50 protein-coding genes, 1 tRNA gene and 1 other RNA gene (2 of these 52 cut by a window edge) are annotated in these 57,671 nt (G+C 29.9%); 15 read left to right on the forward strand and 37 right to left on the reverse strand.

Annotated elements, in window-relative coordinates:
- From VJY38_RS10635 to VJY38_RS10650, 4 genes are all read left to right on the forward strand, one after another.
- Positions 1-1,181: the 3' portion of an NAD(P)/FAD-dependent oxidoreductase gene (locus VJY38_RS10635; RefSeq protein WP_353680687.1), read on the forward strand. It extends 700 nt beyond the left edge of the window; 1,181 of the gene's 1,881 nt are visible here — the last part of the coding sequence; its start codon lies beyond the left edge, outside the window; the stop codon is at positions 1,179-1,181.
- A gap of 90 nt (positions 1,182-1,271) precedes the next feature.
- On the forward strand, positions 1,272-1,628 hold the full coding sequence (locus tag VJY38_RS10640) for a NifB/NifX family molybdenum-iron cluster-binding protein (RefSeq protein WP_353680688.1): 357 nt from the start codon (positions 1,272-1,274) through the stop codon (positions 1,626-1,628).
- 91 nt (positions 1,629-1,719) lie between these two features.
- Positions 1,720-3,054, forward strand: coding sequence for a multiheme c-type cytochrome (locus VJY38_RS10645; protein ID WP_353680689.1), 1,335 nt, complete (start codon positions 1,720-1,722; stop codon positions 3,052-3,054).
- 8 nt (positions 3,055-3,062) lie between these two features.
- Positions 3,063-4,232 (forward strand): hypothetical protein, encoded by a 1,170-nt coding sequence (locus tag VJY38_RS10650; protein ID WP_353680690.1) that lies wholly within the window; start codon positions 3,063-3,065, stop codon positions 4,230-4,232.
- A 44-nt stretch (positions 4,233-4,276) separates the two neighbouring features.
- Here the strand turns inward: VJY38_RS10650 and VJY38_RS10655 are convergent, their stop codons facing one another.
- Together VJY38_RS10655 and VJY38_RS10660 are read right to left on the reverse strand one after the other, a co-directional pair.
- Positions 4,277-4,918: a peroxiredoxin gene (locus VJY38_RS10655; RefSeq protein WP_353680929.1), complete on the reverse strand. Its 642-nt coding sequence runs from the start codon at positions 4,916-4,918 to the stop codon at positions 4,277-4,279.
- A 143-nt stretch (positions 4,919-5,061) separates the two neighbouring features.
- Complete coding sequence (locus tag VJY38_RS10660; protein ID WP_353680691.1) at positions 5,062-5,541, reverse strand: Dps family protein; 480 nt, start codon at positions 5,539-5,541, stop codon at positions 5,062-5,064.
- Positions 5,542-5,706: 165 nt separating this feature from the next.
- Between VJY38_RS10660 and VJY38_RS10665 the strand changes: the two genes are divergently transcribed.
- The 5 genes from VJY38_RS10665 to ribH all read left to right on the forward strand — a co-directional run bounded on the left by VJY38_RS10665 (position 5,707) and on the right by ribH (position 10,145).
- A complete protein-coding gene (locus tag VJY38_RS10665) occupies positions 5,707-7,206 on the forward strand; it encodes a sigma-54-dependent Fis family transcriptional regulator (protein WP_353680692.1) in 1,500 nt (499 codons plus the stop codon).
- A gap of 131 nt (positions 7,207-7,337) precedes the next feature.
- The gene (locus tag VJY38_RS10670; protein ID WP_353680693.1) at positions 7,338-7,787 is read left to right on the forward strand and encodes a bifunctional diaminohydroxyphosphoribosylaminopyrimidine deaminase/5-amino-6-(5-phosphoribosylamino)uracil reductase RibD; all 450 of its coding nucleotides are present in this window, start codon (positions 7,338-7,340) and stop codon (positions 7,785-7,787) included.
- Positions 7,780-8,421 (forward strand): riboflavin synthase, encoded by a 642-nt coding sequence (locus VJY38_RS10675; protein WP_353680694.1) that lies wholly within the window; start codon positions 7,780-7,782, stop codon positions 8,419-8,421. The genes VJY38_RS10670 and VJY38_RS10675 overlap by 8 nt, the downstream gene beginning before the upstream one ends.
- Before the next feature lie 2 nt (positions 8,422-8,423).
- On the forward strand, positions 8,424-9,662 hold the full coding sequence (locus tag VJY38_RS10680) for a bifunctional 3,4-dihydroxy-2-butanone-4-phosphate synthase/GTP cyclohydrolase II (protein ID WP_353680695.1): 1,239 nt from the start codon (positions 8,424-8,426) through the stop codon (positions 9,660-9,662).
- Positions 9,663-9,680: 18 nt separating this feature from the next.
- Positions 9,681-10,145, forward strand: a complete 465-nt coding sequence (gene ribH / locus VJY38_RS10685) for a 6,7-dimethyl-8-ribityllumazine synthase (protein WP_353680696.1) — start codon at positions 9,681-9,683, stop codon at positions 10,143-10,145.
- 130 nt (positions 10,146-10,275) lie between these two features.
- Here the strand turns inward: ribH and VJY38_RS10690 are convergent, their stop codons facing one another.
- The 4 genes from VJY38_RS10690 to VJY38_RS10705 form a co-directional block, all read right to left on the reverse strand.
- Positions 10,276-11,988 (reverse strand): AMP-dependent synthetase/ligase, encoded by a 1,713-nt coding sequence (locus VJY38_RS10690; protein WP_353680697.1) that lies wholly within the window; start codon positions 11,986-11,988, stop codon positions 10,276-10,278.
- Positions 11,989-12,030: 42 nt separating this feature from the next.
- Positions 12,031-13,506, reverse strand: coding sequence for an aminoacyl-histidine dipeptidase (locus VJY38_RS10695; protein ID WP_353680698.1), 1,476 nt, complete (start codon positions 13,504-13,506; stop codon positions 12,031-12,033).
- Positions 13,507-13,521: 15 nt separating this feature from the next.
- Positions 13,522-14,601 carry a redox-regulated ATPase YchF gene (gene ychF, locus VJY38_RS10700; protein WP_353680699.1) on the reverse strand — a complete coding sequence of 360 codons (1,080 nt, stop codon included), beginning with the start codon at positions 14,599-14,601 and terminating at the stop codon, positions 13,522-13,524.
- 134 nt (positions 14,602-14,735) lie between these two features.
- Positions 14,736-15,020 (reverse strand): ATP-dependent Clp protease adaptor ClpS, encoded by a 285-nt coding sequence (locus VJY38_RS10705; protein ID WP_353680700.1) that lies wholly within the window; start codon positions 15,018-15,020, stop codon positions 14,736-14,738.
- A gap of 240 nt (positions 15,021-15,260) precedes the next feature.
- Between VJY38_RS10705 and VJY38_RS10710 the strand changes: the two genes are divergently transcribed.
- From VJY38_RS10710 to VJY38_RS10720, 3 genes are read left to right on the forward strand one after another with little or no spacing between them, the layout of a single operon-like run.
- On the forward strand, positions 15,261-16,007 hold the full coding sequence (locus VJY38_RS10710; protein WP_353680701.1) for an electron transfer flavoprotein subunit beta/FixA family protein: 747 nt from the start codon (positions 15,261-15,263) through the stop codon (positions 16,005-16,007).
- A gap of 9 nt (positions 16,008-16,016) precedes the next feature.
- Positions 16,017-16,988, forward strand: a complete 972-nt coding sequence (locus VJY38_RS10715; protein ID WP_353680702.1) for an electron transfer flavoprotein subunit alpha/FixB family protein — start codon at positions 16,017-16,019, stop codon at positions 16,986-16,988.
- On the forward strand, positions 16,985-17,584 hold the full coding sequence (locus VJY38_RS10720) for a bifunctional nuclease domain-containing protein (protein WP_353680703.1): 600 nt from the start codon (positions 16,985-16,987) through the stop codon (positions 17,582-17,584). Before VJY38_RS10715 ends, VJY38_RS10720 begins: the two co-directional genes overlap by 4 nt.
- Before the next feature lie 20 nt (positions 17,585-17,604).
- On the opposite strand, the gene VJY38_RS10725 is transcribed toward VJY38_RS10720, so the two are convergent.
- From VJY38_RS10725 to VJY38_RS10820, 20 genes are all read right to left on the reverse strand, one after another.
- Positions 17,605-19,089, reverse strand: coding sequence for a DUF2851 family protein (locus tag VJY38_RS10725; RefSeq protein WP_353680704.1), 1,485 nt, complete (start codon positions 19,087-19,089; stop codon positions 17,605-17,607).
- Between the two features lie 87 nt (positions 19,090-19,176).
- Positions 19,177-19,977, reverse strand: coding sequence for an orotidine-5'-phosphate decarboxylase (gene pyrF, locus VJY38_RS10730; RefSeq protein ID WP_353680705.1), 801 nt, complete (start codon positions 19,975-19,977; stop codon positions 19,177-19,179).
- Positions 19,978-19,985: 8 nt separating this feature from the next.
- Positions 19,986-21,215, reverse strand: a complete 1,230-nt coding sequence (rodA, locus tag VJY38_RS10735) for a rod shape-determining protein RodA (protein WP_353680706.1) — start codon at positions 21,213-21,215, stop codon at positions 19,986-19,988.
- Positions 21,205-23,028, reverse strand: coding sequence for a penicillin-binding protein 2 (gene mrdA / locus VJY38_RS10740; RefSeq protein WP_353680707.1), 1,824 nt, complete (start codon positions 23,026-23,028; stop codon positions 21,205-21,207). Before mrdA ends, rodA begins: the two co-directional genes overlap by 11 nt.
- On the reverse strand, positions 23,025-23,513 hold the full coding sequence (mreD, locus tag VJY38_RS10745; protein WP_353680708.1) for a rod shape-determining protein MreD: 489 nt from the start codon (positions 23,511-23,513) through the stop codon (positions 23,025-23,027). Before mreD ends, mrdA begins: the two co-directional genes overlap by 4 nt.
- A 1-nt stretch (position 23,514) precedes the next feature.
- Complete coding sequence (gene mreC, locus VJY38_RS10750; RefSeq protein WP_353680709.1) at positions 23,515-24,345, reverse strand: rod shape-determining protein MreC; 831 nt, start codon at positions 24,343-24,345, stop codon at positions 23,515-23,517.
- Entirely contained in the window at positions 24,345-25,370 is a 1,026-nt protein-coding gene (locus VJY38_RS10755) for a rod shape-determining protein (RefSeq protein ID WP_353680710.1), read from the reverse strand. Before VJY38_RS10755 ends, mreC begins: the two co-directional genes overlap by 1 nt.
- Positions 25,371-25,378: 8 nt before the next feature.
- Positions 25,379-26,896, reverse strand: a complete 1,518-nt coding sequence (purH, locus tag VJY38_RS10760; protein ID WP_353680711.1) for a bifunctional phosphoribosylaminoimidazolecarboxamide formyltransferase/IMP cyclohydrolase — start codon at positions 26,894-26,896, stop codon at positions 25,379-25,381.
- Between the two features lie 14 nt (positions 26,897-26,910).
- Positions 26,911-27,522 carry a phosphoribosylglycinamide formyltransferase gene (purN, locus tag VJY38_RS10765; protein ID WP_353680712.1) on the reverse strand — a complete coding sequence of 204 codons (612 nt, stop codon included), beginning with the start codon at positions 27,520-27,522 and terminating at the stop codon, positions 26,911-26,913.
- A 60-nt stretch (positions 27,523-27,582) separates the two neighbouring features.
- Positions 27,583-29,091 (reverse strand): tetratricopeptide repeat protein, encoded by a 1,509-nt coding sequence (locus VJY38_RS10770; protein ID WP_353680713.1) that lies wholly within the window; start codon positions 29,089-29,091, stop codon positions 27,583-27,585.
- Positions 29,088-30,719, reverse strand: coding sequence for a CTP synthase (gene pyrG, locus VJY38_RS10775; protein WP_353680714.1), 1,632 nt, complete (start codon positions 30,717-30,719; stop codon positions 29,088-29,090). Before pyrG ends, VJY38_RS10770 begins: the two co-directional genes overlap by 4 nt.
- Before the next feature lie 101 nt (positions 30,720-30,820).
- Positions 30,821-31,693, reverse strand: coding sequence for a lytic transglycosylase domain-containing protein (locus VJY38_RS10780; protein ID WP_353680715.1), 873 nt, complete (start codon positions 31,691-31,693; stop codon positions 30,821-30,823).
- 255 nt (positions 31,694-31,948) lie between these two features.
- Positions 31,949-33,256 (reverse strand): citrate (Si)-synthase, encoded by a 1,308-nt coding sequence (locus VJY38_RS10785; RefSeq protein WP_353680716.1) that lies wholly within the window; start codon positions 33,254-33,256, stop codon positions 31,949-31,951.
- Between the two features lie 44 nt (positions 33,257-33,300).
- On the reverse strand, positions 33,301-34,596 hold the full coding sequence (gene hpnE / locus VJY38_RS10790) for a hydroxysqualene dehydroxylase HpnE (protein ID WP_353680717.1): 1,296 nt from the start codon (positions 34,594-34,596) through the stop codon (positions 33,301-33,303).
- On the reverse strand, positions 34,596-35,438 hold the full coding sequence (hpnD, locus tag VJY38_RS10795; protein WP_353680718.1) for a presqualene diphosphate synthase HpnD: 843 nt from the start codon (positions 35,436-35,438) through the stop codon (positions 34,596-34,598). The genes hpnE and hpnD overlap by 1 nt, the downstream gene beginning before the upstream one ends.
- Entirely contained in the window at positions 35,438-36,295 is an 858-nt protein-coding gene (hpnC, locus tag VJY38_RS10800) for a squalene synthase HpnC (RefSeq protein WP_353680719.1), read from the reverse strand. Before hpnC ends, hpnD begins: the two co-directional genes overlap by 1 nt.
- Positions 36,296-36,432: 137 nt before the next feature.
- Positions 36,433-36,516: transfer RNA gene (locus VJY38_RS10805), tRNA-Leu, on the reverse strand.
- Between the two features lie 49 nt (positions 36,517-36,565).
- Positions 36,566-38,839: a penicillin-binding protein 1A gene (locus tag VJY38_RS10810; RefSeq protein ID WP_353680720.1), complete on the reverse strand. Its 2,274-nt coding sequence runs from the start codon at positions 38,837-38,839 to the stop codon at positions 36,566-36,568.
- Positions 38,814-39,563 (reverse strand): UDP-2,3-diacylglucosamine diphosphatase, encoded by a 750-nt coding sequence (locus tag VJY38_RS10815; protein WP_353680721.1) that lies wholly within the window; start codon positions 39,561-39,563, stop codon positions 38,814-38,816. The genes VJY38_RS10810 and VJY38_RS10815 overlap by 26 nt, the downstream gene beginning before the upstream one ends.
- A 5-nt stretch (positions 39,564-39,568) precedes the next feature.
- Positions 39,569-41,281, reverse strand: coding sequence for a M1 family metallopeptidase (locus VJY38_RS10820; protein ID WP_353680722.1), 1,713 nt, complete (start codon positions 41,279-41,281; stop codon positions 39,569-39,571).
- A gap of 103 nt (positions 41,282-41,384) precedes the next feature.
- Between VJY38_RS10820 and glgC the strand changes: the two genes are divergently transcribed.
- Entirely contained in the window at positions 41,385-42,626 is a 1,242-nt protein-coding gene (glgC, locus tag VJY38_RS10825; RefSeq protein ID WP_353680723.1) for a glucose-1-phosphate adenylyltransferase, read from the forward strand.
- Positions 42,627-42,659: 33 nt separating this feature from the next.
- Here glgC and VJY38_RS13925 read toward each other — a convergent pair whose 3' ends face one another.
- Entirely contained in the window at positions 42,660-42,782 is a 123-nt protein-coding gene (locus VJY38_RS13925; protein WP_492008310.1) for a T9SS type A sorting domain-containing protein, read from the reverse strand.
- Between the two features lie 153 nt (positions 42,783-42,935).
- On the opposite strand from VJY38_RS13925, the gene uvrC reads away from it, so the two are divergent.
- Positions 42,936-44,762 carry an excinuclease ABC subunit UvrC gene (gene uvrC / locus VJY38_RS10830; protein ID WP_353680724.1) on the forward strand — a complete coding sequence of 609 codons (1,827 nt, stop codon included), beginning with the start codon at positions 42,936-42,938 and terminating at the stop codon, positions 44,760-44,762.
- Positions 44,763-44,770: 8 nt separating this feature from the next.
- Here uvrC and ffs read toward each other — a convergent pair.
- From ffs to VJY38_RS10880, 10 genes are all read right to left on the reverse strand, one after another.
- Positions 44,771-44,869: signal recognition particle sRNA small type (gene ffs / locus VJY38_RS10835), an RNA gene on the reverse strand.
- 121 nt (positions 44,870-44,990) lie between these two features.
- Positions 44,991-46,244, reverse strand: coding sequence for an asparagine synthetase B (locus VJY38_RS10840; protein WP_353680725.1), 1,254 nt, complete (start codon positions 46,242-46,244; stop codon positions 44,991-44,993).
- A 123-nt stretch (positions 46,245-46,367) separates the two neighbouring features.
- Positions 46,368-47,621, reverse strand: coding sequence for an ATP-dependent Clp protease ATP-binding subunit ClpX (clpX, locus tag VJY38_RS10845; protein ID WP_353680726.1), 1,254 nt, complete (start codon positions 47,619-47,621; stop codon positions 46,368-46,370).
- A 2-nt stretch (positions 47,622-47,623) separates the two neighbouring features.
- Positions 47,624-49,477 carry a tetratricopeptide repeat protein gene (locus VJY38_RS10850; RefSeq protein WP_353680727.1) on the reverse strand — a complete coding sequence of 618 codons (1,854 nt, stop codon included), beginning with the start codon at positions 49,475-49,477 and terminating at the stop codon, positions 47,624-47,626.
- On the reverse strand, positions 49,470-50,948 hold the full coding sequence (locus VJY38_RS10855; RefSeq protein WP_353680728.1) for an FAD-binding oxidoreductase: 1,479 nt from the start codon (positions 50,946-50,948) through the stop codon (positions 49,470-49,472). Before VJY38_RS10855 ends, VJY38_RS10850 begins: the two co-directional genes overlap by 8 nt.
- A gap of 16 nt (positions 50,949-50,964) precedes the next feature.
- A complete protein-coding gene (locus VJY38_RS10860) occupies positions 50,965-51,180 on the reverse strand; it encodes a Trm112 family protein (RefSeq protein WP_353680729.1) in 216 nt (71 codons plus the stop codon).
- A 71-nt stretch (positions 51,181-51,251) separates the two neighbouring features.
- On the reverse strand, positions 51,252-51,989 hold the full coding sequence (locus tag VJY38_RS10865) for a zinc ribbon domain-containing protein (protein WP_353680730.1): 738 nt from the start codon (positions 51,987-51,989) through the stop codon (positions 51,252-51,254).
- Positions 51,990-52,000: 11 nt separating this feature from the next.
- A complete protein-coding gene (locus VJY38_RS10870) occupies positions 52,001-53,113 on the reverse strand; it encodes a Nif3-like dinuclear metal center hexameric protein (RefSeq protein WP_353680731.1) in 1,113 nt (370 codons plus the stop codon).
- 153 nt (positions 53,114-53,266) lie between these two features.
- Positions 53,267-55,231 (reverse strand): (E)-4-hydroxy-3-methylbut-2-enyl-diphosphate synthase, encoded by a 1,965-nt coding sequence (gene ispG / locus VJY38_RS10875; RefSeq protein WP_353680732.1) that lies wholly within the window; start codon positions 55,229-55,231, stop codon positions 53,267-53,269.
- Positions 55,232-55,263: 32 nt separating this feature from the next.
- A complete protein-coding gene (locus tag VJY38_RS10880) occupies positions 55,264-55,782 on the reverse strand; it encodes a DJ-1/PfpI family protein (protein WP_353680733.1) in 519 nt (172 codons plus the stop codon).
- Between the two features lie 133 nt (positions 55,783-55,915).
- Between VJY38_RS10880 and dnaG the strand changes: the two genes are divergently transcribed.
- On the forward strand, positions 55,916-57,671 hold the 5' portion of the coding sequence (gene dnaG / locus VJY38_RS10885) for a DNA primase (RefSeq protein WP_353680734.1). Its footprint extends 110 nt past the window's final position; 1,756 of the gene's 1,866 nt are visible here — the first part of the coding sequence; its start codon is at positions 55,916-55,918; the stop codon falls past the right edge of the window.

Raw genomic sequence — 57,671 nt, forward strand, 5'->3', positions numbered from 1 at the left:
AAAAAATTGCAGCTCTTCACATTACAAGTGGAGATGCCTGTATGAGTCCACCTTGGTATTATCAGCATCATTTTATTCCTAAAGGAAAAACCTGGGAACTTGCAAAAAAGATTAAAGAAAAAGTTACACTCCCAATCATTACAGTTGGACAAATAAATGAACCAGAAGATATCGAAGAAATTTTATCAAACAATGCAGCAAATTTTATAGCAATAGGAAGAGCATTAATTGCCGACCCTGATTTTGTTGGCAAATATTTAAAACAAGTTGAAGGAAGAATTCGACCTTGTAGCTCGTGTTTAACAGGCTGTCTTGGAAGAATAAAAATTGGTAAAGGATTGCAATGCGAAATTAATCCACTTGTCGGAAGAGAGCTTGAAGAAATTACTCCTGCTTTAGAAAAAAAGAATTATGCTGTTGTTGGTGGTGGATTAGCAGGAATGCAGGCTGCTTTAGCATTAAAACAACGCGGTCATAAAGTAACATTATTTGAAAAAGATAAACTTGGTGGACAATTTAACTTTGCACCACTTCCTTCACAGAAAAATTCATTGCAGAAACAGATTGATTATTTTGTTAATGAAATTAAAGACAAAAAAATTGAAGTCATAAACAAAGAAGCAACTGCAGATGATTTAATCGGAAAATTTGATGGAGTAATAATTGCAACCGGTTCAAAACCATTTATTCCCCCGATAGAAGGATTAAAAGAATATCACTGGGCAGAAATTCTCTATGAATTTAATCTCCCCAAAAATAAAAATGTGCTAATTATTGGCGGTGGATTAATAGGAGTTGAAATAGCAAATACATTGGTTGATTATGGAAATAATATAACCATTATCGAAGCACTTGATGATATTGCCCGCGATATGGAAATGGTTACTCGTAAATTGAATTTAATGAAACTGAAAAAAGCAAATGTCCAGATTTTTACAAATTCAATAGTAAGTAAAATTGATGGTAGTAAAGTTTATTTTACTCAAACAAATGGAACTGATAAAGAACATATACTTGAAAACATTGATGTTTTTGTAATTGCAGCAGGAATGCGACCAAATAAAGAATTAATTGAACAACTTGAAAATAAAATTCCATATTATGTTGTTGGAGATGCAGATAAAATTGGTGATGCAGTTTCAGCAATTCAAAGTGGATATTTTATTGCAAAAGAACTTTAATTAATAATATTGAAATTCAATTAGGAATGCACTAAAACATTTTATTATTAACCTGTACCCAAATATTTTTTAAACAATTCGAGGTAACAAATGCTAATTTTAATAAGCTCAGATTCAAACAATCTTGATAGTCCAGTAGCAAAACGATTTGGACATGCAAACTATTATATACTATATAACACTGAAACTAAAACTTATGAAGTATTTGAAAACACAGAACATGGGCATCATCATGAAAACTTACAAAAATATTTAGATATGGGAGTTGAAATATTTTTAGTAGGTAATATTGGTCCACATGCCTTTGAAATGATTAATACTACTAAAAGCAAAGTTTACTTAGCAAGAAAAATGTCTGTGAAAGAAGCAATAGAAAAATTTTTGAATGGAGAATTACAGCAACTCTACGAGCCAACAGCTAAAAGAAGTATTGGCGAACATCATTGATTTATCAAATGAATATTATTTAATCTAAATTTTTGTTGCTTATAAATTTTCTCATATTTATGTTTCATTAAAAAAATAAAGCGGAGGGTTGATGAAACTATTTAAACTTATTGTCTTCACCTTTATATTTTCATTTATGTGTATTAATGGGCAAAGTGGTTTGGGAAGTTTTAAATATGATGATTTTAAAACTCCTAAATATTGCGGTTCATGTCATACAGATTTTTATCAGCAATGGAGTCAAGCAATGATGTCTCAGGCATATACTCATGAGTGGGATGAAATTGAATATTTCAAATTAGCTGTACCGCATGCAGAAAAAGATGAAAAAGTTGCAGAAGTAAAAGCCGGTTGTAATGGATGTCATTCACCAATTGCATTTTTAGCAGGAGATGTTCCACCACCTTTACCCAGCAAAAATTCACGAGCAAATGAATCAGTCTCCTGCGACGTTTGTCATAGCATATCTGGTTATGCTGGAGATACACCTTATAATTATAACTATATTATGAAACCAGGTAAAACAAAATTCTCATCACGCAAGCCTGAAGTAGAATCACCTGCACATGAAATTGAGGTTAATCCTTTATTAAAGTCAGGAGATTTTTGTGGAATCTGCCACAATGAAAAATCACCTTATGGTGTCTGGGTTAAATCAACACAACTTGAGTGGAAAGAAGGACCTTATGCAAAAGAAGGTGTACAATGTCAGGATTGTCATATGCCAAAAGCAGAAATGAAAACTGCATCGATGGGAAATAAATATACTGATGCAAGATTACATCTTTTCCATGGTGCTCACGATCCGGGAAAAGTAAGAGGTGCAATAGAATTAAGAATTAATCCTGATGTTAAAGAGGTAGAACCGGGCAGTGTTGTTAAGTTTACTGTTGCATTATTCAATCAAAAGACCGGACATAAATTTCCAACCGGCTCTGTAGAAGATAGAATCGTATGGCTTCATGTTGAAGCTGTTGATTCGAAAGGAAATGTTTATCATTTACCGGTTGATAAAAAAGGTTTTGAAGGAGAAGAATACACAATTGGAAGCAATGCTTTAGCTTATCAGGATATGGGAATAGCATTAAATATACCTGATTTCAAAGGAGTTCAACGAGATGGAATTCCAATCGGAGATAGAATTTTTAGAATGCCATATTTTGATCCCCAGGGAAGAATGACAATTCAACAATGGAATACAGCTTCTCTTGGGGTTGATTATAGAATTGGTCCACGCGAAACTAAAATAGAAACGTTCACATTTAAAATCCCTGATAACGCACCACCCGGAAAATTAAAAGTTACTGCAACATTAAACTATCAACTTCTGGTAAAACCTGTTGCAGATTTTCTTGGTGTTCCCGAGAGCGAATCTCAAATTGTAAAAGTAAATGAACATTCAACAGAACTTACTATCCTTCAATAGAGGTTAATATGAAAAAAACATTTATCCTTTTTTGTATCACAATCTCTTTATTTTTATTATTAGAAAATAATTTTGCAATTCCTGCATTTGCACGTAAATACAATATGAGTTGCCAGACCTGTCATTCGCCCTTCCCAAAATTAAAACCTTACGGAGATGAATTTGCAGGAAATGGATTTGTTATTGCAGTTAAAGATGCTCCAAGATATTTCATCGATACAGGCGACGAAGAATTATCTCTTCTTCGAGAAATACCAATTGCTTTAAGATTGGAAGCTTATGTTACTTATAATAATTTAAAATCTGAAAGATTGGATTTTTCTGCTCCTTACATTTTGAAATTAATATCTGGAGGAGCTCTAACAAAAAATATTTCTTATTACTTCTACTTTTTCCTAGGTGAACGTGGCGAAATTGCAGGTCTTGAAGATGCTTTCATTATGTTCAATAATTTATTTAATCAAGACTTAGATTTGTATGCTGGACAGTTTCAGGTATCTGATCCTTTGTTCAAAAGAGAATTAAGATTAACTTTCGAAGATTATCAGATTTACAGAACTAAACCAGGTTTAACTAAAGCAAATTTAACTTACGATAGAGGTATTATGTTAACATACGGATTACCTACCGGAACAGACATAGTCTTTGAAATTCTAAATGGAACAGGAGTGGGTTCTGCAAATAAATTCAAAATTTTTGATGATGATAACTACAAAAATTTCTTTGGTAGAGTTTCTCAGGATATTGTTAATGATATAAGATTGGGTTTATTTGGTTATTATGGGAAAGAAAATATCGAGGATGAATTAAAAAGAAAATTCACAAATACTTTTTCGATGTGGGGACCGGATTTAAAAATTAAATTAAAAGATAGAATAGAATTTAATTTTCAATATGCACAAAGGATTGATAAGCAGGCTTTTTATCAATTCAGTGATTTTAAAACTAAAGGCTTATTTGGTGAGCTAATTTTTACACCAGAAGGCGACGAAAGTAAATGGTATGCTTGTGCACTTTATAACTGGATAGATTCTGATTTTGATGACCTGGACTATATCAGTAGCACTCTTAATCTTGGATATTTAATAAAAAGAAATATTAGATTGATTAGCGAGTTTACATACAATTTTGAAAAAGAATTCGGGAATTTTTCTATAGGTATAGTTTCTGCATTTTAAAGAATTTAAGAGGATGACTTAAATTATGTCATCCTCTTAAAAATTTATAATGATTTATAAGTAAACCACCAATCATAACCTTCAAATTCTTTCTTTCTTTTTTCTGCTTCTACAATATCTTTTGGTGGTGGAATTATAACCTTATCCTGAATTAATTCATTATTAGGCCAGTTTTCTGGTAAAGCAACTTTATTCTGATCAGAAATTTGCAATGCTTTTAATGCTCGTAAAATTTCATCAATCTGTCTTCCTACTTCAGGTGGATAATAAATCATTAATCTAATTATTCCCTGAGGATCAATTATAAAAACTGCTCTTACTGTGTTTGTCCCTTTACCAGGATGAACCATTCCAAATGTAGTTGCTACTTTTCCCATATCATCAGCAATAATCGGGAAAGGAATTTCAACTCCAATATTTTCCTTTATCCATTCAACCCATTTAATATGAGAAAAAACCTGATCGATCGATAAACCAATTAATTCTGCATTTAATTTCTTAAACTCCTCATTCCGTTTTGCAAAGGCAACAAATTCTGTTGTGCATACTGGTGTAAAATCTGCAGGATGACTGAATAAAACAATCCACTTACCAGCATAATCTTCAGGAATTCTTTTTTTTCCGTGTGTTGTTTGAACTTCGATACCGGGCATTCTTTCGCCTAATAGAGGAATACCTTTCTTAATCTCTTCCATAATAATCTCCTATTTTTATTTTATGCATTATTTAGTTTGTATGAATTCTTTCTAACAAGTGAAATTAATTTTGAAAATAACTTATAGATTTCACTAAAAAGTAATTTTCTACCATAACTGCAATCGCATACCATTTAATTCCCTCCTTCAATTATTGATTTTAATAACCACACATGTTTTTCATATCTTTCTGCAATGCTATATAATTTCCCGGCAGTAACTTCATCTCCAAATTCAGATTGAACTTCGTAACCAATATCTCTAATCCTTGATGCAAGGAAATCATAGTCATTAGCAATTCTTTTTACCATTTCAAATTGATCTGGATAATTTCCTTCAGCTTCTTCTTTTAATTGTGCAATTTTCAAAAATTCTTTCATAGTACCTGGAGCATATAAACCATAAGCACGTATTCTTTCTGCTGTTTCATCAATATCATCAGCTAATTCGTTATAAAGTTCTTCGAATTTTTTATGAAGTGTTAAAAATTGAGAACCCTGAACATTCCAGTGATAATTTCTTGCTTTTGTATAAAGCACAAATTGATCTGCCAGAATAGGCTTTAAAATTTCAGCTATCTTAGCTTTTGAAACACTACTTAATATCATTTCCATTTCCAACCTCCATTGTTTTTTATCTTTATAGCCAATCTTTATGCCATTAATTTTATTTTTGAAAACAAACCAAATAAGTAGTTTTTTTAATCTACTTTTATTTAACAACGATATTTAGTAATATTGCATAACTAAATATAGTTGCCAACTAAATATCGGTGAAAAATGAATGAGGTTGAACTTTTACAATCACAACTAACTTACCTAACTCCTCAGAAAACAATGGAAATAGTTTTAGATACAATTAGTGAAATAATTCCTTATGAGCTTGCTGTAATTTTAAGCAAAGAACCAAATGACTATTTAAAAGTAAGATATGTAAGAGGAAGTCTTGTAAATGAAAGACTTAAAAACTATGAAATACCTTTATCAAGTCGACCGGATATACAGGAAGTTTTACAAATTGGTGAAGTAAAACTTGTAGAAGAAACAAAAAATCCAGAACATGTTGATACATACAAAGGGATTGTTGATTTACCAATTGGACATTCATGTATGCTTGCACCTTTAAAAATTAATGGAGAACCATTTGGACTTATGACACTTGATCATAGTCAATGCGATATGTTTACACCACAACGAGTAAGTATTGCAAATTCTCTAACAAAATTAATTGCACTTGCTCTTGCACAAACCATTGTAAATGATACTCTTATGAGTGAAAAGGAAACTTTAATTTATGAACGAAATTCACTTATTGGAGATATAAATACAGTTTATGAAGGATTAATTGGAAATACACCTGTATGGTTACAGGTAATTGAAAAAATTAAATTAGTAGCTCCCACAGATTCTCATGTTATGATTTTAGGTGAGACAGGCACAGGTAAAGAACTTGTAGCAAGAGCTATTCATGCTTTATCAAAGAGATCATCAAAACCTTTCATAACATTAAATTGTTCTGCTCTTAATTACAACTTGGCAGAAAGTGAATTATTTGGTCACGAAAAAGGAGCTTTTACCGGAGCTACATCAACACGGCGTGGTAGATTTGAACTTGCAGATGGTGGTATTTTATTTCTTGATGAAATTGGTGATCTCCCGCTCGAAATTCAACCAAAACTTCTCAGAGCAATTCAAGAAGGAACATTTGAAAGACTCGGCAGCGAAAAAACTATTCATGCTGATGTTAGAATTATTTGTGCTACAAATGTCGATCTCGAACAAAAAGTAAAAGAAGGAAAATTTAGAGAAGATTTATTTTATCGATTAAATGTATTTCCTATCTATCTTCCCCCACTTCGAGAAAGAAAAGAAGATATTTACTTATTAACAAATTACTTTTTAGAAAAACTTTCCCAAAAATTTGAGAATAAAAAATTTACCATAACAAAAGAAGCTTTGAAATTATTAAATGAAAATCCATGGTATGGAAATATACGAGAGCTTCAAAATACACTCGAAAGAGCTGCAATACTAAGTAAAGATGGAACTATAAGAGCTTCTCATTTAATCTTTGAAAAAAAGAGTGGAACAAAAGATTTTATTAAAGAAAATAATATATCAATTGGTTCTTTCGAAGAAGAGACAAAAAAAATTATTAAAAAAGCTTTAGAACTCTGTAATGGTAAAATTTATGGCAAAGATGGTGCAGCTGCACTTTTGAAATTAAAACCAACTACACTGCAGAGTAAAATAAAAAAGTTAAAGATAAACTATAAATAATAAATACTTTGAAGATTTACTCATTAAGATAAATTAAGTATATAACAACAGTTACCTTATTTTACACCATTACTCTATTTATTCCTGAAAAAATTTAGAGTATTTTTGTTATAACTTTTTTATGGTTTAATGTGAATGACGATATTAAATATCTTAAACATTGTTTAGAACTGGCATTGAGAGGAAAAGATAAAGTTGAGCCAAATCCAATGGTGGGAGCTGTAATTGTTAAGGATAATAAAATAATTTCAGAAGGCTGGCATGAATATTTTGGTGGACCACATGCTGAGGCTAATGCAATTAAAAATTCTAAATTAAATCTCGAAGGTGCTACACTTTATTGTAATTTAGAACCCTGTAGCCATACAGATAAAAAAACTCCACCATGTGTTCCTTTAATAATTCAAAATAAAATTGCTCGTGTTGTTATTTGTACTTTAGACCCCAATCCAAAAGTTAATGGTAACGGAGTTAAAAAATTAATAGATGCTGGTATTAAAGTAGAAATCGGTTTACTCGAAAATGAAGCAAAAGAATTAAATAAAAATTATTTCGAACAATTTAATTGTAAAAATGTTTAGTGGAATAATTGAAGATATTGGTCAAATCCAAAAAATTGATACAATAAAAGGTGGAATTAGATTAACAGTATCTGCCAGTAAAATTTTTGATGATCTCAAAATTGGTGATTCAGTTTCTGTTGATGGAGTTTGCTTAACAGTAACTTCAATTAATAATAATAATTTCACAGTAGATGTAGTTGGAGAAACTCTCAAAAAAACTACATTAAAAAAAATAAAAAATAAATCCTATGTTAATCTTGAAAGAGCAATAAAATTTAATGAAAGAATAGGAGGACATTTAATTCAGGGACATATTAACAATACTGCCAGAATCAAACAACTTAAAAGATTAGGTGAAAATTTTTTACTTAAATTAGAATTGCCAGACGATCTCATGAAATATATTATAAAAGAAGGTTCAATAGCAGTTGATGGTATTAGTTTAACTGTAGCAGATAAATTTGAAAATACAATCAGTATTTCAATTATTCCACATACATGGCAGCATACAACTTTAAAATTCAAAAAAGAAAATGATCTGGTAAATATTGAAGTTGATTATACAGCCAAGTATATAGAAAATTTTATTAATAATTATTTTTCACAGAAGAGTGATTTAAAAGAATTGCGATTAAAAAACTTAGGTTATTAAAAATGGAAGAATATAACATAGAGACAATCAAAAATGCGATTAAAAGATTTCGCAATGGAGAAATGATTATAGTTGTTGATGATGAAAATCGCGAAAACGAAGGCGACTTAATAATGGCTGCTGAATTTATAACTCCAGAAGCTGTAAACTTCATTACAAAAGAAGCAAGAGGAATTTTGTGTGTTGCAATAACTCCAGAACGTGCACAGGAATTAGAACTTCAAATGATGGTTAAAGAAAATACTTCGTTGCATCAAACTCCTTTTACTGTATCTATCGACTATATTCACGGAACCACAACAGGAACATCTGCTTTCGATAGAGCTAAAACTATAAAAGCAATTACAGATAAAAATGCTAAGCCAGAAGACTTTGCGAAACCAGGACATATTTTCCCGCTGGTGGCAAAAAAAGGTGGAGTATTAAAAAGAGCAGGTCATACAGAAGCTGCCGTTGATTTAGCAAAATTAGCAGGATTATATCCAGCTGGAGTTTTATGTGAAATTTTAGATAGTGATGGAACTATGTGTCGTGGAGAAAATCTCCAGAAGTTTGCTCATAAACATAATTTATGTATAATCACTATTGCAGATTTAATTGAATATAGAAGAAGAAAAGAAAAATTAGTTAGAGAAGTTGTAAGTGTTAATCTCCCTTCTAAATATGGTGAATTCAAACTTCATCTTTACGAAAACATTTTAGATCCATCTGAAAATGCTATTGCACTTGTTAAAGGAAAAATTGATGATGGAGAACCTGTGCTTGTTAGAGTCCACTCAGAATGTTTAACTGGAGATGTATTTGGTTCACTTAGATGTGATTGTGGAGATCAATTAACTACTGCTCTTCAGATGATTGAAAAAGAAGGTAGAGGTGTTCTTCTTTACATGCGACAGGAAGGTAGAGGAATTGGACTTGTTAATAAATTATTCGCATACTCAATGCAAGAAAAAGGGAAAGACACAGTAGAAGCTAACGAAGCACTTGGTTTTAAAGCTGATTTAAGGGACTATGGAATTGGTGCTCAGATCTTAAAAGATCTCGGAATTTCTAAAATTAGATTGCTTACAAATAATCCTAAAAAAATTATTGGTCTTAAAGGTTATGATCTCGAAATAGTTGAAAGAGTACCGATTGAAATTCCACCAAACAAAATCAATATTAAATATCTCAAAACAAAAAAAGAAAAACTTGGTCATTTATTTAATGAAAATACCTTAAAAAATATTTTACCAGAATAAAAAACAATTGGAGGAAAAATGGCTGAAGTAATTCAAGGTTATCTTAATGCTAAAGGAAAAAAGTTTGCAATTGTAGTATCACGATTTAACGAATTAATCTCCAATCAACTTTTAAATGGTGCAGATGATTGTTTAATTCGACACGGTGCAGATGAGAAAGATATAAAAGTATACTGGGTACCTGGTTCATTTGAAATTCCATTAATAGCAAAAAAAATTGCACTCACAAAAAAATTTGATGCAGTGATTTGTCTTGGTGCAGTTATCCGGGGCGATACACCACACTTTGAATATATTGCTGCAGAAGTTTCTAAAGGCATTGCTAATGTAGGTCTGGAAACTGGTATTCCAGTAATCTTTGGAATTATTACTTCTGATAATATGGAACAAGCATTAGAAAGAGCTGGTGTTAAAGCTGGCAATAAAGGCTGGGATGCTGCTCTTACTGCTATTGAAATGAGTGATTTAATTAACAAAATTTAATTACTGGTAGTAATAATCAACTACTTTACTTAATTAAATAAAATTGATACTGGTTGATATAATTCAATACCAGCTATCAGGAATATGGTTTTAGTAAATTTATCTTAAAAAATTCTTATTAACTTAATTACTAATTACCATTATTCGCTAAATATCTTTTAATTTTTTGTGTTGTTGTTTTTTCGAATTCTTTTTCTCTGATATAATACTTTTTGATTTGTTTATAACTTGCTAATTGTTTATTGGCTTTTTCAACTTCTTCAGAAATAATTTTATTAATAAGTTCTTCTGTAATTTGAATTTTCTTGTTCTCTGCGTATTCTATTAATGCTTCGGCATCTACAACAATTTTTGCAGCAATAATTTCATCCTGCTTTGGGTCTTTTTCTCCATAAACCAAAGATTCAAGTATGAATGGACTTCTATTTAATATGTCTTCTATTTCTTCGGGAAATACATTTTTACCACTCTTTGAAATAATAACATTTTTCTTTCTACCATTTATATGAAGAAAACCATCTTCATCAATATAACCTACATCACCGGTTTTGAACCATCCATCAAAAAAGGCTTCGTTAGTTGCTTTTTCATTTTTATAATAACCAAGCATTACATTTGGTCCTTTTGCCCAGATTTCACCACTTCCGTTCTCATCCGGATTATGAATTTTTATTTGCACATGAGGTAATGGTAATCCAGCAGCATCATCTTTAAAATTATCCAGTCTATTAAGAGCTAAAATTGGTGATGTTTCTGTTAATCCATAGCCCTGAATGAAAGTAAAACCAAACTCACGTAAACCTTTTGCTACGAGTGGATCCGGGGCAGCACCACCTGCAATAAATATTCTAATTGCTCCTCCAAACTTTTCATGAAGTTCGGCAAATATTTTTTTCTTAATATTTTTAAAACCAGCAAGTGCAATAAGATTGGTTAGTTTAACTAATGGTGGTACTATAATCGATTTTAATTTACTTTCTTTAATTCCCTTAATAATTCTTCTAAACATTTTATCATATAGTAATGGTACTCCAAGTAAAATTGTTGCATGCACTTTTTGAATATCATCAACTACAGTTTTTAAAGAACGTGCATAGTGAGCAGAAGCTCCTGTATATAAAGGACACAACATACCACAGGTACATTCATATGTATGATGCATTGGAAGTACAGAAAGAAATCGATCTTGCTCTGTTATTAAAATCATGCTAACCATATCCATTAGATTAGATGCCAGGTTTTTTTGTGATAACATTACTCCTTTTGCTCTCCCAAGCGAACCAGAAGTAAATATAATTTCTGCTAATTCATCCGGATTAATTTCAGGTAAATCGCTAATAGATGCAGGTTCTGTTTTATCAATTAAGTCCTTCATTATTAAGAAACTTTTGTCTTCACTTGTTTCGTCCATGCAGATATAATACTTTAATTTTTTTAAGAAGCTCTTCCCTTCTGCCATTATACCAGCAAAGCTTCCAGAAAATATAATTGCTTCGGTATCAGATTCGTGAATAATGTTCATTATTTCATTTGTTGTAAGGTTTTTATCGATAGGTACTATAACATAATTAAAACACATCGCAGTTAAGTAACTTATTGCCCATTGAACTCTGTTTTCTCCTATTACAGCAATATGAGTTCTTTCAGGAATTCCTAATTTTCTAAGTGCATTCCCAAATCTTAAGATATTATCAAGTAATTCGCCATATGTAACTTTTTTGATTGGAGTATCATTTAAATCTTCGAGTGCAATCTTTTTCTCAAATTTTTTGGCTGATTGCAAAATCATATCCTGGATTGATTGAATATTTGGTACATTATAAAGTTTTAATTCATGTTTCATAATTGTTCATTTATTTAGTTATAGAATAATATCCAATTCCTTTTAAGTCCTTTCTTTTGATAATTCAGAAATAATAGCTTTAAGAAGTTTATAAAATTTTTCAACGTCAGAAATTTTAACTCTTTCATCTGGTGAGTGAGCTCCTTCGATTGTAGGACCAAGAGAAATCATATCAAGCCATGGAAATTTATTTATTAATATTCCACATTCTAATCCTGCGTGTACTGCTTTAAATTCAGGTTCAGCACCAAATAATTTTTTATAGACATTTTTCGAGAGTTCTAATAATCTTGAATTTGTATTGGGTTGCCAGGCAGGGTATTTATCTAATACACTAATTTCGGCACCGGCAAGTTCAAATACTGCTCTTACTGAATTTCCAATATTTCTTTTTGCACTTTCAACAGAACTTCTTTGACTGGTTCCAATTCTCAAATAATCATCTTCAATAATCAATGTAGCAAGATTTGAAGAGGTTTCAACAAGTCCATCTATTTCTGCACTCATTGAAATAACACCATGAGGAATTGCAAGAATTACATTTATAATTTTATTAACAAAATCGGAACTAAATACTTTTTTGCTTAAACCATTTGTTTCTTTTCTTTCAAAAATAATTTTTATATCGCTTTCTTTATTTTTATACTCAAAAGTTGATTCTATTACAAAAGCATTTACACTTTCAATTGCTTTTAATTCATCATCGGGGTGTAACCATAAAATAGCTTCTGCCTCGCGGGGTATTGCATTTCTTTTTGAGCCACCAGCAATGTAACTAATCTGATAATTAAGTCCTTCAAGATTTTTAAGAATTTGTCCCAATAATTTAATTGCATTGGCTCTTCCTTCGTGGATATTAATTCCTGAATGCCCTCCTTTTAATCCCGAGATAAATAAATAGTAAGGAGTATACTCCTTATTAAATTTTCCATATTCAATTTTAAAAGTACCAACTGTATCCATTCCTCCTGCACAACCAATATAGAAAGCACCATCTTCTTCGGTATCTAAATTCAATAAATATTTTCCTGTAATAAAATCTCTTTCAAGACTATCTGCACCTGTCAAACCTGTTTCTTCGTCAACTGTAAATAATAATTCTATTGGTCCATGTTCAAAAGAATTATCGAGAGCAATAGATAAAGCAGCAGCCACACCAATTCCATTATCAGCTCCGAGTGTAGTACCATTAGCTTTAATCCAATCACCATCTCTAATTAATTCTATTGGGTCTTTCTCAAAGTCATGAACTTTATCTTTATTCTTCTCACATACCATATCTACATGGCTTTGCAAAACAATGGTTGGAGAGTTTTCAAATCCAGGGACGGGAGGTAAGTAGATTACAATATTTCCTGCTCTGTCTTCTTTATAAATGAGATTATTAACACCTGCAAAATTTTTTAAGTAAGTTCTTATTTTATCTTCATGTTTAGATTGGCGGGGTATTTGACTTATTTCATAAAATTTTTCCCATAAAATTTCGGGGATTAAACCTTCAATAACATTCTTGGACATTAAATATTCTCTTATTTAATTATGTCGTATATTCAAAATGTCGCCATCTTTTACAATATATTCTTTCCCTTCCAGTCTCCAGGCTCCAGCTTCTTTACATTTACTAAATGAACCATATTTTATAAAATCATCATAGTGAACAACTTCTGCTCTAATAAATTTATTGTAAAAATCTGAATGAATAACACCTGCGGCTTGTTGTGCATTGTAATTTTTTTTAATTGTCCAGGCTCTGCATTCATCTTCTCCTACAGTAAAGAATGATTGCAAACCAAGCATTTCATAGGAAGTTCTTAATATTTTACTCAGAGCAGATTCTTTAATTCCATAATCTTCCATAAAAATTTTCTGGTCTTCTTCACTTAAATTAGAAAGTTCAAGCTCTATTTTTGCAAAAAATGGGATTACAGGAACATCTAACTTAATTAATTGATTTTTAATATCATTAATTTCTTTATCAACAGATTGAATTGAGTCTTCATCAAAATTAATTGCAATGGCAAGAGGTTTAAGAGTAATTAATTGATAACCTGATAACATTTTTAATTCATTATCATCAAGATGAAGTGATCTGAGAGGTTGTTCTTTTTCGCAATGTGCATAACATTTTTCAATTACAGGAAATTCTCTTTTCAATCTTTCATCTTTTGATTTTTGTAAATCCTTTTTAAGCTTCTCCAGTCTATTTTCAAGAAAAGCTAAATCAGAAAGTAAAAATTCTGTCTCTAAAAATTCGATATCTCTTACAGGATTTACATCTCCCATCGGGTGAATTATTGTTTCATCTTTAAATGCTCTTATGACATAAAATAATGCATCATTATTTCGAACACTATTAAGAAAAGTTGAGGTTATTTTAACTTTATTTTCCTCTGACATTTTTAAACCAGGAATATCAAAAACTTCGATAGTAGCATTAACCTGCTTTTTAGGATTAAAAATTTTTGTGAGATTGTCTAATCGTTCATCTGGTACTTTTACTACTTCAATTGATGCTTCTTCTTTCTGTGAACTTATGTTCGATGAGGTTTTTGAAAGAGTTTTGAAAAGAGTTGTTTTACCAGAATATTGTAATCCAACTAAACCAATTTGCATTTGATTTTCTCAAAAAATTAATTTCAAAAATTCATTGTGTTAATATAACAAATAAAGAATAAGTGATTAAAAATAATTCTTTTTTAATTTTCTAAATAATCAACTGATGTTTATTATAAATATGCACGAATTAACTAAGAAACTATCTGGGTATGTAATGCAATTTCCTCAAGTATTGAAGTTACTTTTAGACAATCACTTAATTCACCGGAGAAAACTACTGCTTTCCCTTTTACATGTGCCTCGAATGCATATTTGCGGGCTTGTTCGTAGCTACAACCTGTTGCTTTTATTAATTGTCCAATTACTTCATCAAAAGTATGAACATCATCGTTATAGAGAATTACTTTATATGGAAGATTCACTGTTACATCTTCTTCAACTACTGGTTCAACTTTTCCTGGTTTAATTTCTTCCATAATTAATTCCCCTATTTTCTACTAAATTATAAAATTGAATTATAAAAATGAATTCAAAATATTTTCTCATATTTTTATAACTTTAAATAAGAATATAATATAAATTTATTACCATAACTTTAATCTAAAAATTATATTTTTTGGTACTCTTATTAATATTATTTTTATATTATTCTTTGAAAATTCAAGTCTGTGATAATATATTAGATTTTAAAGATAGAATATTTTTGTGGAGGCAGAATGAAAATTGCAGTTTGTATTAACCATGTTCCTGATACAGCAGCAAAAATTAATATTGGAAACGACCGTAAAAGCATTGATACTGCAGGAGTTGCATACGTTGTTAATCCTTATGATGAATTTGCAATCGAAGAAGCACTTAAAACAAAAGAAAAATTTGGTGGAGAAACAGTTGCTATAAGTCTTGGTAGCGATGCAAATAAAGAGACATTAAGAAAAGCACTTGCTATGGGTATTGACGAAGCAATTCTATTAAAGGATGAAAGTTATCGTGATTCTTTATCGGTTGCAAAAGCACTTGCAGATGAAATCAAATCACAAAATGCTGAAATTGTTTTCTTTGGCAAACAGTCTGTTGATTTCGATAATGGTGTAATTGGACAAATGGTTGCCGAGTTATTAAATTACAATTCAGTATCCAATGTTATTAAATTAATTATTGAAGGAAATAAGATTACGGCAGAACGAGAAATTGAAGGTGGAAAAGAAATTGTTGAGACCACATTACCTGTTGTTATTACAGCACAGAAAGGTTTGAATGAGCCACGATACGCTTCTTTAAAAGGAATTATGGCTGCAAAGAAAAAAAATATAATTGAAAAAATTCCAGCTAATTATCAAAATAATGTTGAATTAATTGAAATGAAAAAGCCAGCATCAAAACAACCAGGTAGAATTATTGGAACAGATGCATCGGCAGTTCAAGAATTAATCCGTCTACTTAAAGAAGAAGCAAAAGTAATTTAAGGTGAAAAAATGGCTAATAAAGTTTTAGTAATATTAGAACAAAGAAATGGTAAAATAAAAAAATCTTCTTTTGAAGCTGTAAAAGTAGCTTCTGAAATTTCTTCCAGAATTAATTATGAAACCGAAGCAGTAATTATTGGAAATAATATTGAGAATATTGAAGAGACAGGTAATTATGGAGTTTCTAATGTTGTTCATTTTAGAAATCCAGAATTAGAAAACTATTCAACAAGTGCTTATAAAAAAATTCTATTAGAGCATATTAATTCGACAAATCCTGAAATAATAATTATCCCGGGAACTTCACTTGGTAAAGATTTAGCACCACATATTTCTGCAAAATTAGATTGTGGATTAATTAGCGATTGTATAGCTTTGAACTATACAAACAATGAATTAATTGCAACAAGACCAATATTTGCTGGAAAGCTTTTAGCAGATTTTAAAGTAACAAGCACTAAAAAAATTTTTGTTCTACGTCCAAATGTATTTAAAGCAGATAAAATTTCTGATATGAAAGCAGACGTAAAAACTATTGATGTTGATAATTTAGATTTATCAACAAAAGTTATTGAGATTAAAAAAACAGATACTAAATTAGATGTAGCAGAAGCAGATATTATTGTATCCGGTGGTAGAGGAATGAAAGCACCAGAAAATTTTAAACTAATTGAAGAACTGGCAGAGTTATTGGGGGGAGCTGTTGGTGCTTCTCGTGCTGTAGTTGATGCAGGCTGGCGACCACATAGTGAACAGGTAGGTCAAACAGGAAAAACAGTTTCGCCAACTTTATATGTTGCTCTTGGTATTTCAGGTGCAATACAGCATCTTGCAGGTATGAGATCATCGAAATATATTGTGGCTGTAAATAAAGATAAAGATGCACCTATTTTTCAAATAGCTGATTATGGAATTGTTGGTGATGTTTTTGAAATTGTTCCAGCAATGATTGAAGAACTAAAAAAAGTAAAATCAAATTGAACAAAGTTCAGGTTGAAATATTAGGTTTATCAGCAAGCCCTTCCACTGGAGGGGCTTATGCCTTGCTTCTTAAAGAGGTTTACGGCGTAAGACGCCTTCCAATAATTATTGGCTCTTTTGAAGCTCAATCCATTGCTCTTGAAATGGAAGGAATTAAAGCACCAAGACCACTTACTCACGACCTACTCAAAAGTGTTATAGAACATCTTGGCGGAACAGTAATTGAGGTTATTATCGATGAATTAAAAGACAATACATTTCATGCAAAAATCAAAATTGAAATTGCATCGTTTACTCACGAAATAGATTCCCGTCCAAGTGATGCAATTGCTCTGGCTGTCCGAACAGGTTCACCACTTTATGTAGCAGAAGAAGTGATGAGACTTGCAGCTTTTGTTCCTTCTACAGAAGACATTGAAGAAGATACTTCTTCTGAAGTAGATGAGAAAGAAGAAGAATTAGATAAAAATATTACTAAAGAAACAAAACTTGCCGAATTACAGGATCAACTTCGCGAAGCAATTGAAAAAGAAGATTACGAACGTGCTGCTAAATTAAGAGATGAAATAAACAAATTAAAAGGAAAGCAGAATTAAATCTGAATGTTGTTTAATTATTAATTAAAAGCAACTTTCCCTATTTCACATTCAAGACATTTTCCCTTCGAGCAATAACTTCTAAATAAATCTATTATTCCCTGTGATATTATTGTACGGTTAATATGATCTTTCATTAAAATTGCATTGCCAACATCTGTAATTATCTGATTTTCTGATTTCTGTTCATAAATACTATATATTTTCATTATCTTTTTAGGTAACAATTTATTTCCAAACATTTCAAAATAAACTGCAAAAAATGGTAAAACAACATTTATAACTATTTCGTCTGCTCGAGTAGCTCCCACAAAATACTTAATTTCACTTTTAGCTGGTTGATTAAATACATAGTGAGTTTTCCAGTATCCATCAGATTTAATAACAAATAATGAACGTAAAGAATTGATTAATACTGTTAACTTTTGTATTTCGGCTATTTTCTTTGCAATTACAGAAATTAAATCTTCGTGTAATATTTCTTTTAATAATCTCGCACCTGCTGCTATTCTTATGGTAGGAAAATTTTGTGGACGAAGACGGAAAAAGTGCCACTGTGTTTCATTCATATATTTACTATCATAAAATACTTTTATTGAATTCCAGTGAAGAGAAATATTGTCAAGATAGTTTTTGCTTTCTTCATCTATGATTTTTTCACTTGAATTAATCAAACCAGAAATATTCATCAACGCTGCTTCATATTTTTGAATAAGTACTCCATCTTTTTCAATTTTTTTAAGGAAGTCCACATTTGCATATTGTGCAAGTGTTATCATTTGTGATTTATTTTTTGAATAGCCAAGAGCTTCAAAAACGAGTTCATAAAATAATTGTTGCCAGACTTCTTTATTTGTAAAATCTGAATGCTTGAATTGTCTTTCGTGAAATTTTTGTGTCAATTCATAAGAAACAACAGGTTCTTTTATATTCAATTCTTTTAGAAATTGAAGTTCCTTTAATCTTTCATAAATCCTTTTGCATTTTTTATTAAATCTTTCAACACCAAGTTGAATTAAAAATTTTTCTTTTGTTTCGAACGGAACTAAATGAATTGATTCAGTACATTTCAGTAAATTTACAGCATCACTTTTTTCTTCCTGTTCAATACTATTTTTAAGTTGTTCAATCAAATCGTTATGGATTAAATCAGAAATACATATTGAAGGGACTTTTCTACCATTTTTCGTATATACATAACCCTGTCTATTTTTATTGGTAAGAGTAACATGAAGGATTACACTGTTGTATTTATTATCAATATTGTGTCCATGTGCTTTCCAATCAGAATAATCTAAATCAATCTCAACATCGCCTACATAAGTAAGATTTCCAATTCTAATTCTTGCATTTCTAAAATCGGGACCTGCAGAATCTTCGTTTCGATTCCCCTTATCGATAATAAAAATATCATACTCATCGGAAGTCTTTATGATATCATTAAAGTTTTGTTTCTGCCAGATTTCGTAGAGTTTGCTCTCTTGAACTTTTGAAACTGAACCCATTGGTCCGTCAATTATATTTTATTTAATGAATTGTCTTATCTACTTTTTCAAATTAATATTATATTTTTCTAAAAGCTACAACTTTTATTATGATTGTACGATTCGATTTAAATTCCTAATTTCTCTTTCGACCGAATAAGGAAAATCTTTCGAATCATCACAATATATTAAAGAACGACTCACATTAATCAAATAATTATTATTCTTTTTTTCATCAAAGATTTTAACAACTTCATTTAAGTCACCCCCCTGAGCCCCTACTCCTGGAAGTAATATAATTAAATCACCAAAAATATCAGCATTTTCTTTTAATTCTTCAACATTTGTTGCTCCAAAAACAATTCCACAATTTTTATTAAAGTTCCACTCTTTTACTTTTTCAATTATGGTTTGAAATAAAAACTTATCGTTCTTAAGACGGAGCTTCTCAAAATCATTAGCTCCATTATTAGATGTAAGAGCAAGAATAAAATTTAATTTATCCTTAAAAAGTAAAAATGGTTCAATTGAATCATAACCCATATATGGATGAAGTGTGACTGCATCACAACCAAATGTATTAAAAATTGATTCAGCATACATTTTAGAAGTGTTGCCAATATCTCCCCTTTTAGCATCGCCAATAATTAATATATCTTCTGGAATTAATTCAATTGTAGATAAAAGATTTTCTATACCTTTAATGCCATCTTTTTCGTAGAAAGCAAAATTAATTTTATATGCAGCTGCATGATTGTATGTATTTTCAATAACTATTTTATTGAATTCCAGAACTGGATTTTTTTCTTTTTTTAAGTAGTCTGGAATTTTATTTATATCGGTATCAAGACCAACACAAATATGAAAATTTTTCTTAAGTTTTTGATATAATTTTTCGATTGCTGTCATAATTTATTTTAAGCATGAAGTTTTCTGTTTCGATAAATATTTAAGACTATTCCAAGTAAAATCATATTAGTCAACAAAGAACTACCACCATAACTCAAAAAAGGAAGTGGTAAACCTATCACAGGAGTTAATCCTAAATTCATTCCAATATTTATTACGAAATGTGAAAATAATAAACACAAAAATCCAACTATTATTAAAACACCAAATTTATCTTTAGCCAGTGAAGATAATTTTAATAATCTCAAAAAGATTATTAAGAACAATGTTAAAACAATTACACTACCAATAAAACCAAATTCTTCACCAATTACACAATAAATAAAATCGGTCCACTGTTCAGGAATAAATCTCAATTGAGTTTGATTTCCCTGCATAAAACCTTTACCAAATAAACCGCCAGAACCAATTGCAAGTTTTGCCTGAAGAGCATTATAACCAGAACCAAGAGGATCTGCAGATGGATCTAAAAAAGCTGCTATTCTTTTCTGCTGGTGAGGTTTCAATAGTTTATAAGCATAATCAAAGAAAAAGCTCGCACCCAAATTGATAACAAAAACAATCGTGCTGTTAAAAATATCTTTTCTAAATAAAATCAGTGCAATTATAACACCCACAAGCGAAAGAACAAATGGCACTGTTCCAAACAACGACATAAATGTAACAATTCCCGGTGAAAGGACTACAAATAATCCAAACAAACTTATACCACTCCAGTAAATTAAGAAAAGAGTTATAAATGCAAAAACAATTGCAGTGCCTGTATCTGGTTCAAGCAAAATTAATATCACAGGTAAGAAACCAATTATTAATGCAATTCCAATATCTTTGATATTATTTATATCTCTATCATTATTTGTTAACCAATAAGATAATGCCAGTATAGTACCAATCTTGGCAAATTCAGAAGGTTGAAAACCTATAAAACCAAAACTAAGCCAGCTCTTAGAACCATAAACAGTTTTTCCCATTATTAAAACAAGTAAAAGAAGGAATATAGAAAAAATATATGCTGGTATTGTGAATTTCTTAAATGTTTGTTGTGGGAGAGAATACACAATAAAAAAAACAATCAATGATAAGACAACAAAAAAAAGTTGTTTTTGAAAATTTCCACTGGCAGTAGGATGATTAGCTGTAGAGCTATATATAGCTATTAAACCTATAGTAATAAGAAGAATTACAGGAATAAAAATTATTAAATCAAACTTATCATTGAGTTTATATTCAATTTTCATTTTTACTTTTCCTGAAATCACTCACTTTACTCAGATAACGTGGTTGTTCCATTTTAAATTTATCTTTTTTCAAATAAGCTTTAATTATATCCCGAGCTATAGGTGCAGCAGCTACACTTCCAAAACCAGCATTTTCTACGATTACCGCAATAGCTATTTTAGGATTCTTATAAGGTGCAAATCCAATAAAAATTGCATGGTCATTTCCATGTGGATTTTGAGCTGTTCCAGTTTTACCAGCTATTTCAATATCAGGCATTCGAATATTGGTTGCAGTTCCAGCTCCATTTACTACTTTATACATTGCTCTTCTTACAATATCAAAAGTATGCTTACTAATTCCTACATCAAAATATTCAGGTTTAATTTCTACATATCTACCAGTTTTAGTTTCTACATAACCTTTAAGAAAATGTGGTTTTGCTGTTTTACCATAATTAGCTAAAATTGCAGCATACTGAGCTAATTGGATTGGTGTAACACTCAATTCTCCCTGTCCAATACCCAAACTAACTAAAATTCCTTTTGGCCAGCGATCTTTTCCAAATACTTTATCATAAAATTCTTTGGTTGGAACAATTCCAGGAGATTCTTCGCTTATATCAACGCCGGTCTTTTTACCAAAGCCTAACTTTTTAGCATATTCAGACCACTTTTCAATTCCAATTTTAAGTGCTAATTGGTAGTAAAATGTGTTACAAGATTTTTCAATTGATGTTTCGATATCTACAGTACCATGAACATGAAGACATTTGAAAAATCGATTTCCAAATTGAAATCCTCCACCACAATATGTTCTATAATTTGTATCAATAATACCTTCTTCCAAAGCTGCCAATGCAGAAACCATTTTAAAAGTAGAACCAGGAGAATAAATTGACATAGTAGCACGATTAAATAAGGGTTTGTCCTTATCTAAATTTAATTTTTTCCATACTTCATTTGGTGTAACTGAAGCAAAATCTGCTAAATTGTATTGTGGTGAACTTAAAAAAGCAAGAATTTCACCAGTAGAAGGTTCAATTGCTACAACAGCACCACGTTTATCTACAAAAGCTGATTCTGCTACCATCTGGGCATCTTTATCTATAGATAAGATCAAATCATATCCTTTAATTGCAGGTTTATCAAGTTCACCATTTTTATAATTTCCAATAATTTTTTGTCTGGAATCAACAAGAACATATTTGACCCCTTTTTCACCACGCAAAAAATTTTCATATGTTTTTTCAAGTCCTACAAAGCCAATTTCATCACCCATCATATATTCATCTTTCTTTTTTCTTAAAATATCTGGTGGAATCTCTTTGGTATATCCAAACATATGCGAAGCATTAACGCCATATGAATAATCTCTTTGTGTTTCAACAACATAATCTACACCGGGAAGTTTATCTGAATTTTCCTCGTACCATGCTATAACATTAAAAGGAACATCTTTTGCAATTCTCCTTGGAATATAAGGAGAATATTGTTGAGTTTGTTTTAATATTCTATCAATATATCCGGGTTTCATCCCGAGAATATTTTCAATATATGGTGATAATTCTCTTTTAAATTGAGCCGGAATAATTCTCAAAGTAAATGTTGGTTTATTACCAACAAGAATTCTATGATATCTATCGTAAAAAACTCCCCTTGGTGCTACTTGATAAATTGGTTTTATACTATTTTCATTTGCTTTTACAGTATAAGTTTTCCCCTGAAGGATTTGCATATTAAATAATTGAAATACCGAAATGCAAAAGAAGCCAATTATTACTGCAAAAATTACTCTTGCTCTTAATACTGATCCAAAACCTGTGTCATTCATACAAATGCCTTTCGTGAATTCAATATAATTACAGGTAATGAAAAGAAAGCAGTATAAAGACCCGGTAAAATACTTCCTTCAAGGATAAGATAGAAAATATTAAAATCTTTATCTGTACTGGAAATTAAAGTATATAAAAATGAATTAATTGTAGAACATAAGAATACAACAATTATAAATGCATAAGAAGTTGTATAAATATCAACCTTGTTTTCATTATAAAAATATCCAGCTGAAAAACCTGCAATAGTAAATGTAAGCATAAAAGCACCAAGCAATCCACCAGAAATTAAATCGAAAATTAATCCAATAACAAAACCAAGTAATGTACCATAAATCTGTCCATATTTTAGTGTATAGAAACAAATTAATATTACAATTATGTTTGGATTTATATCATTTATTGAAAGTAAAGGAACAATCACAAGTTGAATTGATGCAATTGGTATAAATATTAAAATTGGTTTTAAAAAATTCCAGAGCATATTATTTCTTTAATAAATTCATTTCCAACTGATTTATTTGTTTACTTGGGATAACTTTAAGAACAAATATATTATCAACAGAATTAATATCAACAAAAGGTTTTACTGTAAGATTATGAAGTAATCCTATTGGCACTTCTTCTCTTTTAGAAATTATTCCTACTGGAATTCTTGGTGGAAAAATTGTACTGAAATCAGAAGTAACAACACTATCACCAACTTTTATTTCATAAGTAGAAGGAATATTTTTAATTATTAATTTATTACCATCCCAGTTTAATATACCATCTATATTCAGCCGTTCAATTGTAACAGCTATGTTAAGATTATTGTTATAGAGTGTTCGAACAATAGAAAAATTTTTAGCTGTATCAACTACAATTCCTATCAATCCTTGAAAGTTAAGAACAGGCATTCCGATTAGAACTCCGTCTGCAGAGCCACGATTTATAATAAAATTACCCTGCATTTTATTTACAAGTTTGGAAATAACATCTGCACTTATCAAAGAGAAACTACTTGTGTCTTTAAAGTTCAACATAGAGCGAAGATGTTCATTTTCAAGGCTTTTACTTCTCAATCGACTAATTTCTAACATTAACTTTGCATTTTCTTCTTCCAGCTCTTTTAATGAATAATCATTTTTAAATATTGATAGAGGATAATTCAATATTTCATTCAAAAGAGCATAATTTCCAAAAGCAAAGGTTCTAAGTCTTTTTATTTCAGGTTTATTATTTAATGAAAGAAGTGTAATACTTATGATAGATAGGATTACTAATAAAAAGTATTCTTTGTAGTTACTTATTAATCTTTGTAAGAATTTTATCATCAGTAAGTTCTTTTACGAATAAAGACTTTAGAATATTTATTCATATTTTCAAGTGCTTTACCAGTACCACGAACAACAGCTGTTAATGGATCGTCTGCTACATGAACAGGAAGATTTATTTCCATTCTAATTCTTTCATCCAATCCTTTTAATAATGCACCTCCTCCTGTAAGCATAACGCCTCTATCCAGAATATCAGCAGAAAGCTCTGGTGGAGTTCTTTCAAGAGTCTGACGTACAGCATCAACTATTTGAGTTATACTTTCATTTAAAGCTTCACGAATTTCTACAGAACTAACTTCTGTAGTTTTTGGAATACCGCCAACAAGATCTCTACCTTTAACTTGAATGGTAATCTCTTCTTTAAGAGGAACTGCAGAACCCACTTCGCATTTAATTGCTTCAGCTGTTCTTTCACCAATTAAAAGATTATAATTTTTCTTAAAGAATTGCATAATAGCATTATTCATCTCATCGCCAGCAATACGAATAGATTCTTCGTTAACAATGCCTCCCAAAGCAATAACAGCGATTTCGGTTGTACCTCCCCCAATATCGATAATCATGTTTCCAACTGGAGCTTCTACATCAATACCAATTCCAATAGCGGCAGCCATTGGTTCAGCGATGAGATGGACTTCTTTAGCTCCTGCGTGTTCAGCTGCGTCGCGTACCGCTCTCTTTTCAACTTCTGTAACACCACTCGGGACAGCAATAACTATTCTTTTACTTGTAAAAGTATTTGGTGTAACTTTTTTAATAAATGCTCGAATCATTCCTTCAGCAATTTCAAAATCTGCAATAACACCATCACGCATCGGTCTTGTTACACGTATATCGCGATGTTCTCTTCCCTGCATTTCCTTTGCTTTATTTCCAAGTTCAATTATTTTTTTTGTATTTCTATCAAATGCAACAATTGATGGTTCGTTTAAAACTATCCCTTTACCTTTAATATAAATTAAGGTATTAGCAGTACCAAGATCAATTGCAACATCTGTTGTAAATAAATCAAATAATCCCATAGTTCCTCTTAATGTTTAAAATTTCTAATGCCAGTAAAAATCATAGAAATATTTTTTTCGTTTGCAGCTTTTATAACTTCTTCATCTCGAACAGAACCACCTGGTTGAATTACAGCAGTAATACCATGAGATGCAATCTCAAGAATTCCATCAGCAAATGGGAAAAAGGCATCTGATGCTGCAACAGCTCCATTTAGTTCGTGACCATATTGTTTAGCTTTCATTGCTGCTACTTTTACAGAATCAAGTCGTGACATTTGACCAGCTCCAACACCAATTGCTTTTTTATCTTTAACAAAAACAATTGCATTCGATTTAGTATGTTTACAAACTATCCAAGCAAATTTCAAGTCGCTTAATTCTTTTTCGCTGCATTTTTTTTCTGTAACAAATTTTAAAATTGAGTCATCTAATCTGGAATTATCTTTTTCCTGAACAAGTAAGCCACCCCGAACGCTCTTAATCTCAAATTCGTTCTCATTAAATTTATTTTTTACTCTTATTAATCTACGATTTTTTTTCGATTTTAATATTTCCAAAGCTTTCTCTGTATACGAAGGAGCACAAATAATTTCCAGAAATATTTCATTTAATTTAATTGCTGTTTCTTCATCTACTTCTGTATTAAAAGCTACAATTCCTCCAAAGGCAGAAACAGGGTCACAGGATAAAGCTTTTTCGTATGCGTCTTTAGTATTAATTCCAATTGCAGCTCCGCATGGATTTGTATGCTTAATTATTGCACAACCACTTTTTTCCATTTCCTTTACAAGATCTACTGCTGCAGATAAGTCGACAATATTATTGTATGAAAGTTCTTTTCCATGCAGAACATCAAAATATTCATCAATGTTACCAAATAGATATGCTTTTTGGTGTGGATTTTCACCATATCGTAAATTAAGAGATAATTTATAATTTATTCTTATTTCCTTTTTAGGTTGATTAAATTCTTTTTCGAAGTAATTAGCAATTAAAGTATCATAATATGATGTATAAGCAAAAGCTTCGTAAGCCAATTTTTTTCTGGTTTCTAAACTTATTCCACCACTTTTAAGTTCAGATAAAAATTCATCGTATTGCAAAGGATTAGTAAGTATAGAAACGTATTTGTAATTTTTAGCAGCCGCACGAATTAAACTTGGACCTCCAATATCAATATTTTCAATTTTTTCATCTAAAGAAATATCTTCTCTATTTACAACTTGAGGAAAAGGATATAGATTAACACAAACTATATCAATTGGAAAGATTTTATTTTCTTCTGCTTGAACTTTATCATCAGGGTTATCCCTTCGCATAAGAATACCACCAAATATTTTGGGATTCAGGGTTTTAACTCTCCCTGAAAATATTTCGGGAAAAGAAGTAAAAGTACTAATCTCAATACAATCAATATTGTTTTCAAGTAGAAGTTTTGAAGTATTACCTGTAGCAAGAATCTTGTAATTAAGAAAGTTTAGTTCTCTTGCAAATTCTACTATATTTGTTTTATCAGAAACACTTATTAAAGCAAATTTATCCAAGTTTACTCCAATATTTATTCTAAAATCAATACGCGATTATTTTCTATTTTAATTTTATTATCAGCAAATTTTTCTACTACATAAGGAAGTAATTCATGTTCTATTTTCAAAACTCTTTCTGCAATTTCTTCTGGTGATTTCACATCTTCAATATCTACAGCTCTTTGTGCAATAATTTTTCCATTGTCATAAATTTTATCTACAAAATGAACTGTAGCTCCAGAAACTTTAGCCGAAGAATTAAATACAGCCTGATGAACATATATTCCATACATTCCTTTACCACCAAAAGATGGAAGAAGTGCTGGATGAATATTTATAATTTTATTTTCAAAAGCATCCACAAACTCATCTGGAATTTTTTTTAGAAATCCAGCTAATACAATTAAATCAACATTCAATCTTTTTAATTCATCAATCAGCTTAAAATAACTTATAAAATCTTCTTTTTCTTTTGAACTAACAAAATAAACAGGAATATTTTTCTCTTTAGCAAATTCTATAGCTTTGCAATCTTTTTTATCGCTAACAACTGCACTTATTACAACTTTTGATTTAGGAACCTTTTCATAAATTGCTCTAAGGTTTGAGCCTCTTCCCGATACAAAAACAGCTATATTTAACATATTTTATTTTTAATAAAATTTATCCAAAATGGAATGAATAATCAATGAACTCTTCTGGAATTATTTAAATAAATATTTGCGACTTAATTTTCTTTTGAGATTTTCTATTAGAGATTGAATATAATCTCTGAATTCATAATCATTATTTTCTTCTGCTAACTTAAGATATTCTTTTGCTTCGGCTTTCTTATTCAAAAAATAATTTGCTTTAGCAATAATATAATTCGAAAATGGAATTACCCATCTTTCTTCTTTATTATTAAATGAAATAACTTTTTGAGCATAATCAATTGCTTCCTGTAATTTACCCAGATATAGTGATACCTCACTTAAATAAGCTAATCCCAATTTTTTATTACCATAATGTAGAGAGTCAATTTTTGATTTAAGACTATCATATGCCAGCTTATAACTGCCAGCATCGATATTGTTTTTCATTCTCAACAAAAAAATATCGTAACTGGAAATGCCATGTTCTAAAAAATATTCGCTTTTTTCTTTTGCATAAGCATCTTCAAATAAATCCTGATTCCCTTCTTTGACTCTTTTAAGATAATTATTAAACTCTTTTTCATTATCCAATAATTTATAGCTTATTGCAATGTTCAATGCAGCTAAACCTTTCAAATCTGTTTCTCTTGTAGTTTCGAGAAATATTTTGAAATGATTAATTGCCTTTTTGAAGTTATTCTTTTTGAAATAAATTTCACCTTTTCTAAAGTGAGCAAGTGAGGTTATTTGAGGGAAATGTTTATTATCCAGATTAATAATTGTATTCAAAATTCTATTAGCATCATTTAATTTTTTATCTTTTATTAAAGTTACAGCATACTGGTAACGAAACAAAGTATTATTTGGATATTGTGCTATTAACTTTTTTAATATAAAGTATGAACTATCATAAGCAGCAATGTAATCTGAATAAATTTTTGCAAGATGATATTCAATTTCAGTTTTATCAAAAAATCCTTTCCTGTAAGCTATTTTGATATAATCCAGGCCTCTATTTTTATTTGATGAAAGACCAGCAAGATTTACAGCCCATTTTAAAAAATCGGGTACAAAACTCATTGCATAGTCAAAAAGTCCAAGACCAAAATAAGCATCATAATATTTAGGATTTAATTGCAGAGTTTTTTCATAATAATCAATTGATTTTTTACTATACCATAGAGCATCCACAGTTGAATTATTAAGCGCATTTATCATTGCTCTATAAGAAGCTAATTTACCAGCCATGTAAGTAAATTTAATGTTCTTATTATTTTTATTAAGAATCGAATCTATTAAATTCTGGGTTATATCAGCATATTTAATAAATTGATTAAAACGATTAACATCTCTGCTACCAAGAAAACACCAGAAGTTAATTTGTGCAAGTTGAAAATAACCATCTGGCAGACGAGGTGTTCTACGAATTACACGTTTTAATATTTTTTCAGCAGAATCAATATTCATATTATAAGCTTCAGATAATGCTTTTTTCAGAAGTTGACTTGTTGTAGTTTGTGAGATACTCAGGTTAGAAAAAGATAAAAACAGCGCAATTAATAAGATATATTTTTTCAATTTTTATTATTCTCCTTTGAATATTGAACCGCTGCTTTTATGAATTCACGGAATAGCGGATGTGCTTTTGTTGCCCTGGATTTTAATTCTGGATGAAATTGACAACCAACAAACCATGGATGATTTTCAAGTTCAATCATCTCAACTAACTTTTCATCTGGAGATAGACCACTGAATATCATACCATGTTCTTCAAGTATTGGTCTAAATTTATTATTAACTTCATAACGATGTCTATGTCTTTCAGAAATTTTTTGCTTTTTATAAGCTTCGTATGCTTTTGTTTTCTTTTTTATTATGCAGGGATAAGCACCAAGTCTCATCGAAGCACCTTTCACTTTAACTCTTGCCTGGTCTGGCATTATATGAATCACATTATAAGCATTATTTTTTGTAAACTCTGCACTATTAGCTTTTTTAAGTCCACAAACATTTCTTGCAAATTCAATAACTGCACATTGTAAGCCAAGACAAATTCCAAAGAATGGTATTTTATTTTCTCTAGCATATTGTATTGCTAAAATTTTTCCTTCAATTCCTCGTTCACCAAAACCGCCGGGTATTAATAATCCATGATAACCTTTTAAAACTACTTCTGGACCTTTTGCTTCTACTTCTTCTGAGCTAATAAAGTCTGCAATTACTTTAACATTGTTTTCTGCTCCTGCATGAACAAATGCTTCCGAAATACTTTTATATGCATCTTTATTTTCAACATACTTACCACATACAGCTATTTTAACTTCTTCCGTTGCATTTTTAATTTTATCAACAAACGAGATCCATTCATCAAGATGAATATTAATATCTGGTAATTTTAATCTATCGAGAATAATTCTATCCAGTTCCTGTTCATAAAGTACCAGAGGAACTTCATAAATTGTTGAACAATCGTAAGCTGAAATTACAGCTTCTGTTTTTACATTTGTAAATAATGCAATCTTTTCGCGAATTTCTTTTGATAATTTTTCTTCTGAACGACAAACCAGAATATTTGGTTGTACACCAAGTTCCAATAAATTTTTAACACTGTGTTGAGTTGGTTTTGTTTTCATTTCTCCAGCAGAGGAAATATAAGGAACAAGTGTTACATGTACACTAATAGCATTCTTTCTTCCCATCTCAAGCATAATCTGTCGCATAGCTTCAATAAATGGTAAACTTTCAATATCGCCAACTGTTCCACCAATTTCTGTTATAATAATGTCATATTTCCCGGTTTCTCCAAGTAATTTCATTCTTCTTTTTATTTCGTCAGTAATATGAGGAATTACCTGAACTGTAGCTCCTAAAAAATCACCTCTTCTTTCGCGATTAATTACTTCGTAATAAACCTGTCCTGTAGTAGTATTATTATCACGCGTCATATCAACATCTAAAAATCTTTCGTAATGACCAAGATCAAGGTCTGTTTCAGCACCATCATCTGTAACATATACTTCTCCATGTTGAAATGGGTTCATTGTACCGGGATCTACATTGATGTATGGATCAAATTTTTGAATTGTGACACTATAACCACGCAACTTTAAGAGTAGCCCAATTGATGAAGCTGTTATTCCTTTACCTAAGGAAGAAACAACACCTCCCGTTATAAAAATATACTTAACTTTTTTCTTGTGGGACATTAAACTACAATATTATGGTAGAAAATCACGGGTTGAAAAATAAGAAAAATTGTTGATTTGTCTATAAAAAATCATTAGTGATTAAGAGAAAATTTCATTTTTTATTCATCAAAAGCAAAGTATTCATTGTTTTTGGGAATTTTAATTAAATAAATTTTATTTGATTTATTGGGAAGATAATTATCTCTAAGCCATGGATTTAAAAGTTTGAGCACTTTGTAGTTTATTCCATGCTTTTCTGCAAAGTTAGCTAGATTGTTAATGGAGCTTTTAACTATAATTTTTTCTGTTTCTATTGGCTGGTATAAGTCTTCTTTTTTAAGATAATAACCATATTTTTCTGGATTTCTCATTATCTCTTTCATTGCAATAATTCTTGCAACGAATCGATATGTTTCTGTATTAAGAAAAAGATTATAGTAATTTTTTGTTTTTTGACGATTAATCTGTAAATCGATCCCATTCATTCCATAATTATAAGAAGCAGCTGCCAGTGTCCAACTTTTATATTTTGAGTAAACTTCTCTTAAATATTTGCATGCAGCTTCAGTAGATTTTTCAATATTATATCTTTCGTCAATTTCTTTTGTAACTTCCAGTCCATATTTTTTTGCTGATGCTTCCATTAATTGCCAGAAACCTGTAGCTCCTGCATTTGAAACTACATTTGATAAGTTACTTTCTATCACTGCTAGATATTTAAAGTCGTCCGGTATTCCATACTTTTTCAATATTGGTTCTATAACAGGAAACCACCTGTTTGCTCTTTTCATCGCAAGTATTGTTGAAGAATGCCAGTAAGCATTAACAAACAATTCTCTTTCAATGCGTTCTTTAACATCAAGATCATTAAGTGGCACTTTTTCACCACAAAAATCCAATTCTTCTGGAAGTTGAGGAATAAAAATCTTATAATCTGCGGGTTCTACTTTAACAACAACCTGTTGAATATTTTTTCTTTCTTTAAATGCCATATAACTCATAATTAACGAAAGCAGAGAAATTATAATAGTTAAACTTATCCCTACGGTAACAAAAATATTTTTATTGTTCATGACATTAACGTTATATTAAATCATTGATTGCAATATAAAATTTCCTGTTTATAAAATAAAAAATTAGATGTCAAGAAATAAAAGATTAGGAAACTCGAATTGTTTTTATAAAAAATATTAACTGGAAATATAGAAAGCCGGAGTAAGATTCTCCGGCTTGTTTAGTTAAGCATATTATTTTTTACCAAATGCAATTTCTTCCAGCATTGCAGTAGTAACCGATTTTGGTCTTTCAATCGGATAACCAAGAGCACGAGCCCAGATAATATTTGAACAAACACCAAGAGCTCTTCCTACACCAAATAGAACAGTATAGAAATCATATTCTTTTACACCATAATGCCATTGGATAACACCTGATTGAGCATCAACATTTGGCCATGGATTTTTTGCTTTTCCCTGTTCCATCAATATAGGTGGAACAACTTTAAAGAGTAAATCAACATATTTAAAGATTGGATCGTCTGGCAAATGTTTTAAGCAAAATTCTCTTTGAGCCATATAACGAGGATCAGTTTTTCTTAACACTGCATGACCAAATCCAGGAATAACTTTTCCTGCTTTAAGAGTATCCCATACAAATTGCTTCATTTCATCTTCAGTTGGAATCTTTCCTCCCATAGATTCCATTACACCATGTAACCATCGCAAAACTTCTTCGTTTGCCAGACCATGTAGTGGACCTGCAAGACCATTTAGCATAGCACTGATTGAATAGTAAATATCTGAAAGAGCACTTGCAACTAAATGACCTGTATGTGCACTTACATTACCACTTTCGTGATCACTATGTAAAATAAAATAAAGTCTGGAAACATCATCATATGGTTTACCAATTCCCATCATATGAGCAAAATTACCACCAAAATCGAGATGAGGATCACCTGGAATAATATCACCATCTTTATATTTCCATCTGTAAATATGTGCTGCGATTTCTGGGATTTTAGCCAGTAAATTCATAGCATCTTCATAATAAGCAGCCCAATAATCGGTTTTCTTTAAGCCCTTTCGATATTCTTTTGCAAAAACTGATTCACGATGCATTGACATAATTGCTGAAGCAAACATTGTCATTGGATGTGAATCTTTTGGTAATGCGTGAATAACATCAAAAACATAAGATGGCACTTCTTTTCTTTGATTAAACTCTTTGTGAACTTCTTCTACTTCCTGTTCTGTTGGAATATCACCAGTTAGCAAAAAGTAAAAATGACCTTCTACATAAGGCATTTCTGCTCCTGGTACTTTAGGAAGTTTCTCAAGCACTTCAGGAATTGTAAGACCTCTAAATCTGATCCCTTCGTATGGATCGAGATACGAAATATCTGTAACCAGACATTTAATATCTCTCATCCCACCTATTACCTGATTAATCTTAACTTCATCAACTTTTACATCACCATATTCTTTCAGTAGCCTTTCTGTGCGTGGCCTTTCCTGAATAATTTTCTCTAATAATTTTTCTTTTAAGGATGACATATATCCCCCTACATTTTTTTTGAATAAAGTTAATAAGGAATAATTTATTTAGATTTTTTTATCAACTTAGATACTTGATATCCACTCAACACTGCGCTTTCTATTGTTGACGGTAAATTAATATTAACCCAATCTCCTGCAATATATAAATTATCAAACAAATTCTTTATTTTTTTTCTTTCATCTATTGAGTTAATATCTGGAATAAAAGTAGCTTTTTTTTCTTTAATTATTTTATAATCAATTACAAATTGACGTTTGAATATAGGAAAATATCTCTCTAAATCCGAATAAAAAAGTTCGAGTAATTCATTGTCTTTCAAATTAATAATTTTTTCTGCTGCACTTGTCGTTAACGAAATATGCTTTCCATGATTGAAAAGCCAGTGTATTTGTGAATCTATCAGACCATAAAACTTTTCGCTAAATGGGTTTTCTTTCAACCATAAATGGACATTTAAAATTGGGGAATATTTTAATTCTGGTAAATAAAAAAAATTACTGGAAAGCTCAGAGTTTTCAATATCAATTTTTTTTAATGAATGTAATGGTATAGCTGAAATCACATAATCAAAATCTTCGTAGCAATTTTTATTAGTGAGAACTTTGATAACTTTATTTTTTTCAACTACAAATTTTATAACTCTTTCGGATTTATTAATTATTCCGCCCCTGTCTTTAATATATTTTTCAGAATTAATTACATACAAATCCGTCAAATTTGTTTCTGGTATTAAAATAGTTTGCGATTTTGAACTCTTAAAAATTCTTTTTAAAATTTCAGAAAATACTTTAGCTGAAGCCAATTCTGTATTCGTATTTAAAGCTCCTACTGTGAGAATTTCCCAGAAAGATTTTATCGATTCATCAGTTTGATTTTTCTTTCTCAACCATTCTTTTATTGTTAATTTTTCGAGTGCGTGATTTCTTATAAAAAAATTTTCAAATATAAATCTGATTATTTTTATTCTTGAGTTTATATCAATAGCAGAATATTGTAAAAAAGCTTTTATTGAATTGAATGGATAAAAAAGTCCAGATGAATTTAATCGATGAATCTTTCCGTTTTTTTCAACCAGGTTTATTATTAAAGCATCTGGAAATTGAATTTTGTTGAGTGCATTGATTTTTTTTAAGAATCGAAGAGTATACTTATAACAGCCCATCAAGATATGCTGGCCATTATCATAAAAATCATCATGCTGTGAATTATAAATTGAATAAGCACGACCACCTAATTTTGGAGAGGCTTCTAATAAGGTAACTTTAAAATTTTCAGAAAGGTAAACGGCAGAGCTTAAGCCTGCAAAACCACCACCAATAATTAAACATGATTTCATTAATAAATAAGACTATATTTTGCCCATACACCAAGTGAAATAGCAGCTTTCTCAAACGTATTTACTCTAATTTGATTATTCAAAACATCATATTCTTTATTCTTAATTTTTTTCAGAAGTTTAAGGTAAATATGTTGCATGGCACGTGCTGGAAATAATAAAGGTTTATCTTCATAATCAATAAATTGTTCTGCTTTTTGAAAGTAGTATAAAGCTCTCTCACTCTCAAATTCCATTAATTGTTTGAAATTACTATTATATTTTTTCTGAATTAATTCTTTTTCTGTATAATTAAATTTTATCAGATCTTTTTGGGGAAGATAAATTCTACCTTTATCTACATCTTTACCAACATCTCTCAAAATATTAGTTAATTGCATTGCTATGCCAAGATTAACAGCATAATCTTTAGCGGAATTATTTTTATAACCAAAAATTTCAATACACATTAAACCTACAGTCGAAGCAACTCTATAGCAATAATGAATAAGATCATCAAAACTTATATAACTTTTTTTCTGGAGATCCATTTCTACGCCAGAAATCAACTCAAAGAAAGGTTCAAGCGGAATATTAAATTGTCTAATAATCTTTGCTAATTTATTTAAAAGAAAAAATTCTGATTGGCCATGAAGAGCTTTTTCTAATTCATTACGCCACTTTCTTAATTGTTCATATTTAATATTTTCGTCTTCGTTGCTTTCATCAACAATATCATCGGTTTTTCTACAGAAAGCATAAACAGTATTCATTGCCTCACGTTTTTCTCGGGGTAATAAGCTAAAAGCATAATAAAAACTACTTTTGCTTTCTTTAGTAATTATTTTAGATTGATCTTGCATTATTCAAATAAAGCTTTATAAAATAATTTTATAATATCTTTCTTAGATAAAACAGGTCTAATGTTCAATGTATTATAATCAATTTCTTCTATCTTATCTAATATTTTCTTTCCTCCAAGTATAGTAAGTTTAATCTGAAATTTTAAATTACCAGGTAAAAATTTTAATATATTTTCCCCTTTATTGAAAAACTCTTTTGTCCTTTCAATATTACATTTTAATAACTGTTTAAAGTTAGCACTATTTTTCTTTAACTCAAAAGTGTTTTCATCAATGTCATATTTTTTTAAATCATCAAGGGATAGATATATTCGATTTTTCTTATAATCAATGGATATATCCTGATAAAAATTTGTAAGCTGAAGTGCAGTACATATAGCATCTGAATATTCAACAACTTCACTGTTACGGATATTAAATAATTCCAGTATTAATCTTCCGACAGGATTAGCAGATCTTTCACAGTAATTAAGAACATCATCGAAAGTTTTATATCTATTTACAGTAATATCCTGCTCAAATGCACTTAAAAGATCATAAAAGTGTTTTGGTGAAAGATTCATTTTGTTAATAGTATTATTCAATGCCATCCAGAAATTATTTTTAAAATTTCCATTAAGAGAATTTTTTAGATCATTTTTATAATTTTCAAGCAACATCAATCGAAAGTCTACAGGATAATTATTTTCATCTGCAATATCATCTGCCTGGCGAGCAAACTGATAAATTATTGCTATGTGTTTTTTTAATTTTTTAGGAAGGAAGAAAGAAACAACTGGAAAATTCTCATAATGCGACTTGGTAAATTTTATTGCTTCTTTATAAGCTTTATTTATAAGTCTATGCTGTTTATTCAAAAAATGCATTTATTTTAAGTGTATGTTACTTTATTATAAAAATTATGCATAATATAAAGTTCATCTATTTGTAAAAGTAGTAAAAGGAAATCAATATAGTAATCAGGGGAATTAGAGTTTAGATGAAAAAAATTATGTGCCCGGAACAGGACTCGAACCTGCACGGCGTTACCGCCACTAGCTCCTGAAGCTAGCGTGTCTACCAATTCCACCATCCGGGCAAAAATACATTTCAAAAATAATTACAATGATTTTGAAAACAAAGTTATCTTACTTAAATCCAGTTGTTGTGTCATTATTCATAAATCTGGGAGGAGTAATTCTATTGTCAATAAAAGCATCAAAACTTTCAGGTAAATTTTTAATATTTGCAATATCTGTATAAACTCCACCTCTACAATCATTGGAATAAAGTTTAGGATTGCCATATTCAAAAATTGATTCTCTACAAAATTTTACAGGGACAACATTACCACTTGCAGGAGGTTGAAAATCTTCGAGTGGTAAATTTAATTGTTCGTATACATCATGCATAAAAATTGCCCAGATAGGCAAAGCTGCTCTTGCCCCCTGTCCATAATCTCCTGTAAAAGAAATTTTCTGGTCATCAAATCCAACCCATACACCAGCTACAAGTTGAGGTGTAAAACCAACAAACCAGGCATCGGCATAATCCTGTGTTGTACCTGTTTTACCAGCAGCAGGTCTTTGAAAATTATAACGATATCTTGCAGCAACACCTGTTCCCTGATCAATAGCAGATCTCATCATATCAGTTACAATATAAGCAGTTTCCTCTGATATTGCTTCTCTCGATTCCGATACAAATTTATCTATCAGCATTCCATCTTTATCTTCAATTCTTAAAATAGAAATTGGTTCGTTATAAATTCCATGATTTGCCAGTGTTGCATAAGCAGAAGTAAGTTCAAGAGGTGTAACAAGTGAAGTACCAAGTGCGATTGATGGATAAAGTTCCAGTTTACTTTTTATTCCTAATTTTTCGGCAATTCTACCAATTTCGGGAAGAGGGGCATAATCTTCAATTATTAATCGAGCAGCTACAATATTTATAGAATACATTAATCCCTGTCGCAATGTAGTAAATCCACCTGTTGATAAATCAAAATTTTGAGGACTCCATCCATTGTAATTAAATGGTTGATTTAATATCGGATAAGCTGGATACAAACCTCTATCAATTGCAACCGTATAAATTATTGGTTTGAAAGCAGAACCAGGTTGACGTTTAATTTGAGTAACATGATTTAATCCATACAAAAATTTTTGATTTCTCCCTCCCACCATTGCTCTTATTTCACCAGTTTTAACATCCATCACAACAAAACCAACTTCTATTTTTTTTGCTGCATTTTTAACTGAATCTATAAATGCTGGATCATTTTTTAATCTGTAATAAATATTTCTTTTTTCTGATTCACTTGTTGCAGTTTTATATTCAATCCTATCTTTAATTGCTTTATCAATTAAATCATCAATCATACCTTTATATTTATTCCATGACCATGATTTATCGAATTGCTTTTGAAATTCATTTAAGTGAATCTCAACAGCTCGATTAGCTATTCTTTGCATTCGGCTATCGAGAGTTGTATAAATATTTAATCCATCTCTATACAAATCATAACCATACTTTGCACAAATCTTTTCCATTTGTTGACGAACATATTCAACAAAATGAGGAGCAATTGTTCCTCGAATTCCCTGTTCAATTCTTTTATATGATAATCTAATTGGTTTTACTTTCAATCTTTCATATTCATCTTCGCTTAAAAAGTCCATATCAACCATATTTTTAAGTACTAAATTTCTTCTTTGAAGTGCTCTTTCATATTTTTCATAAGGATCATAATAGACCCATGATTTCAAGAGTGCAATTAATAAAGCTCCTTCTTCTATGGTCAAGTCTTTCACATCTTTATCAAAATATACCTTAGATGCCATAGCAATTCCATAAGCTCCATGACCAAACCATTGTATATTAAAATACATTTCAAGTATTTCTCTTTTTGTATAAGTTTTTTCAATTTGAACAGCAGTAATCCATTCTCTAATTTTTCTGATTACTGTATCAAATAATGATTCTTTCTCCGACTTCAATTCATATAAATTTTTTGCAAGCTGTTGAGTTATTGTACTTGCCCCTTCACGTTTGAATAAAAAAACATTTTTAAACATTGCTTTTATAAATCTTACTAAATCAACACCCCAGTGATCATAAAATTTTCTATCCTCTGTTGCTATTAATGCATTTACTACATGTGGCGGGATGCTATCAATACTTACTTCAACTCTGTTTTCTTTAAAAAATTGTCCAATAAGTTCACCATCAATACTATAAACATTACTTGCAAGTTGTGGTTTTGGATTTTCGAGTTCATCAAGTGAAGGCAGTCCTTCAAAAATATACTGAATTAGCAAAATTGATATAACAAGAATTATTAATCCTGAAAACAATAAAAAGAATTTGAATCCTTTCCCTTTTTTATTCTTTTTTTTAAATGGTATTTGACTTTTTATCATTTTGTACCCAATCAATAATTTCAAAAGTATTTATAAATTTTCCATAGCATGGTTTCTGTAACCAGGAACCCAGATTGATATAATATCCATTTTCAAATTTTTCTTTCGATAATACATGTGAATGCCCAAATATTACATAATCATATCCATCTTTAATTTTTTCTTTAGCTACTTCAAAAAGGCAATCTTTATTATATTTTTTTGAATTATAATTTCTGCTTGTTTTGCTTGATAAACTTGCAAGTTTAATTCCTAAATCAGGATGAATAAATGAATACATTTTCTGAAGAATCTTATTCCTCAATATTGCTTTCAATATTTTATAACCAATATCATTTTTAATTAAGCCATCACCATGACCAATAAAAAATTTTTTCCCATTTAATTCAAAGTGAGCTGGCTGATAATAAAGTTTTGCCCCAATTTCTTTTTCAAAAAAATCTCGATGTAGAAAATCATGATTACCAATGAAATAATGAAGCTTTCTACCAGTTTCTGTAAATTCTTTTAATGCGGTAAATGTTTTATAAAATCCTTTTTGAATTACTCTTTTATATTCAAACCAGTAATCAAATAAATCTCCCATTATAAATAATTCGTCACAATTACTTTTAGCATAGTTTAAAAATAAAATCAATTTTTTTTCTTTCTCAGTTTCAACATCCCTGGATTCCAGACCAAGGTGTAAATCAGAAATAAAAAAATATGTTTTAAATGAATTCATAAAATTTATTCTGCTAATTTAAATTCTGCAAGTAACCAATTATCTGGATCAACTTCAATTGATGATGGTTTATATTTAGTTATAAATTCAAAACTATTCTTCTTGTCTTTAACATAAATATTCTTTAGTTCAGATTCTCCATTTTCAAAAATAATTTTCAAATCAACAGGAAATTTATAAATATCATAGTCATTTTGTAATTGTTGGATTTTAAAAATTATTTTATAACCATCCTTAATAGGAAAATATTTCCAGCTATATTCAGCTTTAATTATTTCTTTTCCCTTATAAATCCATTGATCAAAAAAATAACTTAGATTTCTTTTGGAAACTTTTTCGCATATATTTTGAAAATCTTTAGTAGATGCGTTTTTATATTTATAAGTCTCGAAATATGTTCTGAGTATTTTAAAAAACAAACTATCTCCCACTTCTCTTCTCAACATATGAAGAACCCATGCACCTTTATTATACACAAGATTGCTAAACAAATTATTCTCTGGATTATATAAAGTTCCACTTAGAAATTTAATTGACTTCGATTTCATGGTTGATATAAGAGCACTTTTACCTGCCTGATATTCCCAGTATAAAGCTTCTGAATAAGTTGCAAAACCTTCATTGAGCCAGATATCTTTCCAGGTTTTTGGACTCACTGCATTTCCCCACCAGTGATGTGAAAGTTCATGAATATACATATCCTGAAAAAATTTTTTACCAGTTATGAATTTAGAACCTATACCTGTAATTGTTTGATGTTCCATTGCACCATATGGCCATAAGAATTCTGCAACTGCATACTTTTCTTTTATAAATGGATATGGACCAAAAAGTTTTTCAAAAGTATAAATGTATTTAGAATGACCAGAAAAATCATTAATTGCATCATTAAACTTTTCAGGAAAAGCATAGCAATAAAGCTGTAGTGTATCCCCTGTAATTGAAACATATTTTTGATGATAAGATTTATAATTGCCTGAGTAAATTGCAATTAAGTATGTTGAAATAGGATAGAAAGTTTTCCAGTGATATGTTTTTTTATCTTTGTTAGAAATTATTTCAATCAATTTACCATTAGAGAGAGACACATAAGATGAATCATTGGTAATAAAAATATCTACTAAAGCTTTATCATCTGGTTTATCGATACATGGAAACCATGTTGAAGCATAGAATGGTTCACTTATAGTATAAACAACATTTTTACCATTAATATCTTCAAAAGAAAAAGAACCGAATCCTAAATTTTTTGGCTCTCCTTCATAAATTATTTTTATCTCTGATGTGTCTTTAAGATTTGATTCTGGCAATATTTTTAAAATAGTATCATCTCTTTTATAAGTAGCTATTTTATCATTTAATGATAAATTTATAATCTTGAGATTGTCATAAAAATTAATATCAATCTCTTTAACTAAAGGATTATTTGTAATAAACTTAATTTCAACATCTCCTTTAATAAACTTGGAATCAGGATTTAATTCGATATGAATATTATAATGCAATACATCCAGCTTTGTTTGAGTAGGCGGATTATATTCTTCAATAAATTTATTATCAAGTTGTGGAGTTTGTATACCTACATTCAAATAGCTTACTGATTTGCTAATAAAAGGAAGAATATTCTTTGTTAATGGAATAATTACAAAAACTGAGAATAAAATTGATGTTAATGCAATTACTATTGCTATAACAAATGGATTTTTCTTAATCGTCATTAAATTGTAGATATTTTATATATTCAATTGCAAAGTTAATCATTTCTTAAATTGCCAATCAATTCATAATTAAATATATTTTATGTAAAGACTGGAGACTATCATGAGAAATTATGCTGGTTCAGAAATCTTGAGAAAAACATTAACAATGATTTTAGCTGGTGGACAGGGAGAAAGATTATATCCACTAACAAAAGAAAGGACAAAACCTTCAGTCCCTTTTGGTGGTAAGTATAGAATTATTGATTTCACTCTTTCAAATTGCTTAAACTCAGGTTTTAGAAAAATATTTGTTCTTACTCAATACAAATCTGATTCATTAAATCGTCATCTTTATGAAGCCTGGAATATTTTTAATCCAGAACTTGGTGAATTTATTTATTCAATTCCACCTCAATTTAAAACTGGTAGAGACTGGTATTTAGGAACTGCAAATGCAATACACCAGAATTTTAATTTAATTACAGATAATGTTTATGAATGGTTACTTATACTTTCAGGCGATCATATATATAAAATGGATTATTTAAAGATGATTCAATATCACATCGAAAAGAAAGCTGCTTTGACTGTCTCAGCAATCGAAATTCCTAAAGACGATGCTTATAGATTTGGTGTACTTGAAATTGCACCAGATTATCGAGTCATTTCTTTTCAGGAAAAACCTAAAAAGCCTCCTATTATTCCAGACAAGCCAGATTACTCTTTCGTAAATATGGGTATTTATGTTTTTAATGTCCCTGTAATTAAAGAAGTAATGAATAGAATGGAAATCGAGAAAGTACCAAATATTGACTTCGGGAAAAATGTAATTCCCTATATGATAAAAAATAATTATCATGTTCAGGCATACAGATTCATTGATGAAAATAAAAAAGAACAACCATACTGGGTTGATGTAGGAACTATTGAAAGTTATTATGCTGCGAGTATGGATTTAATCAGTGTTAATCCTCATTTTAATCTTTATGATCAGGAATGGCCATTAAGAACCGAACAAAGGCAATTTCCACCAGCAAAAACTGTTTCGCACGAAGGTGAAAGAGTTGGTCGTGCAATTAATTCATTGATTACAGATGGTACAATAATTTCTGGTGGATTGGTAGAGCGGTCAATTCTTGGTTTTAATGTTCGTGTTAATAGTTACACTTATATTACAGATTCTATAATAATGGATAATTGTAATATTGGTCGTCATTCAAGGATTCGTAGAGCGATAATTGATAAAAATGTGATTATACCAGAAGGAACAGAAATCGGTTTTGATATTGAAATGGATAAAAAAAGATTTACTGTTTCAGAAACAGGGATTGTTGTAATTCCCAAGAACTATAAATTCAACTAAAATTAATCTGATTAAATCGCAATTCATTAAAAATTATTTTAAAAAAATCATTTTCCTTACTGAATTGTATTTATCATTACTTAACACATAAAAGTAAATTCCAGTTGATAAATCTTTCGCATCGAATTTTATTTCGTGTGTTCCTGAAAACATCAATTCATTATTTATTAGAGTAGTAAATTCTATTTTTGGGTAACTCTTTTCTCAATGTTTTTATATATGTTAATCCACAAATGAATATAAATATTTATTCTTAAATAACTTGAATGTATTTTTAAATAGCTTATTAATGTATTATCTAAAATAATTATGAATCCATTATTAGAAGATAAATTAAAAAATATTCCTGCTTTACCAGGCATTTATCAGTTCAAGAATGAAAAAGGGAAGGTTATTTATGTAGGTAAAGCAAAAAATTTAAGAAATCGTGTCCGTTCATATTTTCAAAAAAATATTGATTCACCTAAAACTGCTGCATTAGTCTCTAAAATTCATGATATAGAATTAATTATTACAGATAACGAAATTGAAGCTCTTGTTCTTGAAAACAACTTAATTAAAGAACTCAAACCTCGTTACAATGTTAATCTAAAAGACGATAAATCTTATCCATACATTAAAGTAACTAATGAACCCTATCCTCAGATTTATCCCACAAGAAATATTGTTAAAGATGGTTCAAAATATTTTGGACCATATACAGATGTAAAAAACATGAAACAATCTTTGAGATTAATTAACAAGGTTTTTAAGATTAGAAGTTGTAAGTATGAAATAACAGAAGAAGCAATCCAGAAAAAGAAATTCAAAGTATGTCTTGATTATCACATAAAGAAATGTGATGGACCATGCGAAGGTTTAATTTCTCAGTATCAGTACAATCAAATGGTTAATCAGGTTGTAAAAGTTTTACGTGGTAAAACTGATGATTTAATAGAAGAACTAAAACAACAAATGAACGAAGCAGCTGAAAAACTTGAATTCGAAAAAGCTGCAGAATTACGTGATAGAATTGAACAACTTCAAATTTATTCTTCAAAACAAAAAGTAGTTTCTAATGATTTAGAAGATAAAGATATAATTAGTGCAGCTTATGAAGGTAAAGATGTTGCAGCTACAATTTTAAATATTCGTTCTGGTAAGCTTGTTGGTAAAAGACAATTTGCACTCATATCAGAAGAGAATGAAGAAATAAATCAAATTTATTCAGCAATTATTAGATTTTATTACGATGAATATGTTGAAATACCCAGGGAAATAATTGTTGAAGTTGAACCATCGGATTCCGATACACTGCTTGAATGGTTAAATAGCAGAGCATTAAAGAAATGCAAGTTTATAATTCCTCAAAAGCAAAGTGAAGCAAAAGCTCTTTTAATGATGTGTAAACAAAATGCACAATTATATCTCGAAGAAATTCAATTACAAAGAATGAAAAAAGAAGGAAATGTTCCTTATGCACTTTCAGCACTTCAAAGAGATTTACATTTAAAAAAGCTGCCAAGAAAAATTGAATGCTTCGATATATCGAATTTACAGGGGAGTGATTCTGTAGCAAGTATGGTTGTCTTTGTTGATGGAAAACCTAAAAAAAGTTTATATCGAAAATTTATAATCAAAACTGTTGAAGGACCAAATGACTTTGCAAGTATGCAGGAAGTTTTTTATAGGCGATATTCTAAACTTCTTGAAGAAAATGAACCAATGCCAGATTTGATTATGGTTGATGGAGGAAAGGGACAGCTTTCAAGTGCAATTGAAGTATTAAAAAATCTGGGCATAAAAGATTATGAAATAATTGGTTTGGCAAAAAGATTAGAAGAAATTTATTTACCAGATGAAGAAGACCCACTATTAATCTCTAAAACTTCATCGAGTTTGAAACTTTTACAACAAATTAGAGACGAAGCTCATCGTTTTGCAATTACATTTCATAGAGAAAGAAGAAATAAACGTACATTTACAAGTGAATTACTCGAAATAAAAGGAATTGGAGAAAAAGTTGCTCAAAAACTTCTTTCAAAATTCAGTATTGATGAAATTAAAAACATGGAAGAAAATAGATTAGCTGAAGTTATTGGAAAAGCAAAAGCAAAAATTATATTTAATCATTACCATCCAGAACAAAACCAGTAAATAATTAAAAAAGCCAAGCCTCCAGACCACCCAGGTTAAATACTTACCGTTGCTTCCTTCCGGACCTGGCGGGGTTGGGTATTAACCTGCCGATCTAAGGCCTGGCTAAACTTTTTCAAGAAATTAATCTTAACAATAGAACTAAATTTTATAAACAGACTATATTAAGTACTTTCCAATATTTGGCGTGCAAATATAGAAATTTTACAACTATCAAAAAATGCAATTTCAGGTTTTTTGCTCTTTCTTTTTTGCGGCGGGAAAAAGAATATTATTAAGAATTAATCTATAACCTGGCGAGTTTTTAAATAAACTCAAATCTGTTGGTGGATCGCCAACTGCATGTTGATAATCTTCGGGATCGTGGCCACCATAAAATGTAAAAGTACCTCTTCCAAAATTTCCATGAATATATTTCACTTGATCAGTTCCTGCTCGTTCTGCAAGAATATAGACAGAACTTTTTATATATTTTTTTCTAAACATTGTAGTTTGTCCCATAAAACCATGAATAACATTAACATGATTTTGTGTAAGCATAGTAGGAACTGGATCATACTTTGCTGAAAATTCAAAGAGCGTAAAATAATCATTCTGTTCACTACCAATTTCAGCAGGTTGAATATCTATATCGCTGTATTCATATATCAAAGGATTCATTTCAAGTTTGAAATCCTGAAAAGCTAATGTTTGAGAATAATCAAGTTTATTTTGTGCATCCGGGTCTGGTGGATCACCATCATACATTTTATCAACTATGTCTACATTCAATGCGGCAAGAGCAATATCATAAGAATCAGTTGCAGAACACATAGCAAATAAAAATCCTCCCTGAGCAACATAATTTTTTATAGCTAATACTACAGTTTTTTCCATTTCAGATACTTTTTTGAATCCAAGTTTTTTAGCTTCTCTTTCATAAATATTCTGCTGTTCAATATACCATGGGGCATTACTGAATGAAGCATAAAACTTTCCATATTGCCCTGTAAAATCTTCGTGATGAAGATGTAACCAATCATATTTTTCAAGGTCACCTCTCAAAATTTCTTCGACCCATATTTTATCATACTGCACTTCAGCATAATCAAGTGCTAATGTTACTGCATCATCCCAAGGTTTAAAGTTAGGTGGAACATAAACAGCAATTTTAGGAGCCTTTTCGAGTCGTACTACTTCCATGTTCTGTTCTTCACTTTGAACAAGCGAATAAATTTGTACTGCTTCTTGCTGAGTTAATGTTTGAAATGCAACTCCTTTAATTCTACATTTTGCTGCTAATTTTTCTGAATAATCAAACATAAATGAACCACCACGATAATTTAAGAGCCAATCACCAACCATTCCATCTTTTAGAGCATTGTATGCAATCCCATAAGCTTTGAGATGATCAGTTTGATTCAAATCCATGTAGATAAGAATTTTTGCTTGTGCAAGTATTAAGGAAGCAAAAAGAAAATTTATTAGAAATAATTTTTTCATAATTCATAAATTTCTATGAAGAAAAAAGAATGCTTTAAAAAATTTGCGCCTTCTCTGCGAACTCTGCGGTTAAAAAATAAACCGTAAAAAAACACAAAGAAGGCGCAAAGCAAATTAAAATTATCAAGCTATCTTTCTATCGGATTCGATATAAATTGGTTTCTCTCCTTTTACTACTACGTCACGAGTTATCAAGCATTTGTCAACATTTTCCATAGTTGGAATTTCATACATAATATCGAGAAGAATACCTTCAACAATTGATCGAAGGGCACGCGCACCGGTTTTTCTTTCAATTGCTTTTTTAACTATTTCATCTAAAGCCAATGGATCAAATTCTAATTCAACTCCTTCGAGCGCAAATAATTTTTTATATTGTTTAATAATTGCATTTTTTGGTTCTGTTAAAATATTTCTTAATGCTTCTGGACTGAGAGAATGTAATGGTGCAATAACTGGTAATCTACCCACAAGTTCTGGAATCAATCCAAATTTAATTAAATCTTCTGGTTGAACTTTTTGAACAAGATTATCTTTATCGAGGTCTTCATTATCAGATACATCTGTAATAAAGCCAACAGGATTTCTATTTATTCTCGATGCAATTATATTTTCTATGCCTTCAAATGCACCACCACAGATGAATAAAATATTTTTTGTATTTACATTAATTAGACTTTGCTCCGGATGTTTTCTTCCTCCGCGTGGTGGAACTCCAGCAATTGTTCCTTCAAGAATTTTCAATAATGCTTGTTGAACACCTTCACCTGATACATCTCTTGTTATTGAAACACTTTCACTTTTACGGGCAATTTTATCTATTTCATCAATGTACACAATTCCTTTTTGAGCTTTTTCTAAATTATAATCTGCTGCTTGGAGTAATCGAACCAAAACAGTTTCAACATCATCACCCACATAACCAGCTTCTGTTAAAGTAGTGGCATCTGCAATAGCAAATGGAACATCAAGAATTCTTGCCAGCGTTTGTGCAAGTAATGTTTTTCCTACTCCTGTAGGACCAATTAAAAGAATATTACTTTTTTCAATTTCAACATCATCTACATCAAAATAAGAAACCGGGGCATTTATTCTTTTATAATGATTATAAACAGCCACTGCAAGAATTTTTTTTGCAAGTTCCTGGCCTATTACATATTCATCAAGACTTTTCTTTATTAGTTCTGGAGTTAAAGAAAGATTAACGGTTTCTTTTTTCCCGAAAGAAGAAACATTATTTTTAAGAATTTCTACACTGGTCTTTATGCATATGTCACAAATATAGGCGTCGGGTCCAGCAACCATACTGGATACTTCACTTCCGTCTCGCCCACAAAAGGAACATCTAATTGTTTTTGGTTCTCTATGTCCACCCATTTTCAACCATTATTTGTTTGTAATTCGTTTAAATATTCTCTTACTTGTTCAAAATATAATGAATTTGGGAATTTCTCAAGAAGTTTCTGATAAATAGAGACTGCTTTTGTTTTATCTTTAATTCCAAAATGATAGATTTTCCCTAATAAAAAGAGTGATTTATCACTAAAAATTCCTGTTTTTGAACTTTCTGCTAATTCTTCAAGCACTTCAATAGAAGTTGGTAAATCATTCATTGCTATTAAAGTTTCTGCCAGTTTATATTTTGCATATTCACTGATTAAACTGAAAGTTTGGGTATTTGATAAATCTTTAAACTCTCTTGCAGCTTCTCTAAATTTTTTCTGATATAACATTAAATCTGCAGCTGCATATTTTATTAAATTCAAAGAGTCGCTTTTGGAAAAATTTATTAATGATATAAGTTCCAGAGCATCGTTTGCAAAATCGTTAGAAAGAATTTTGGTTGTTTCTGAAAGATATTTAATTGCATCTGTAAAATTTCCACTCCAGAAATTGATTTTTCCCAAATAATAATTTGCTTCTGATTGATGATTTAAATTACTTCGATTATTAATTAAAACTTTTTCGTAATACGACTTAGCATCTTCCAGTTGATTATTTAATATCGATATTTTCCCTTTCTGCAAAAATGCAAGAACTGAAAACTCGGTATTTGATGCTCTTAAATTTATTAATGTATACAAACTTTCTGCTTTTTGATAATTACCCACACGATTAAAATAAATTTCTGCCATTCTAAATAATATTTGTGGAGTTAATGAATTCTCTGGATAATCCTTTATAATTGACTCATAGGAGTTAATAACATCTCGTAATTTTTCTTCTTTAATTAAATTAAAATTGTTATAAGGTTTCCATAATTCATTTTCACTTTTAATAGTACTTTCAAAAAGCATTTCAAGTGATGATGCATAATAAAATCTCCACAAAGGTAATAACTGTTTATTATTACTATTTTTTATTAAATAATCGTAAGCTTTCAGAGCCACATCATATACTTTATTTTGATAAGCGTTATTTGCAAAAGATATAATTGTATTACCATTTCCATTAATTTTATTTTCATATTCTATTAATCTTTGAAATGCATAATCATATTTACCAATCAATGAATAATAATAAGCTAACATATCATACAAAGCTGGTTTGGGATTATCCTTAATTTTATTTTCTATTGAAGTAATAAATTGATTGATTGCATCTTTATTATCAGAATAAAAATTAATTCTTGCTTTAATGTTACTAATCTGCTCTGGATTTTTAATAATTAAATCACAGATTTCATTTCCAGCATCTTTATATCTCATATTTGCAAGGTAAATATTTATAAGATCTATAGAAAACAATTCCTGATCATTAGAAATTTTTTTACCTCTTTGAAGAATATCTATTGCTTTTTCAAAAGCTCTGCTCTCAATTGCATAATTAGCCATTACACGATACGCAATAATTAAATTGGGACTAACTCTCAAACCTCTTTCCCACGCATCATAAGCTTTTGAAACATTATCTGCCATAAAGTAAACCGAACCAAGAAGACCAAAAAGATTGATATCCTGTGGTGTAAGCGAAATTCTTTTTTCAATCAATTGAGTTGCTTCTGTATATTTTTTTTGTTTGATGAGAATTTTTGTATAAGCATCAAAGTATGTATAGTTTTCAGGGTAGCTATTCTGAAGTTCGCGCAATATGGCTTCAGCTTTATCAAGCTGTCCTGCTTCTTCGTAGCTCTGAGCTAATCTCAAACGATTATCAAGAAGATTATTTTGTGCAGTAATTGTAGAAGCAAGTAGAAATAATAAAGTGAGAATAAATATTTTATTTTTAGTCAAAATAATTCTCGTAAAAAATGTTCCCCACATTTAAAATTTTATTCGGGTCGAATATCAATTTGAGTTTTGCCATTTGTTTAATTACATCTTCACTATACATTTTTAAAAAATAATCTCGTTTAAGTTTTCCAATGCCATGTTCTGCTGATATTGTACCTTTTAATTCAACAGCACGTTCACATATTTTCATATAAATATTTTTAGAAATATTATACTCCTCTTCATTTTCTGGAAGCATATTTAAATGCATGTGAGAATTTCCAAAGTGACCATAGACTACATATTCCAATCCTCTATCTTCTACAATTTTTTTTGCTTCATAATAAAAATCTTTAAAAACATTGTCTGGAACAGCAACATCAGTCCCAACTTTTTTTAATTTTCTTCTTGTAACATATTCGTTTACTTTCCATGCAATAGCATGTCGAAAATCTTTGAATTGTTCCTGTTCCTTTTTGTCTGCTGCGATCCAGGAATTTTCTTCCAATCCCGAATGTTTACTTATCAAGTCCATCCATTGAGAAATAATTTCATCTTCGTTGTCATCCAATTCTTGTTCAAACCAAACAGCAGCTTTAGCCTCTGCTGGAATGTTTGAATAATCATCCAATAAAAATTGGAGTGTATAATAATCAAAAAATTCAAGACCTCTTGCAGAAATCAAAGATAAATCGTTTGTAATTTTCTTTTTAGAAAGGTCACGAGCCTCTTCAATAAAATTAAGAGCATTTATTTCTTCATCAAAAAATATTACACACGAAAGAATTTTTTCAGGCAATTCGATTATCTTTAATTTGATTTCAGAAAAAATACCCAGTGTTCCTTCGGAGCCAATGAAAAGATCAATTAAATCCATATCTTTTTTACAGTAATATCCAGCAGCATTCTTTGTTTCTGGCATAAATATCTGAGGTAATTGAAATGAAATAATTTTACCACTTTCTGTTTTTAGATTAGCATTATAGCCATCAGCTAAATATTCTCCTCTTTGCAAAGTTAATTTTTCTCCATCTGGTAGAACTATTTTTAAGCCCAAAACATAATCTCTTGTTGGTCCATATTTAAATGTTCGAGCACCAGATGAGTTTGTAGCCACATTAGCACCAACATGACAATTCCTTTCTGTTGGATCTGGTGGATAAAATAATTTTTGTTCTTCAAGATAATCCTGTAAATCTTTTAGTATAACACCTGGTTGAATTGTAACATATTTCTTTTCTTTATTTACCTCAAGTATTTTATTCATTCCTTCAAGTGATAAAACAATGCCACCTTCTGGAACTCTACCACCAGTTAATCCAGTTCCATTTCCAGAGATTGTAACTCTTTTACCTGTTTTATTACATTCTTTTATGATATTAATAATTTCATTTTCATCTGAGGGGATATAGACTGCTTCACAATTGCCTGTATAATTGGAGGCATCTGATAAATAGTTTTGTATTTCGTCTTGATTGTTTTTTATTATCATTTTATACTTTTCTAAGTTAATCAACTTTAATATTATTCCGAATCATTATTTCTTTCCATGTTTCATAATCCAATTCTTCCGATTCTTCTACAAGCATTACCGGGATATCATTTTCTATTCGATACCTTCGTCTTGTATTTTTATCTGTAGAAACAAGATAATTGTTGTCAAGAATTAAATTTGCTTTTGAAACAGGACAGCATAAAATTTCTAACAGTTCTTTAGATATCATTTTTATCAAATTAGATTATGAAAATGTTACTTTGAAAAGTCAATTAAAAAGAAATTGACTTTTCAGGAAAATCACAATTGAATTCTTTTTTTTGCTTCTTCAGCTATTTCAGCAGAAACTAAAATTCTTCCACAAGACTCACATGAAAAGATTCTTTTATTCTGTTTTATTTCAAGTTGTCTCTGTGGTGGTATAACATTATGGCAACCAGAACAAGCAGAACGTACAACAGTTACAACTGCTTTTCCACCTAATGCTTTTCTAATTCTCATATAGCTTGCATAATCCTGTTTACGAACCTTAGCAGCAACTTTTTCTCTTTTCTCTTTGAGTTTTAGTTCTTCACGTTCGTTGGCTTTTATTATTTGTTTTAATTCAGCTTCTTTTTCTTTAAGTTCTTTTGTTAATGCATTGAGCTGGGGTTCAATTTCGGCAATCTCAGCTTTTAATTTTTGTACAAGATCTTCCAGAGCAATACTTTCAGTTTCCAGCTTTTCTATTTGAGCTTCTGTATGATCGATTTCTTTTGTTAATGCATCGTATTCTTTGTTGTTTCGTACCTGATAAAGTTGACTCTTAAATTTCTTTAAGTTTGCTTTAAGTCGTTCTACATCTTCATCATTCTGTTTTCGCTTTTGCAAAGATCTTTTTTTCTCTGCTTCTTTAGTATCGATCTGCTCTTTAATTGTATTGATTTGTGCTGTAAGCTCATTAACAATAGCTGGAAGATCGCCTCTTAAATCCTCAAGCTCATCGAGTTGATCATCAATAAGTTGAAGCTCGTAAAGTACCATTAATCTTTCTACCAATTTATTACTCCTTAATGTTTATAAAACTTTATTGGATTAGTACTTTTATTATATTTATAAACTTTTAAATTGCTTTTTTTTCCTATGAAATTTTCTATTTTTTTCTTAACAGCGTCCAATATTAAAACTTCGGTTTCATAGTGACCTGCATCTATTAACATTATTCTATTATTAGCACTATGAAACTCATGATATTTTATATCTGCTGTTATAAAAGCATCTGCTCCAGAATTTATTGCGTCATCTATCAAACTCGCACCAGATCCACCACACACAGCAACTTTATTAATCACTCTATTTTTTCCGTTACAATATTTTATAGCTTCTGTATTCAAAGATTTTGAGATGTGATACAAAAATTCATTTTCGTCCATCTTATTTTCAAGATAACCTATTGCACCTGCACCATAATTTACATTTTTATTTTTTACATGATAAATATCATAAGCAGGTTCTTCGTATGGATGAACTTTTAATATTGCAGAAATTACATTGCTTAGATTCCATTCATCAACAATAAATTCGAGACGAATTTCTTCAACTTTTTCAAAAACATTTTTTGATCCAATTGCTGGATTTGTTTTCTCTGAACCTTTAAAAGTTCCTTCACCTTTAATTCTAAAACTACAACTGGAATATTCACCAATTATTCCAGCTCCTGCAGAAAATGCAGCATTTGAAACCTGTTCCAAATAATTTTCTGGCACAAAAACCACAACTTTAAATTGATTTGCTTCTTGATTTTTAAGAAAACATATATTTTTAAGTTTTAATCTCTTTGCTAATTCAAAGGAAACCCCATCTTTGACAAAATCCAGATTGGTATGGGCAGAGTAAACCGTAATGTCATGTTTAATTATTTTTTCAATTAATTGTGAAGTTTGGTTCGAATGAAAATCCAATTTCTTAACTGGATTAAATAACAAAGGATGATGTGTGAATATAAAATTACAATTTTTATTTATTGCATCTTTAAGGACTTCGTCCGTAAGCTCAAGACAAATCATTATATTTTTAATTCTGTTACCCCGTGAGCCAATTTGAAGTCCCACATTATCTTTTTCCCAAGCGGCTCCACGGGGAAACCAGCTTTCAAGATATTCTGTTAATTCTTCAGCGCTCATATATAAAAAAAATGCACCCCATTATAACTGGAGTGCATTCCATTAAATACTTCCTTGAATAACTTGGTAAATATTTTTATACTTTTTTTTGAATAATTGTCCATATACCTATTCAAAATATATAATAATGAAATAAGAACTTCAAGAAGGAGATTAAAAATCTCCTCTCTCAACCCATTTACCATCAGCTTTGATTAAATCAATAAGCTCGTTTATAGCATTTTCAGATGGAATATTTCTTTTTACTATCTCTTTCCCTCTATACAAAGTAATTTTATCTGGACCAGAACCAACATATCCATAATCAGCATCTGCCATTTCTCCCGGTCCATTCACTATGCAACCCATAATTGCAATTTTAACTCCTTTTAAATGTTCTGTTTTTTCTTTGATTCTATTTGTTACTTCGATTAAATCAAATAAAGTTCTTCCACACGAAGGGCAGGCAATATATTCAGTTTTAGTTATTCTTACTCTTGCTGCCTGTAGAATTCCAAAAAGTGTTTTATTAATAAATGAAACATCAATATTATTTGAATCTTTACTTTCAAAAGTAATCCATACACCATCACCAAATCCATCTATTAACAGAGCTCCCAGATCCGTAGAAGAATAGAGTAACAATTTCTCTTGATTGATATTTTGATAATCCCTTTTAATTATTACCGGATTTGTGATATCTCTTAAAATAAATTCAAAAAATATTCTTCGTTGTTCAGCCATGCCATGGAGATTATTGGTTTCAACAATAAATACTACTGTTCTATTATTTTTTATTTTTTCAAAAGCTTCAGAAAAAACATCATTGATTTTGATCTTAACAAAGTTAATTTCTTCTGAATGTAAATCTGCATTTAAAAATTCTTCAATTGAAGAATAAAGTGGTATACTATTCAATTTATTAGTAACATTTATCCATTTACTATAATCATAAATTAATTTAAGATTAGCAGGTATTTCAATTTGAAAATCTTTATTCCCGGTGTAAATAAAATCTGCAACTGTATCATTTAAAAACCATTTATCTATTTTAGCAGAATAATTATATCCAGCTTTTTTTATGGTAGAGTAAGAAATTTCTTCCTTACTGAAATCCAGTATTACTCTTGGGACATTTTTACCGCCAATATTTGAGACTTCAAATGTTTCTCTTTTATTGTAACTAAATGGATCTATTGGAATATCTTCTATTTCAATAATTGGCGAGTGTTTTTCTCTCTCTTTATATCTATCTACAAGTATTTTGGCAACAGGTACTTCGAATTCAGGTTCTTCTGCCAGCGAAACTCGAATTGTATCACCTAATCCATCTTCGAGCAAAGTGCCAATTCCTACTGCCGATTTTATTCTTCCATCCTCTCCAAAACCAGCCTCTGTAACTCCAAGATGCAATGGATAATTCATTCCTTCGCTTTCCATTTTATTTACCAGAAGACGATAAGCTTCAACCATAACCAGTGGATTACTTGCTTTCATCGAAAGTACAATTGAGTGAAAATTTTCTTCGTTGCATATTCTTAAAAATTCCATTGCAGATTCTACCATTCCTAAAGGTGTATCACCATAACGACTCATAATCCTATCTGAAAGTGAGCCATGATTTGTCCCAATTCTCAAAGCAGTTCCATATTCTTTACAAATCTTTAATAATGGTATAAACTTCTCACGGATTCTTTCTAATTCTTCTTCATATTGTTTATCGGTATATTCAATAATTTGAAATTTCTTTTTGTCAACAAAATTTCCGGGATTAATTCTTACTTTTTCTACAATTCGAGCAGCTACTTCAGCTGCATTTGGTGTATAGTGTATATCGGCAATTAATGGTGTATTAAAACCACGTTTTCTAAGTTCATTTTTTATATTTAATAAATTTTTTGCTTCATTTATACTTGGGGCTGTAATTCTAACATAATCACAACCAGCTTTAATCATACGTATAGCCTGTTCAACTGTTGCAATAGTATCGAGTGTATTTGTGGTTGTCATCGACTGGATACGAATAGGATTGTTTCCACCAAGCGGGACTTCTCCAATATATACTTCTCGTGTTTTATATCTTGAATATTGAGTAAGACTATTACAATATTTTTTTATTGATTGAATTTTATTTATCATATTAAAAAAACAAATAAATTAAATAAGTAGTTCTAAGATCTTTTAGATAATTCATATAAAAATTTAGAAACAAATTCTGGTGCAGCTGAAGGATCTCTTCCAGTAATAATATTTTTCTCTATTACTACTGGTTCATTTTTGAATTCTATTCCTTCTTTTTCTAATTCATGCTTATCATCAGGATAACATGTAGCTTCTTTTTTAATAATACCTGCCTTTGCCAGAATTATTGGTGCACTACATATTGCTCCAATAATTTTATTGCTTTGATTAAAGTTTTTTGCGATTGTATGAAGTATTTTATTATTCCAGTAATTTCTTACTCCTTTTCCACCAATAAAAATAATCCCACCAAAGTTATTTTCATGAACATTATAAAGAAGAATATCATTTTTGACTTTTAAATTATTAGAACCAATACATAACGAATTAGTATCCGATGCAATAAATAATTTTTTACCATCACTTAATAAAGCTTTCGATATTACCAGATATTCCTGCTCATTAAAGTCTTGAGCTGGTAGGATTAAAAGGATACTGTTTTTTACCAAATAGAAATGACTCACCATAATTTTCAAATCGAAAATAATAATATTAATTTTGATGAGCAATCTTGTTTCCTACTATTAATTAATAATAAGTTTTAAAATGTAATATTTCTTTATTTTATACTGGAGCGTTTTATTGAAAATTTCAGAACAAAAAATAGAAGAGATTCGTTCTGCCGTTGATATTGTTGATATTATTTCTGGTTATGTACATTTACGCAAAAGGGGGAAAAATTTTGTTGGCTTATGTCCTTTTCATCATGAGAAAACACCATCTTTTACTGTAAGCGGCGAAAAACAAATTTATCATTGTTTTGGATGTGGAGCTGGTGGTAATGTATTTAAGTTTTTAATGGATTTTAAAAATATTTCTTTCAAAGAAGCAGTTGAAGAAATTGCTGAATATGCAGGCATAAAAATACAATATGAAAAATCGGAATTAACTGGAATACAAAAAGAACTTGAAGAGCTTTATGAAATTAATGTATTTGCTGCACGATATTTTGTAGAAATATTAAATAAAAGTCCAGATGCAGAAGAAGCACGTCTATACTTAAAAAAACGAAACATAAAACCACAAACACAAAAAATATTTGGAATTGGTTTTGCTCCATTTGGCTGGGATAATTTTTTAAAAGCAGCAAAAGACAATGGCATAGATCTAAATAAAGCCAGAGCACTTGGCTTAATTGATATAAACGAAAAAGGTGAATATTACGATAAATTTCGTGGAAGAATCATCTTCCCTATTTTCTCACCGAATGGTAGAGTAATAGCCTTTGGTGGAAGAATTCTTGTCGAAGGCGAAAATGTTGCAAAGTATCTTAATTCTCCAGAATCTCAAATTTATTCTAAAAGAAAATCACTCTATGGACTTTTTCATTCAAAAGAAGAAATCAGAAAACTCGATAAAGCAATACTTGTTGAAGGCTATCTGGATTTAATTTCACTCTATCAAGCAGGTATAAAAAATGTTGTTGCTTCTTCTGGAACTTCTTTAACTGAAGAACAGGTACAGTTGTTATCAAGATTTACAAAAAATGTTGTTTTATTATTTGATGCAGATGTTGCTGGTCAAAAGGCTTCACTTCGAAGTATTGAGATATTATTGAAACAGGATTTTGATATTAAAATAATGACACTCCCTAAAGGCGAAGATCCAGATTCTTTCATTAATAAATTTGGTAAAGAGAAATTTGAAGAATTAATTTCATCTGCAAAAGATATTGTTGAATATCAAACTTCTCAATATGAATCAGAAGGAAAATTTAATGATCCTTCTACTGCAACTATGGCTATTCGAGAAATTGTTAAAACTCTGGCTCTTGTTAATGATGAATTAAAAAGAAGTCTTCTAATAAAATCAATAGTAAAAAAATTTGGATTAAGAGAAAGAGTAATAGAAGATGAATTAAAAAAATTCCTCGATTCTCAACAAGGAAAAACTATACCTCAGAACTTAAAAACTACTTCTTCAAATATTATATATGAAAATAATATTTCTTCATTTGCAGATATAACAAATATATCTTCGTATGAAAAAGAAATTATAAGATTACTATACAGTGGAAACGAGAATATTGTAGAATATATTCTTGAAAAAATTAGTCCAGATCATTTTACCAATCCCGATCTAAAATATTTGGTTAATCTTGTTGTCGAAGGATATAACGATAAAAATATATCACCAGCATATTTAATCGATAAGATTACAAATGACAGATTAAAGAATTTTATTTTCAAGCTTACAATGACCGAAGAAGCAATCAGTCAAAAGTGGGATGAATTCTCTTTAAATGGCAAAATAGAAAAAGATTCTCTTGAATATGCAATAGAAACTGTGCTTAATTTTTTGATTTATCAAATTGAACAAGAAATCAAATCGAATATCA

Source organism: Rosettibacter firmus, assembly GCF_036860695.1.
Classification (GTDB): Bacteria; Bacteroidota; Ignavibacteria; order Ignavibacteriales; family Melioribacteraceae; genus Rosettibacter; species Rosettibacter firmus.

What these genes read in the sequence shown, in the direction of transcription:
- VJY38_RS10680 (WP_353680695.1), top strand. Translation starts at nt 8,424, where the DNA reads ATGGAAGAATATAACATAGAGACAATCAAAAATGCGATTAAAAGATTT.
- pyrF (WP_353680705.1), bottom strand. Translation starts at nt 19,977, where the DNA reads ATGACAGCAATCGAAAAATTATATCAAAAACTTAAGAAAAATTTTCAT.
- VJY38_RS10755 (WP_353680710.1), bottom strand. Translation starts at nt 25,370, where the DNA reads ATGGGATTATTTGATTTATTTACAACAGATGTTGCAATTGATCTTGGT.
- VJY38_RS10840 (WP_353680725.1), bottom strand. Translation starts at nt 46,244, where the DNA reads ATGAAAAAATTATTTCTAATAAATTTTCTTTTTGCTTCCTTAATACTT.
- ispG (WP_353680732.1), bottom strand. Translation starts at nt 55,231, where the DNA reads ATGATAAATAAAATTCAATCAATAAAAAAATATTGTAATAGTCTTACT.
- VJY38_RS10665 (WP_353680692.1), top strand. Translation starts at nt 5,707, where the DNA reads ATGAATGAGGTTGAACTTTTACAATCACAACTAACTTACCTAACTCCT.
- mreD (WP_353680708.1), bottom strand. Translation starts at nt 23,513, where the DNA reads ATGCTCTGGAATTTTTTAAAACCAATTTTAATATTTATACCAATTGCA.
- uvrC (WP_353680724.1), top strand. Translation starts at nt 42,936, where the DNA reads ATGAATCCATTATTAGAAGATAAATTAAAAAATATTCCTGCTTTACCA.
- ychF (WP_353680699.1), bottom strand. Translation starts at nt 14,601, where the DNA reads ATGCAAATTGGTTTAGTTGGATTACAATATTCTGGTAAAACAACTCTT.
- VJY38_RS10870 (WP_353680731.1), bottom strand. Translation starts at nt 53,113, where the DNA reads ATGAGCGCTGAAGAATTAACAGAATATCTTGAAAGCTGGTTTCCCCGT.
- hpnE (WP_353680717.1), bottom strand. Translation starts at nt 34,596, where the DNA reads ATGAAATCATGTTTAATTATTGGTGGTGGTTTTGCAGGCTTAAGCTCT.
- VJY38_RS10640 (WP_353680688.1), top strand. Translation starts at nt 1,272, where the DNA reads ATGCTAATTTTAATAAGCTCAGATTCAAACAATCTTGATAGTCCAGTA.
- VJY38_RS10810 (WP_353680720.1), bottom strand. Translation starts at nt 38,839, where the DNA reads ATGATAAAAAGTCAAATACCATTTAAAAAAAAGAATAAAAAAGGGAAA.
- rodA (WP_353680706.1), bottom strand. Translation starts at nt 21,215, where the DNA reads ATGAAAATTGAATATAAACTCAATGATAAGTTTGATTTAATAATTTTT.
- VJY38_RS10660 (WP_353680691.1), bottom strand. Translation starts at nt 5,541, where the DNA reads ATGGAAATGATATTAAGTAGTGTTTCAAAAGCTAAGATAGCTGAAATT.
- purN (WP_353680712.1), bottom strand. Translation starts at nt 27,522, where the DNA reads ATGTTAAATATAGCTGTTTTTGTATCGGGAAGAGGCTCAAACCTTAGA.
- VJY38_RS10695 (WP_353680698.1), bottom strand. Translation starts at nt 13,506, where the DNA reads ATGTCCAAGAATGTTATTGAAGGTTTAATCCCCGAAATTTTATGGGAA.
- VJY38_RS10725 (WP_353680704.1), bottom strand. Translation starts at nt 19,089, where the DNA reads ATGGGTTCAGTTTCAAAAGTTCAAGAGAGCAAACTCTACGAAATCTGG.
- VJY38_RS10820 (WP_353680722.1), bottom strand. Translation starts at nt 41,281, where the DNA reads ATGACGATTAAGAAAAATCCATTTGTTATAGCAATAGTAATTGCATTA.
- VJY38_RS10690 (WP_353680697.1), bottom strand. Translation starts at nt 11,988, where the DNA reads ATGAAACATGAATTAAAACTTTATAATGTACCAAATATTCAATCAATC.
- mreC (WP_353680709.1), bottom strand. Translation starts at nt 24,345, where the DNA reads ATGATAAAATTCTTACAAAGATTAATAAGTAACTACAAAGAATACTTT.
- VJY38_RS10815 (WP_353680721.1), bottom strand. Translation starts at nt 39,563, where the DNA reads ATGAATTCATTTAAAACATATTTTTTTATTTCTGATTTACACCTTGGT.
- VJY38_RS10710 (WP_353680701.1), top strand. Translation starts at nt 15,261, where the DNA reads ATGAAAATTGCAGTTTGTATTAACCATGTTCCTGATACAGCAGCAAAA.
- VJY38_RS10675 (WP_353680694.1), top strand. Translation starts at nt 7,780, where the DNA reads ATGTTTAGTGGAATAATTGAAGATATTGGTCAAATCCAAAAAATTGAT.
- VJY38_RS10650 (WP_353680690.1), top strand. Translation starts at nt 3,063, where the DNA reads ATGAAAAAAACATTTATCCTTTTTTGTATCACAATCTCTTTATTTTTA.
- VJY38_RS10705 (WP_353680700.1), bottom strand. Translation starts at nt 15,020, where the DNA reads ATGGAAGAAATTAAACCAGGAAAAGTTGAACCAGTAGTTGAAGAAGAT.
- VJY38_RS10780 (WP_353680715.1), bottom strand. Translation starts at nt 31,693, where the DNA reads ATGGCATTTAAAGAAAGAAAAAATATTCAACAGGTTGTTGTTAAAGTA.
- VJY38_RS10715 (WP_353680702.1), top strand. Translation starts at nt 16,017, where the DNA reads ATGGCTAATAAAGTTTTAGTAATATTAGAACAAAGAAATGGTAAAATA.
- VJY38_RS10860 (WP_353680729.1), bottom strand. Translation starts at nt 51,180, where the DNA reads ATGATATCTAAAGAACTGTTAGAAATTTTATGCTGTCCTGTTTCAAAA.
- VJY38_RS10785 (WP_353680716.1), bottom strand. Translation starts at nt 33,256, where the DNA reads ATGTCATCCTTAAAAGAAAAATTATTAGAGAAAATTATTCAGGAAAGG.
- clpX (WP_353680726.1), bottom strand. Translation starts at nt 47,621, where the DNA reads ATGGGTGGACATAGAGAACCAAAAACAATTAGATGTTCCTTTTGTGGG.
- ribH (WP_353680696.1), top strand. Translation starts at nt 9,681, where the DNA reads ATGGCTGAAGTAATTCAAGGTTATCTTAATGCTAAAGGAAAAAAGTTT.
- pyrG (WP_353680714.1), bottom strand. Translation starts at nt 30,719, where the DNA reads ATGTCCCACAAGAAAAAAGTTAAGTATATTTTTATAACGGGAGGTGTT.
- VJY38_RS10855 (WP_353680728.1), bottom strand. Translation starts at nt 50,948, where the DNA reads ATGATAATAAAAAACAATCAAGACGAAATACAAAACTATTTATCAGAT.
- hpnD (WP_353680718.1), bottom strand. Translation starts at nt 35,438, where the DNA reads ATGCAAGATCAATCTAAAATAATTACTAAAGAAAGCAAAAGTAGTTTT.
- mrdA (WP_353680707.1), bottom strand. Translation starts at nt 23,028, where the DNA reads ATGAATGACACAGGTTTTGGATCAGTATTAAGAGCAAGAGTAATTTTT.
- glgC (WP_353680723.1), top strand. Translation starts at nt 41,385, where the DNA reads ATGAGAAATTATGCTGGTTCAGAAATCTTGAGAAAAACATTAACAATG.
- VJY38_RS10645 (WP_353680689.1), top strand. Translation starts at nt 1,720, where the DNA reads ATGAAACTATTTAAACTTATTGTCTTCACCTTTATATTTTCATTTATG.